This is a genomic window from Hyphomonas sp. (assembly GCF_046313975.1).
Taxonomy (GTDB): Bacteria; Pseudomonadota; Alphaproteobacteria; order Caulobacterales; family Hyphomonadaceae; genus Hyphomonas.
In genome coordinates this window covers 1-57671 of record NZ_JBKBXB010000006.1, presented here as the reverse complement: position 1 = coordinate 57671, position 57671 = coordinate 1, and the positions used below count along the sequence as shown (strand labels likewise).

At 61.6% G+C, this 57671-nt stretch carries 53 protein-coding genes (1 of these 53 running past the window's edge); 44 read left to right on the top strand and 9 right to left on the bottom strand.

Features of this window, described 5'->3' with window-relative positions:
- Together ACK4TE_RS03785 and ACK4TE_RS03780 are read left to right on the top strand one after the other, a co-directional pair.
- Positions 1-1521 carry the 3' portion of a TonB-dependent receptor gene (locus ACK4TE_RS03785; RefSeq protein WP_409910147.1) on the top strand. The gene continues 1320 nt to the left of window position 1, outside the view, so 1521 of the gene's 2841 nt are visible here — the last part of the coding sequence; the start codon falls outside the window, past its left edge; the stop codon is at positions 1519-1521.
- A 121-nt stretch (positions 1522-1642) separates the two neighbouring features.
- A complete protein-coding gene (locus tag ACK4TE_RS03780; RefSeq protein ID WP_409910146.1) occupies positions 1643-3151 on the top strand; it encodes a tryptophan halogenase family protein in 1509 nt (502 codons plus the stop codon).
- Here ACK4TE_RS03780 and ACK4TE_RS03775 read toward each other — a convergent pair.
- Positions 3127-4641, bottom strand: a complete 1515-nt coding sequence (locus ACK4TE_RS03775) for a tryptophan halogenase family protein (protein WP_409910145.1) — start codon at positions 4639-4641, stop codon at positions 3127-3129. The genes ACK4TE_RS03780 and ACK4TE_RS03775 overlap by 25 nt on opposite strands.
- A gap of 204 nt (positions 4642-4845) precedes the next feature.
- Here ACK4TE_RS03775 and ACK4TE_RS03770 point away from each other — a divergent pair, with 204 nt between their 5' ends.
- The 39 genes from ACK4TE_RS03770 to ACK4TE_RS03580 all read left to right on the top strand — a co-directional run bounded on the left by ACK4TE_RS03770 (position 4846) and on the right by ACK4TE_RS03580 (position 45172).
- On the top strand, positions 4846-5220 hold the full coding sequence (locus ACK4TE_RS03770) for an NADH-quinone oxidoreductase subunit A (protein ID WP_409910144.1): 375 nt from the start codon (positions 4846-4848) through the stop codon (positions 5218-5220).
- Complete coding sequence (locus ACK4TE_RS03765) at positions 5220-5792, top strand: NuoB/complex I 20 kDa subunit family protein (RefSeq protein ID WP_409910143.1); 573 nt, start codon at positions 5220-5222, stop codon at positions 5790-5792. The genes ACK4TE_RS03770 and ACK4TE_RS03765 overlap by 1 nt, the downstream gene beginning before the upstream one ends.
- Positions 5793-5800: 8 nt before the next feature.
- Entirely contained in the window at positions 5801-6409 is a 609-nt protein-coding gene (locus ACK4TE_RS03760; protein WP_409910142.1) for an NADH-quinone oxidoreductase subunit C, read from the top strand.
- A 5-nt stretch (positions 6410-6414) separates the two neighbouring features.
- Entirely contained in the window at positions 6415-7620 is a 1206-nt protein-coding gene (locus ACK4TE_RS03755; protein ID WP_409910141.1) for an NADH-quinone oxidoreductase subunit D, read from the top strand.
- Positions 7617-7964 (top strand): nuclear transport factor 2 family protein, encoded by a 348-nt coding sequence (locus tag ACK4TE_RS03750; RefSeq protein ID WP_409910140.1) that lies wholly within the window; start codon positions 7617-7619, stop codon positions 7962-7964. The genes ACK4TE_RS03755 and ACK4TE_RS03750 overlap by 4 nt, the downstream gene beginning before the upstream one ends.
- Positions 7964-8413, top strand: a complete 450-nt coding sequence (locus ACK4TE_RS03745) for a VOC family protein (RefSeq protein ID WP_409910139.1) — start codon at positions 7964-7966, stop codon at positions 8411-8413. Before ACK4TE_RS03750 ends, ACK4TE_RS03745 begins: the two co-directional genes overlap by 1 nt.
- The gene (gene nuoE, locus ACK4TE_RS03740) at positions 8414-9088 is read left to right on the top strand and encodes an NADH-quinone oxidoreductase subunit NuoE (protein WP_409910138.1); all 675 of its coding nucleotides are present in this window, start codon (positions 8414-8416) and stop codon (positions 9086-9088) included. It begins immediately after the preceding gene.
- Position 9089: 1 nt separating this feature from the next.
- Complete coding sequence (gene nuoF / locus ACK4TE_RS03735; RefSeq protein ID WP_409910137.1) at positions 9090-10394, top strand: NADH-quinone oxidoreductase subunit NuoF; 1305 nt, start codon at positions 9090-9092, stop codon at positions 10392-10394.
- Positions 10395-10400: 6 nt separating this feature from the next.
- Positions 10401-12491: an NADH-quinone oxidoreductase subunit NuoG gene (gene nuoG / locus ACK4TE_RS03730; RefSeq protein ID WP_409910136.1), complete on the top strand. Its 2091-nt coding sequence runs from the start codon at positions 10401-10403 to the stop codon at positions 12489-12491.
- A gap of 9 nt (positions 12492-12500) precedes the next feature.
- On the top strand, positions 12501-13595 hold the full coding sequence (gene nuoH, locus ACK4TE_RS03725) for an NADH-quinone oxidoreductase subunit NuoH (RefSeq protein ID WP_409910135.1): 1095 nt from the start codon (positions 12501-12503) through the stop codon (positions 13593-13595).
- Positions 13592-14077 carry an NADH-quinone oxidoreductase subunit NuoI gene (gene nuoI / locus ACK4TE_RS03720; RefSeq protein WP_409910134.1) on the top strand — a complete coding sequence of 162 codons (486 nt, stop codon included), beginning with the start codon at positions 13592-13594 and terminating at the stop codon, positions 14075-14077. Before nuoH ends, nuoI begins: the two co-directional genes overlap by 4 nt.
- Before the next feature lie 65 nt (positions 14078-14142).
- Complete coding sequence (locus ACK4TE_RS03715) at positions 14143-14736, top strand: NADH-quinone oxidoreductase subunit J (RefSeq protein ID WP_409910133.1); 594 nt, start codon at positions 14143-14145, stop codon at positions 14734-14736.
- A gap of 4 nt (positions 14737-14740) precedes the next feature.
- Positions 14741-15049, top strand: coding sequence for an NADH-quinone oxidoreductase subunit NuoK (nuoK, locus tag ACK4TE_RS03710; RefSeq protein WP_409910193.1), 309 nt, complete (start codon positions 14741-14743; stop codon positions 15047-15049).
- Between the two features lie 8 nt (positions 15050-15057).
- The gene (gene nuoL, locus ACK4TE_RS03705) at positions 15058-17199 is read left to right on the top strand and encodes an NADH-quinone oxidoreductase subunit L (protein WP_409910132.1); all 2142 of its coding nucleotides are present in this window, start codon (positions 15058-15060) and stop codon (positions 17197-17199) included.
- Positions 17199-18701, top strand: coding sequence for an NADH-quinone oxidoreductase subunit M (locus ACK4TE_RS03700; protein WP_409910131.1), 1503 nt, complete (start codon positions 17199-17201; stop codon positions 18699-18701). The genes nuoL and ACK4TE_RS03700 overlap by 1 nt, the downstream gene beginning before the upstream one ends.
- Before the next feature lie 3 nt (positions 18702-18704).
- The gene (nuoN, locus tag ACK4TE_RS03695) at positions 18705-20138 is read left to right on the top strand and encodes an NADH-quinone oxidoreductase subunit NuoN (RefSeq protein ID WP_409910130.1); all 1434 of its coding nucleotides are present in this window, start codon (positions 18705-18707) and stop codon (positions 20136-20138) included.
- A 23-nt stretch (positions 20139-20161) separates the two neighbouring features.
- Positions 20162-20869, top strand: a complete 708-nt coding sequence (locus tag ACK4TE_RS03690) for a biotin--[acetyl-CoA-carboxylase] ligase (protein WP_409910129.1) — start codon at positions 20162-20164, stop codon at positions 20867-20869.
- Between the two features lie 5 nt (positions 20870-20874).
- Positions 20875-21642: a type III pantothenate kinase gene (locus ACK4TE_RS03685; protein ID WP_409910128.1), complete on the top strand. Its 768-nt coding sequence runs from the start codon at positions 20875-20877 to the stop codon at positions 21640-21642.
- 5 nt (positions 21643-21647) lie between these two features.
- Positions 21648-23333, top strand: coding sequence for a ribonuclease J (locus tag ACK4TE_RS03680; protein ID WP_409910127.1), 1686 nt, complete (start codon positions 21648-21650; stop codon positions 23331-23333).
- A gap of 6 nt (positions 23334-23339) precedes the next feature.
- Positions 23340-23768: a methylmalonyl-CoA epimerase gene (gene mce / locus ACK4TE_RS03675; protein WP_409910126.1), complete on the top strand. Its 429-nt coding sequence runs from the start codon at positions 23340-23342 to the stop codon at positions 23766-23768.
- Positions 23768-24001 carry a DUF1467 family protein gene (locus tag ACK4TE_RS03670; protein WP_409910125.1) on the top strand — a complete coding sequence of 78 codons (234 nt, stop codon included), beginning with the start codon at positions 23768-23770 and terminating at the stop codon, positions 23999-24001. Before mce ends, ACK4TE_RS03670 begins: the two co-directional genes overlap by 1 nt.
- Positions 24002-24053: 52 nt before the next feature.
- Positions 24054-25373, top strand: a complete 1320-nt coding sequence (gene proS, locus ACK4TE_RS03665; RefSeq protein WP_409910124.1) for a proline--tRNA ligase — start codon at positions 24054-24056, stop codon at positions 25371-25373.
- Positions 25373-26653 (top strand): ABC transporter permease, encoded by a 1281-nt coding sequence (locus tag ACK4TE_RS03660; protein ID WP_409910123.1) that lies wholly within the window; start codon positions 25373-25375, stop codon positions 26651-26653. Before proS ends, ACK4TE_RS03660 begins: the two co-directional genes overlap by 1 nt.
- Positions 26650-27339 (top strand): ABC transporter ATP-binding protein, encoded by a 690-nt coding sequence (locus ACK4TE_RS03655; RefSeq protein ID WP_409910122.1) that lies wholly within the window; start codon positions 26650-26652, stop codon positions 27337-27339. The genes ACK4TE_RS03660 and ACK4TE_RS03655 overlap by 4 nt, the downstream gene beginning before the upstream one ends.
- 76 nt (positions 27340-27415) lie before the next feature.
- Complete coding sequence (dnaE, locus tag ACK4TE_RS03650; RefSeq protein WP_409910121.1) at positions 27416-30835, top strand: DNA polymerase III subunit alpha; 3420 nt, start codon at positions 27416-27418, stop codon at positions 30833-30835.
- Between the two features lie 146 nt (positions 30836-30981).
- Positions 30982-31770, top strand: a complete 789-nt coding sequence (gene rpsB / locus ACK4TE_RS03645; RefSeq protein ID WP_409910120.1) for a 30S ribosomal protein S2 — start codon at positions 30982-30984, stop codon at positions 31768-31770.
- 44 nt (positions 31771-31814) lie between these two features.
- Positions 31815-32717, top strand: coding sequence for a translation elongation factor Ts (gene tsf, locus ACK4TE_RS03640; protein ID WP_409910119.1), 903 nt, complete (start codon positions 31815-31817; stop codon positions 32715-32717).
- A 105-nt stretch (positions 32718-32822) separates the two neighbouring features.
- Positions 32823-33569 carry a UMP kinase gene (gene pyrH, locus ACK4TE_RS03635; protein WP_409910118.1) on the top strand — a complete coding sequence of 249 codons (747 nt, stop codon included), beginning with the start codon at positions 32823-32825 and terminating at the stop codon, positions 33567-33569.
- Positions 33570-33575: 6 nt separating this feature from the next.
- Positions 33576-34130: a ribosome recycling factor gene (gene frr / locus ACK4TE_RS03630; RefSeq protein WP_409910117.1), complete on the top strand. Its 555-nt coding sequence runs from the start codon at positions 33576-33578 to the stop codon at positions 34128-34130.
- The gene (locus ACK4TE_RS03625) at positions 34130-34891 is read left to right on the top strand and encodes an isoprenyl transferase (RefSeq protein WP_409910116.1); all 762 of its coding nucleotides are present in this window, start codon (positions 34130-34132) and stop codon (positions 34889-34891) included. The genes frr and ACK4TE_RS03625 overlap by 1 nt, the downstream gene beginning before the upstream one ends.
- Positions 34891-35709 (top strand): phosphatidate cytidylyltransferase, encoded by an 819-nt coding sequence (locus ACK4TE_RS03620; RefSeq protein WP_409910115.1) that lies wholly within the window; start codon positions 34891-34893, stop codon positions 35707-35709. The genes ACK4TE_RS03625 and ACK4TE_RS03620 overlap by 1 nt, the downstream gene beginning before the upstream one ends.
- Before the next feature lie 3 nt (positions 35710-35712).
- Entirely contained in the window at positions 35713-36924 is a 1212-nt protein-coding gene (gene dxr, locus ACK4TE_RS03615; RefSeq protein ID WP_409910114.1) for a 1-deoxy-D-xylulose-5-phosphate reductoisomerase, read from the top strand.
- Entirely contained in the window at positions 36921-38078 is a 1158-nt protein-coding gene (locus ACK4TE_RS03610; protein WP_409910192.1) for a M50 family metallopeptidase, read from the top strand. The genes dxr and ACK4TE_RS03610 overlap by 4 nt, the downstream gene beginning before the upstream one ends.
- 36 nt (positions 38079-38114) lie before the next feature.
- On the top strand, positions 38115-40679 hold the full coding sequence (gene bamA, locus ACK4TE_RS03605) for an outer membrane protein assembly factor BamA (RefSeq protein WP_409910113.1): 2565 nt from the start codon (positions 38115-38117) through the stop codon (positions 40677-40679).
- A 28-nt stretch (positions 40680-40707) separates the two neighbouring features.
- Positions 40708-41295 carry an OmpH family outer membrane protein gene (locus ACK4TE_RS03600; RefSeq protein WP_409910112.1) on the top strand — a complete coding sequence of 196 codons (588 nt, stop codon included), beginning with the start codon at positions 40708-40710 and terminating at the stop codon, positions 41293-41295.
- Positions 41296-41313: 18 nt separating this feature from the next.
- Positions 41314-42333 carry a UDP-3-O-(3-hydroxymyristoyl)glucosamine N-acyltransferase gene (gene lpxD / locus ACK4TE_RS03595; protein WP_409910111.1) on the top strand — a complete coding sequence of 340 codons (1020 nt, stop codon included), beginning with the start codon at positions 41314-41316 and terminating at the stop codon, positions 42331-42333.
- Positions 42334-42372: 39 nt separating this feature from the next.
- Positions 42373-43164, top strand: coding sequence for an acyl-ACP--UDP-N-acetylglucosamine O-acyltransferase (lpxA, locus tag ACK4TE_RS03590; RefSeq protein WP_409910110.1), 792 nt, complete (start codon positions 42373-42375; stop codon positions 43162-43164).
- Positions 43165-43168: 4 nt separating this feature from the next.
- Entirely contained in the window at positions 43169-44017 is an 849-nt protein-coding gene (locus ACK4TE_RS03585; RefSeq protein WP_409910109.1) for an LpxI family protein, read from the top strand.
- A gap of 3 nt (positions 44018-44020) precedes the next feature.
- Complete coding sequence (locus ACK4TE_RS03580) at positions 44021-45172, top strand: lipid-A-disaccharide synthase (RefSeq protein WP_409910108.1); 1152 nt, start codon at positions 44021-44023, stop codon at positions 45170-45172.
- 3 nt (positions 45173-45175) lie between these two features.
- Here ACK4TE_RS03580 and gltA read toward each other — a convergent pair whose 3' ends face one another.
- Positions 45176-46480, bottom strand: a complete 1305-nt coding sequence (gene gltA / locus ACK4TE_RS03575; protein ID WP_409910107.1) for a citrate synthase — start codon at positions 46478-46480, stop codon at positions 45176-45178.
- Positions 46481-46528: 48 nt separating this feature from the next.
- A complete protein-coding gene (gltX, locus tag ACK4TE_RS03570; RefSeq protein ID WP_409910106.1) occupies positions 46529-47986 on the bottom strand; it encodes a glutamate--tRNA ligase in 1458 nt (485 codons plus the stop codon).
- Between the two features lie 91 nt (positions 47987-48077).
- Here gltX and ACK4TE_RS03565 point away from each other — a divergent pair, with 91 nt between their 5' ends.
- Positions 48078-50117 (top strand): ComEC/Rec2 family competence protein, encoded by a 2040-nt coding sequence (locus tag ACK4TE_RS03565; RefSeq protein WP_409910105.1) that lies wholly within the window; start codon positions 48078-48080, stop codon positions 50115-50117.
- Positions 50118-50141: 24 nt separating this feature from the next.
- Here ACK4TE_RS03565 and lexA read toward each other — a convergent pair whose 3' ends face one another.
- The 6 genes from lexA to ACK4TE_RS03535 form a co-directional block, all read right to left on the bottom strand.
- Positions 50142-50822, bottom strand: a complete 681-nt coding sequence (gene lexA / locus ACK4TE_RS03560; protein ID WP_409910104.1) for a transcriptional repressor LexA — start codon at positions 50820-50822, stop codon at positions 50142-50144.
- 96 nt (positions 50823-50918) lie between these two features.
- On the bottom strand, positions 50919-51710 hold the full coding sequence (gene trpC / locus ACK4TE_RS03555) for an indole-3-glycerol phosphate synthase TrpC (RefSeq protein WP_409910103.1): 792 nt from the start codon (positions 51708-51710) through the stop codon (positions 50919-50921).
- Positions 51707-52726, bottom strand: a complete 1020-nt coding sequence (trpD, locus tag ACK4TE_RS03550) for an anthranilate phosphoribosyltransferase (RefSeq protein ID WP_409910102.1) — start codon at positions 52724-52726, stop codon at positions 51707-51709. Before trpD ends, trpC begins: the two co-directional genes overlap by 4 nt.
- A complete protein-coding gene (locus ACK4TE_RS03545) occupies positions 52723-53295 on the bottom strand; it encodes an anthranilate synthase component II (RefSeq protein ID WP_409910101.1) in 573 nt (190 codons plus the stop codon). Before ACK4TE_RS03545 ends, trpD begins: the two co-directional genes overlap by 4 nt.
- Positions 53292-54716 carry an anthranilate synthase component I gene (gene trpE / locus ACK4TE_RS03540; protein WP_409910100.1) on the bottom strand — a complete coding sequence of 475 codons (1425 nt, stop codon included), beginning with the start codon at positions 54714-54716 and terminating at the stop codon, positions 53292-53294. Before trpE ends, ACK4TE_RS03545 begins: the two co-directional genes overlap by 4 nt.
- Positions 54713-56626, bottom strand: a complete 1914-nt coding sequence (locus ACK4TE_RS03535) for a SurA N-terminal domain-containing protein (protein WP_409910099.1) — start codon at positions 56624-56626, stop codon at positions 54713-54715. Before ACK4TE_RS03535 ends, trpE begins: the two co-directional genes overlap by 4 nt.
- 87 nt (positions 56627-56713) lie before the next feature.
- Here ACK4TE_RS03535 and tpiA point away from each other — a divergent pair, with 87 nt between their 5' ends.
- Together tpiA and secG are read left to right on the top strand one after the other, a co-directional pair.
- A complete protein-coding gene (tpiA, locus tag ACK4TE_RS03530; RefSeq protein ID WP_409910098.1) occupies positions 56714-57472 on the top strand; it encodes a triose-phosphate isomerase in 759 nt (252 codons plus the stop codon).
- Positions 57473-57545: 73 nt separating this feature from the next.
- Positions 57546-57671: preprotein translocase subunit SecG (secG, locus tag ACK4TE_RS03525; RefSeq protein ID WP_409910191.1), on the top strand; the 126-nt coding region annotated here is incomplete at its 3' end.

The window sequence follows — 57671 nt, the reverse complement described above, 5'->3', positions numbered from 1 at the left end:
CTGACAGATCCCGGCGGCTGGGGTCAGGTCGGCTTCCTTCGCAACACCGACATCGAGGATGAACTGACGCAGATCCGTCTCGAGGCAGAATATGATCTCGATATGGGTTTCATTTCCGGCATCACCGGCGGTGTGCTGAAGTCGGACCGTAAAAAAACATTCGATGACAATCCGTTCTTCCTGCGCCAGTCATCGCAGTTCGTCGGCGGCTCTCTGGCCATTCCGGCCAACCGGATTGTCGGCCAGACAAACAGCGGCTCCATCGGTCAGAACATCATCGCCTACAATCCGGCGAGCTTCCTGACGGATGGCACATATTTCGTGCAGGATTGCGAGCTGGTTTCGGGCTGTGTCGAGACTGAATGGTCGGTCGAGGAAGACATCACGACGCTCTACGGCATGGCGAAGATCAACGGATCACTGGCGGCGATGCCGCTGAACGGCAATGTTGGCTTCCAGTATGTCGATACGACACAGAAATCGACGGGCACGTTGGCCGGGATAGGCGAGCAGACGGTAGAGGAGTCGTACACGGACTTCCTTCCGAGCCTGAACCTCAGCCTGGAAGTGATGCCGGATACGCTGGTTCGCTTCGCCGCGGCCAAATCGATTACGCGTGCCCGGCTCGACCAGCTGGCGGCGAACCAGAATTTCGACCGCAATGCGATTGTGTGTCCGGACGTGAACTCTGATGGCGTTCCGGACGCCATCATCGGGCAAAACCCGCCGAACCAGACCTGCTTCTCGCTCGGCGGCGGCAACCCGTTCCTGCGGCCCTACCAGTCGACCCAGTTCGACCTCGCGTTCGAAAAATACTTCGGATCGGCAACGGCGGTATCCCTGGCCTTCTTCCACAAGGACCTTGAGGACTGGGTGCTCGACCGCGCTATGGTCGTGGACGGCACGCCCTATTACCAGGCGGCAGGTCTCGGGGCGTTCCTGGCGGCAAACCCGAATGTGGCGCCAACCCGCCTGTCGGGCCCGGTCAACTTCGCCGAAGGATCGATCACCGGATATGAAATTACCGGACGCGTCAGCATGGATGACGTCATGCCGGGTATGCTTGATGGCTTCGGTTTCGGCGGCGCATACACGTTCTCGGAGAACGGCCTTGAAGACGAGAATGGCAACACGATCACCATTCCGGGCCAATCCGACATCGTGTGGTCGGCGGATGTGTACTACGAGAAGTATGGCTGGAAGGCGAAGCTGAGCTCGCGTTACCGCTCGGGCTTCCTGTCGGAAATCCTGCAATTCGATGGCACGCTGACAGGCGCCCGAGCGCTAGAGGAAACGGTGCTCGATGCGCAGATCGGATACGAATGGGAGAATGGCCCGCTGGCTGGTTTCGCCATCAATCTTGAAATCTACAACCTGACTGACGCGCCGTTCAGGACAGAAAACCAGTTGTTCTATGATCCGATCGGTGGCGGCCCGGATATTCCGACCACCAGCTCTTATGTCAGCCGGCATGAACAATACGGCACCACCTACAATATCACGATATCGAAGAAATTCTGATCCTCGTGCATTAGGTGTTCCTCCCCGGGGCTCGCCAGGACTGGCGGGCCCCGATCTTGTTTGGAGAGAGGCGTCTGCCTGCTACAAGTCATGCTTGTGAAGGTCGTGAAAGTGAGAAGTCATGCAGCATGAGCCGATACGCAGCATCGTGATTGTCGGTGGCGGGACAGCCGGGTGGATTGCTGCGTCGGCGCTTTCGAAATTCCTGCCGAAATCCATCCGCATAACTCTGGTGGAGTCAGAGGCCATCGGCACTGTCGGCGTCGGCGAGGCGACGATACCGCAGATCAGGCGCCTGAATGCGTCGCTGGGGCTGGATGAGGATGCGTTCATCCGCGCGACGCAGGCTTCCTTCAAACTGGGCATCGAGTTTGTGAACTGGGGGCAGATCGGGGATCACTATCTCCATACGTTTGGCGATCCGGGTATCAACCTCGCCAATCTGCACTTCCATCACTACTGGCTTCGTGCACGGGCAGAGGGCAGCACAGCGAGCCTCTGGGATTTTTCGCTGCACCATAAAGTGGCGTATGCGAACAAGTTCGGCAGGCTCGACCGCGTGGGCAATTCATCGATGACGGGGCTGGCTTACGCCTTTCATTTTGATGCCGGTTTGTATGCGGCATTCTTACGCCGGGTTGCAGAGGCGGCAGGCGTGACGCGGGTTGAAGGCAAGATTGAAAGGGTAATCCTCGACAGCGAGGCGGGCTTGATCGGCTCTGTCGCGCTCGATAGGGGCGAGGTGATCGAAGGCGATCTCTTCATCGATTGCTCCGGCTTCCGCGGCATGCTGATCGGTGAGGCATTGGGTGTTGGCTATCGGGACTGGTCGAAATGGCTGCCCTGTAACCGGGCCCTCGCGGTTGCCTGCGAACGGGCTGATCCCTTGCTGCCTTACACGCGGGCGACAGCGCGTGACGCAGGCTGGCAATGGCGAATTCCGTTGCAGCACCGCACGGGTAATGGCCATGTGTTCTGCGACAGTTTCATTGCCGAGGATGACGCGCACCGGACGCTTGTCGAAAATCTTGATGGCGCGATGCTTGGCGAGCCGCGGCCATTGCGGTTCACGACGGGGTGCAGGGAAAAGTTCTGGTACAAGAACTGTATCTCACTTGGTCTGGCGAGCGGGTTTCTGGAGCCGCTCGAGTCGACATCGATCCATCTCATCCAGTCTAACATATCACGCCTGATTGAACTTTTCCCGACGCGGGCCTTCGAGCCGGCTGCGATTGCAGAATACAATCGGCGCGTGGGCCATGAATTCGAACTAATCCGGGATTTCCTGATCCTGCACTATCACCAGACGTCGCGGGGAGACTCCGAATTCTGGCGCTACTGCGCCAACATGGAGATACCGGACAGCCTTGCGGCGAAGATGGAACTGTTTCGCGGAAATGGCCTGCTGCACAAGGATGCCGAAGACCTGTTCCGGGAGTCGAGCTGGGTGCAGGTGATGGTCGGGCAGGGGTTGCAGCCTGCCGGTTACCACGCGATGGCGGATCGTCTGTCTACTGAGCAGTTGGCCGGCTTTCTCAAAGACGTTCGCAGCCTGATTGACCGGGCGGAGGCCTCACTGCCCGGGCATGCGGAATTCATCGAAGCTCATTGCAGGTCTGATCGGCAATAGGCGTTGATGAAGTCCCGGTGACCGGGCATTGCGGCGACGGCTTCCGCCATGGCCGCGCGGATTTGTGCCATGCGTTCAGCGGCTGGCACGTCCTTGCGCAGGCTCGACAGAGCCGGTGCGCGTTCCGGGATGATGCCCTGACCAATCAGCACGGCAATCCAGCTGGGATTGGAGAAGAGCTCGCGTTCATCCGAAACGATGATGCCGTGGCTGCGAAAGTGATCGATCTTGTATTGCAGGCGGTCCGGGATTTCCATGTTGGCGCAGTAGCGCCAGAACGCGTCGCTGCGTCGCTCCGTTGCCTTGTAGTGCAGGATCAGGAAGTCGCGGATGCGTTCGTATTCTGCGCAGGTGAGCGCGTTGTATTCGTCGATCAGCAGGGGCGACATGCTCTTGTCGGGGAAAAGGGCGAGCAGCCTGAGGATGCCGTATTGGATGAGATGCAGACTGGTGGATTCCAGCGGCTCCATGAAACCGGCTGAGAGGCCGATAGCGACGCAGTTACGGTTCCAGAATTTCTTTCGCTTGCCAGTGACAAAGTTGATATGGCGCGGCTCGGCGAGCGGCTCGCTATCGAGTGTCCGGCGCAGCTCAGCTTCAGCGTCTTCGGCGCTTAGGAAGCTGCTGCAATAGACATAGCCATTGCCGACGCGGTGTTGCAGCGGAATGCGCCACTGCCAGCCGGCGGTTTTGACGGTGGACTTTGTATAGGGATGCAGCGGCTGGTCAGACTTGCAGGGCGCCGCGACGGCGCGGTTGCAGGGCAGCCATTTTGACCAGTCTTCATATCCGGTCTGCAGAGTCTTCTCTATCAGGAACCCGAAGAAGCCGGTGCAGTCGATAAAGAGATCGCCTTCAAAGCTGCGGCCGTCCGACAGGGTAACGGAGCGTATGAAACCGGACTCGGGGTCTTGCGCCGCTGATGTGACCCGGCCTTCGATACGGGTAACGCCGCGCGCTTCGGAATAGGCGCGAAGGTATTTCGCGTAGAGGCCGGCATCGAAATGGTAGGCGTAGTCGAATGTCGACTGGATCTGGCGACGGTCGCGTGAGGGGTGTTCGAACCGGCCGGACTGGGCTGCGGCCCAGGCCATCGAGAAGTCGTCGAGGGGTTCGGCGCGGCCGGCGACCCTCTCCCGGATCCAGTATTGGTAGAAAGGCAGGTCATCAAACTCGGCGCCGTACTGGCCGAAGGGGTGGAAGTAGGCGTGGCCTTCGCGCGTCCAGTTGATGAACTCGATGCCGAGCTTGAAGGTGCCGCTGGTCTCCCTAAGGAAAGTTGCCTCATCGATTCCCAGTCGTGCATTGAAATGGCGCACCGGAGGAATCGTTGCTTCGCCGACTCCAATCGTTCCGATCTCTTCTGACTCAATAAGTGTGATCTCGCATGAGCCTTGCGAGCCGTTCGCAAGAGCGGCCGCTGCCATCCACCCGGCAGAGCCGCCGCCGAGGATGACTATTCGCTCGATTGGGGCGTTATGTCCCTGCATTTCCGAAAGTTTTCCAGTTTCCTTATGATCCTAACGCCGCAGAGTTTATTGTCTACGCGTGACGCACCGCCGCAGCGGGAAAGCCGTGAACAGCTGCCATCCCCGGGTATACTGTAAATCTGTCTGAAACCGGCGCGTGGCTCTGTTGCGCGGCGCACAAAACCGTCCTAATCGGGCGGCGGATCTATTTGGGAGCGGCAACCAATGTCGGAAGTTGAACGACTGGCCCTCGACTACCTGCCTGTGATCTTCTTTCTCGTGCTAGGCGCGGTGATCTCGGGCCTCTTCGTTGTGGGATCGGCGCTGCTGGCGCCCTCGAAGCCGGATCCCGAGAAGAACTCTGCCTACGAATGCGGCTTCAACGCCTTCGACGACGCGCGCATGAAGTTCGACGTTCGCTTCTATCTCGTCGCCATCCTGTTCATCATTTTCGACCTTGAGGTCGCGTTCCTGTTTCCCTGGGCGGTCAGCCTTGGCGAGATCGGGCTTCTGGGATTCTGGTCGATGGTCGGCTTCCTTGGGGTGCTGACGGTCGGCTTCATTTATGAGTGGCGCCGCGGTGCGCTGGAGTGGGAGTGATGTCGGACACGTCCTACAAACCCTATGCACTGGGCGCGGCCCGGGCAGGCGTCGAAGGGGGGCACAAGCCCGGCAGCGACGATCCGTTTTATACCGGCCTGTCAGACCAGCTTGCGGACAAGGGCTATTTCACGGCTGCCGCAGACGACCTGATCACCTGGGCGCGCACCGGTTCACTCATGTGGATGACATTCGGCCTCGCCTGCTGCGCGGTCGAGATGATGCATGCCGGCAACCCGCGTTACGACCTTGAACGCTTTGGCATGGCCCCGCGCGGGTCGCCGCGCCAGTCGGACGTCATGATCGTGGCCGGCACGCTGACCAACAAGATGGCCCCGGCACTGCGCAAGGTCTACGACCAGATGCCGGAGCCGCGCTATGTGATTTCCATGGGCAGCTGCGCCAATGGCGGCGGGTACTATCACTACAGCTACAGCGTCGTGCGCGGCTGCGACCGGATCGTGCCGGTGGACATCTACATTCCGGGATGCCCGCCCACGGCTGAGGCGCTCGTCTATGGTTTCCTGCAGCTGCAGAAGAAAATTCGCCGTGAAGGCTCGCTGGAGCGATAGGGGCGGACATGTCTACTGAGAACCTTGCTGACCTCGCTGCCCATTTCGAAAGCCGGATGCCGGATGCGGTACGCTCGACCCAGATCGTGGTAGGCGAACTCACGGTGCTCGCGGAGCGCGACCATATCCTGGCGCTCCTGCGTTTCCTGCGTGATGACCAGCAGTGCAATTTCGAAACGCTGATCGATATCTGCGGCGTGGACTATCCGGAGCGCGGTGAGCGCTTCGAGGTTGTCTATCACCTCCTGTCGATGCGGATGAACCACCGGGTTCGCGTGCGCATTCGCACGGATGAAGAAACGCCGGTGGCGAGCTGCGTGGCGATCTGGCCCGCGGCCAACTGGTTCGAGCGCGAAGCGTTCGACATGTATGGCATCCAGTTCTCAGACCATCCGGACCTGCGCCGCATACTGACGGATTATGGATTCGAGGGATTCCCACTTCGTAAGGATTTCCCGCTGACCGGGCATTATGAAGTGCGCTTCGACGACCTCGAGAAACGCGTCATCTACGTGCCTGTGAAACTGACGCAGGAATATCGCAACTTTGATTTCCTCTCGCCCTGGGAAGGCATGACTGCCGAAATCCCTGGCGATGAGAAGGCGAGCGGGAGCTGACGGACATGGCTGATACCGCTCATCTTACGGAAGTCGAAGATCGCAAGTTCACGCTGAATTTCGGTCCGCAGCACCCTGCGGCCCACGGCGTGCTGCGCATGATCATGGACCTCGACGGCGAGGTTGTGACGCGCATTGACAGCCATATCGGCCTCTTGCACCGCGGCACGGAAAAGCTGCTCGAATATAAGACGTATCTGCAAGGTATGCCGTATTTCGACCGGCTTGATTACTGCGCGCCGATGAACCAGGAGCACGCTTGGTGCCTTGCTATCGAAAAGCTGCTCGGCATTGAAGTGCCGCGCCGCGCCAGCCTGATCCGCGTTCTCTATTCAGAGATTGGCCGGATCATGTCGCACATGCTGAACGTGACGACGCAGGCCATGGACGTTGGCGCGCTGACGCCGATCACCTGGGGTTTCGAAGAGCGCGAGAAGCTGTGCGTATTTTATGAGCGCGCTTCCGGCAGCCGCATGCACGCTGCCTATTTCCGACCCGGCGGTGTTCATCAGGACCTGCCGCAGCGTTTGATCGACGATGTCGCGACCTGGTGCGAGCAGTTCCCTGAGAAGCTCGACCGGATCGAAGGGCTGATCACCGAGAACCGCATCTTCAAACAGCGCAACGTCGATATCGGCGTGGTTGACCAGCGTACGATCATGGACTGGGGCTTCTCCGGCGTGATGGTGCGCGGCTCCGGTCTCGCATGGGATCTGCGCCGTTCGCAGCCTTACGAGTGCTACAACGAACTGAAGTTCAAGGTTCCGGTTGGCCGCAACGGCGACAACTACGACCGCTATGTCTGCCGTATGGAAGAGATGCGCGAGTCGACGAAGATCATGCAGCAGTGCATCGAGCTTCTCGCAAAGGAAGGTCCTGGGCCGGTCCTGCTTGCTGGTTCCAAACTGTCGCCGCCGCGCCGCGCCGAAATGAAGAATTCGATGGAAGCGCTGATCCATCACTTCAAGCTTTACACGGAAGGCTTCCACGTTCCGGCCGGCGAGTGCTACGCGGCCATCGAAGCGCCGAAGGGCGAATTCGGTGTGTATCTCGTAGCGGATGGCACCAACCGTCCCTACCGCGCCAAGATCCGTGCGCCGGGTTATCCGCACCTTCAGGCAATGGATCACCTGTCCAAAGGCCATATGCTGGCGGACGTTTCGGCCATTCTCGGTTCTCTCGACATCGTGTTCGGGGAGATCGACCGGTGAGCGCTTCTGCCGAACTCGTTCAGCGTCAGCTGGACGCATACAACAACCAGAATATCGAAGCGTTCCTTGCATGTTATGACGAGGACGCCGTACTTGCGGGTCTAAACGGAGACATCACGCATCGCGGGCTCGCGGCAATCCGCAAGCGGCACGAAGACCTGTTCTACGAGTTCCCGAAAAACCACGCCAAGCTCGCGAACCGGATTGATCTCGGCTCGACGGTCATTGACCATGAGCTGGTCGAGCGCTCGCCGGGCGGTGAAAGCTTCGAGGTTGCCGCCATCTACACGATCAGAGGCGGCAAGATTGTGCGCGTGGATTTCGCGCGGGCAGGAGCTGTCTGATGGCTGCGCTGCCCGAACCCCGTTTTTCCATCATCACTCTCGGTGTCCGGGATCTACCCGGCATGATCCGTTTTTACACGGACACTCTGGGACTGGAAGATCGCGGCGTGAAGGGCGAGGTGGCTTTCTTCAATATGGGCGGTGTTGTGCTGGGTCTCTGGGACGAGACAAAACTCGCTGATGATGCGGGCGTTGCCAATGATCGCAGCGGCAAGTTCAAAGGCTTCGCGCTGGCTTACAATGCGCGGTCCGAGGCGGAAGTGGATGGCATTTTCAGCGCTCTGAAAGCCCACGGCGCGACCGTGTCCAAAGCCCCGCACAAGACGTACTGGGGCGGGTATTCCGGATATTTTGCAGACCCGGAAGGGAATGCCTGGGAAGTGGCATACAACCCTTTCTGGCCAATCGATTCAGCAGGGCACGTCACAGTGCCGGCGAAGGAGCAGTAGATGGCGTTGCGCCGTTTTGATCTCGAGGCGGGCGGAGACAAGTTCTCCTTCAAGCCTGAGACCGAAGAAAAGATTTCGTTCTGGCGGGGCAAATACCCGGCGGACAAACAGCGCTCGGCTGTTATCCCGATGCTGTGGCTGGCGCAGAAGGACAATGGCGGCTGGCTATCCGAACCGGCAATGCGAGAGGTCGCTGACCGTCTTGAGATGCCGTACATCCGCGTCTACGAAGTGGCGACCTTCTACACGATGTTCCGCCTGCAACCCGTCGGCAAGTTCCATGTCCAGCTGTGCGGCACGACGCCGTGCCAGCTGCGCGGCGCGGAAGACCTGAAAGAGGTCTGCAAGCGTGAGATCGGCAAGCAGATGTTTGTGACTGATGATCAGCGTCTCTCCTGGGAAGAGGTCGAGTGCCTTGGCGCGTGCGTGAACGCGCCGATGGTGCAGATCAATGACGACTATTTCGAAGACCTGACGCCGGACAGCCTTACGGCAATCCTCGGGCGCCTGCGCAATGGCGCGGATGCAGCGCCGGGTCCGCAGGTTAATCGCGTCAACAGCGCGCCGGAGGGCGGCGCGAAATCGCTCACCGAAGCGTCGCTGTTTGATGGCAGCCGGAACGCTGTTTCAGTCCTTCCGAACCTGCCCGGTTCCGAACCCAAGAAAGACGCTTGAGATGCTGCAGGATAAAGACCGCATCTTCACGAACCTCTACGGCGCACACTCGCCGGATCTTGAGGCTGCTAAAAAGCGCGGCGCATGGCACCTGACGAAGGAAATGCTGGACCTCGGCCCGGATTGGCTCTGCGACCAGATCAAGGCCTCGGGCCTGCGCGGGCGCGGCGGCGCCGGCTTCCCGACGGGCCTGAAGTGGACCTTCATGCCGAAGGAAGTGCGCGACCGTCCGCACTATCTCGTGGTGAACGCCGACGAGTCCGAACCCGGTACCTGCAAGGACCGCGAAATCCTGCGCCATGATCCGCACCTGCTGATTGAAGGCTGCATGGTGGCGAGTCGCGCGATGCGCGCGCATGCCTGTTACGTCTACATTCGCGGCGAATACATCAACGAGCGCCATGCGCTCGAAAAGGCCGTGAAGGAAGCCTATGAGGCTAAACTGATCGGCAAGAACAACTTGAACGGCTGGGATTTCGATCTCTATGTCCATCACGGCGCCGGCGCGTACATCTGCGGTGAAGAAACGGCCCTTCTCGAAAGCCTTGAAGGAAAGAAAGGCCAGCCGCGCCTGAAGCCGCCATTCCCGGCAAATGCCGGCCTCTATGGCTGCCCGACGACGGTGAACAATGTGGAGTCGATCGCCGTTGTGCCGACGATCCTGCGGCGCGGGGCGCAATGGTTTGCAGGCTTTGGCCGGCCTAACAATTCAGGCACGAAACTGTTCTGCATCTCCGGCCATGTGAACAAGCCGTGTAACGTTGAAGAAGAGATGTCGATCACCTTCCGAGAACTGATCGAAACCCATTGCGGCGGCATTCGTGGCGGTTGGGAGAATCTGAAGGCTGTAATCCCGGGTGGCTCGTCGGTTCCGATGGTGCCGGCTGAGCAGATCATGGATGCCTACATGGATTTCGACACGCTGCGGGACCTGAAATCCGGTCTCGGCACCGCGGCCGTGATCGTGATGGACAAGCAGACCGACCTGATCAAGGCAATCGCGCGACTAGCATACTTCTACAAACACGAAAGCTGCGGCCAGTGCACGCCGTGCCGGGAAGGCACCGGCTGGATGTGGCGCGTGCTGGAGCGCATGGTGAGGGGCGAGGCTACTCATGACGAGATCGACACGCTGCTGGATGTGACCAAGCAGGTGGAAGGCCACACGATCTGTGCGCTTGGTGACGCAGCCGCTTGGCCGATCCAAGGCCTGATCCGCCACTTCCGCCACGAAATCGAAGAACGCATCACCCGCTACAGACTTCCCCGCGCCATGGTGCAGGGGTCGATCGTGGCGGCGGAGTAGGGGCCCATGTCCGACCTTTTCAAAGTCAATGTCGATGGCAAGGAAATCGAAGTTCCGAGGTCCTACACGCTGATGCAGGCGTGCGAGGAAGCGGGCGCGGAGATTCCGCGCTTCTGCTATCACGAGCGCCTGTCGGTGGCCGGCAATTGCCGCATGTGCCTTGTTGAGTGGGAAGGCGCGCCGAAGCCGATTGCGTCCTGCGCGCAGATGGTTGGCGATCTTCGTCCGAACCGGGATGGTTCTGCGCCGGTGATCCGTACCAAAGGTGCGTATGTCGAGAAGGCACGCAACGGGGTGATGGAGTTCCTGCTCATCAACCACCCGCTCGATTGCCCGATCTGCGACCAGGGCGGCGAGTGCGACCTGCAGGATCAGGCCATGGCCTATGGCCGTCCGACTTCGCGCTATGACGAGAACAAGCGCGCCGTCGAAGACAAGAACATGGGCCCGCTGGTCAAGACGATCATGACGCGCTGCATCCAGTGCACGCGCTGCGTCCGTTTCGTGGCTGAAGTGGCGGGTGTCGAAGAGATCGGCATGATTTCACGCGGCGAGAGCGCGGAGATCACCACCTATCTCGAGAAGTCGCTGACCTCTGAACTCTCGGGCAACGTCATCGACCTCTGCCCGGTCGGCGCGCTGACCTCGAAGCCTTACGCCTTCAATGCGCGCCCGTGGGAGCTGCGCAAGACGTCTTCCATCGATGTCATGGACGCGATGGGCGCCTCTATCCGCATCGATGCTAAGGGCGACGCCGTCATGCGCATCCTTCCCGAGACGAATGAGGAAGTGAACGAAGAGTGGCTGTCGGATAAATCCCGCTTCGTGGGGGATGGTCTCGCGCGTCAGCGCCTTGACCGCCCCTACATCCGCGAAAACGGCAAGCTGCGCGCCGCAAGCTGGACGGAAGCTCTCGACGCGGTGAAGGCTGCACTATCAGTGCCCGCTGCAGACATCGGTGTTGTCGCCGGTGACCTGATCGAAGTCGAGCAGGCGAAAGCCGCACTGGATTTCTTCCGTAGTCTTGGCGTTGCGAGCACGGATTGCCGCCCCGCAGACGCCAAATACGGAATCAGCGGCACGCGTGAACACTACCTGCTTAACCCCACGCTGATGGGCATTGAAGACGCAGATGCGCTCCTGCTGATCGGCACCAACCCGCGCAAGGAAGCAGCGGTCTGGAATGCCCGCATTCGCAAATCCTGGCTGTGGGGTGATCTGAAAGTCGCCGTTGTCGGCGAAGCCGCGGACCTGACCTACCCCTACGCGCATCTTGGCACCTCGCCGGAAGCGCTGAACACTTCAGAGGCTCGCGAATTCCTCAAGGGCGCAAAGAAGCCCATGATCGTGGTCGGCGAGGCCGCGCTCTGCCGCGCGGATGGCGATGCCGTGTTCGCCGCGGCGCTGACATTGGCGCAGGAAACCGGAGCAATCACTGATGGCTGGGCAGGTTTCGGCGTTCTGCACACAGCCGCTGGCCGTGTTGGCGCGCTCGATTGCGGATTTGTCCCCGCTGCCGGCGGCAAATCGACTGCGGACATTCTTTCCGGCGACCTGAAGACTGTTGTGCTGCTGGGCGCTGATGAAGTGGATCTGTCGAAGCTTGGCAGCAGCAAGGTGATTTATGTCGGCTCGCATGGGGATGCTGGCGCGTCGAAGGCGGATATTGTGCTTCCGTCGGCAGCCTACACCGAGATGACAGCGACCTATGTCAACACGGAAGGCCGGGTACAGATGACAAACCGGGCTGTGCAGCCGAAAGGCGACGCGCGCGAAGGCTGGGCGATTTTCCGTGCGCTCTCCGGCCTGTTCGGCAAGCCGCTCCCTTATGATACGGCAGATGCGCTTCGTGAGCTTCTGCGCGGCAAGGCGGGCGAGAACACGCCCTTCTCTGGACGCGGCTATGCGCCGGGCGCGAAGGGCGTCGAGGCGCTCAGAGCCGCTGCGCCGGCTGCGGCATCTTCGCCGGGCAATGCGCCTTTTGCGGCGGTTGTGGACGACTTTTATCTCACCAATCCCATCGCCCGCGCCTCGCGCACGATGGCCGAGTGCTCTGCGCTGGCGACCAGCCTAGACACTGCGGTAGCGGCGGAGTAGGGCGGCGCTATGAGCAATGCCATCGAGTCTCTGGGGAGTTTCTGGGGCCCGCTTCTGGTTCTCGGCCAGATCGGCCTGTTTACCCTTGTGCTGCTCCTGTCGATTGCATTCCTCCTGCTGCTCGACCGCAAGGTCTGGGCCGGCGTTATGATGCGCAAAGGCCCGAACGTGGTGGGCCCGTTCGGGCTTCTGCAATCCTTCGCAGATTTCGGGAAATTCCTGCTCAAGGAAATCGTGATCCCGGCCGGGGCGAACAAGTTCGTCTTCCTGTTCGCGCCGATTCTGACCTGCACCCTGGCTTTTGCGGCATGGGCGGCGATTCCGGTGGCGCCGGGTACGGAAAGCGGCACCAGCTGGGTGATCGCCAACCTGAATGTTGGCATCCTTTACCTTTTCGCCATCAGCTCCCTCGGGGTCTACGGCATCATCATGGGCGGCTGGGCTTCGAACTCGAAATATCCGTTCCTCGGCGCGCTTCGCTCAGCCGCGCAGATGGTTTCTTATGAAGTCTCGATCGGCTTTGTCATCATTACGGTGATCCTGCTCGTCGGTTCGATGAACCTTAGCGACATCGTCAACAACCAGGCCGGCGGCCTGCAGAACTGGCACGCGTTCAGCTTCCAGAATTTCCCGCTGATCGTGGTCATGTTCCCGATGTTCGTGATCTTCTTCATCTCGGCACTGGCGGAAACAAACCGCCCGCCGTTCGACCTCCCCGAAGCGGAGTCCGAACTCGTTGCCGGCTATCAGGTCGAGTATGGCTCGACGCCCTACCTACTCTTCATGCTCGGCGAGTATCTGAACATCGTCCTGATGTGCGCCATGATGACCATCCTGTTCCTTGGCGGATGGCATGGTCCGGTTGCGCTAGGCTCAGAAGTTGTTGGTCAGCTGCCGGTTCTGCTTGTCAGTCTCGCAGGCCTCTTCTGGTTCATGCTGAAGGTGCTGTTTCTGTTCTTCCTGTTCGCGATGGTGAAGGCCATCGTGCCGCGCTACCGCTACGACCAGCTGATGCGCCTCGGCTGGAAGATATTCCTGCCGACATCGCTGGCGGCTGTGTTGGTCGTCGCGGGATATGTCACTTACTTCGGAGTTCAGTCATGAGCCTCGGACAGACTATTCGCGGCGCGCTGCTGACCGATTTTCTCGGCGCGTTCTGGCTGGCCACGGCGGAGATGTTCCGCCGCAAGGCGACCGTGAACTATCCGTTCGAGAAGAACCCGCTTTCGCCGCGCTTCCGCGGTGAGCATGCCCTGCGCCGCTATCCAAGCGGCGAAGAGCGTTGCATCGCGTGCAAACTGTGTGAGGCGATCTGCCCGGCGCAGGCCATTACTATCGAAGCCGAGCCGCGCGAAGACGGCGCCCGCCGTACTACGCGCTACGACATCGACATGGTGAAGTGCATCTACTGCGGCTTCTGCCAGGAAGCCTGCCCGGTGGATGCCATCGTTGAAGGGCCGAACTTCGAGTTTGCGACCGAAACCCGCGAGGAGCTGTTCTACGACAAGGAACGACTGCTGGCGAATGGCGACCGCTGGGAACGGCTGATCGCAAAGAATCTTGAGCTCGACGCGCCTTATCGATAGCGCGCCTGACTGGTTGAGTTGAATGGCAGCGCTGGCTGCCGGATTGGAAGAGGGGCGAGAGGGCTGTGGCACTGATCGCATTTGGATTGATCGCGGCTGTCGTGATCCTGTCGGCGTTGTTCGTCATCATGGCGCGCAACCCCGTACACTCTGTGCTGTGGCTGATCCTCGCCTTCTTCTCGGCAGCAGGTCTGCTGGTGCTGATCGGTGCTGAATTCCTCGCGATGCTGCTGATCGTTGTCTATGTCGGCGCGGTCGCGGTGCTGTTCCTCTTTGTCGTGATGATGCTTGATGTCGACTTTGTCGAACTGAAACAGGGCAGTCTTGGCTACTGGCCGTTTGCCCTGTTGATCGGCGCAATCCTGATTGCGGAAATGGCACTTGTCTGGGCGGCCAGTGGATCCCTGCCGACTGATGCGTTCGACCCGGCGCCGGGCGCAGCGACGAACGCGGAAGCGATCGGCGCGGTGATGTACACGGAGTACCTTCTGTTGTTCCAGCTGGCGGGCGGAATCCTGCTGGTCGCAATGATTGGCGCTATCGTTCTGACGCTGCGCCACCGGCCGCATGTCAAACGCCAGAACGTCGCCAAACAGACCGGCCGGCGCCGTGCAGACGCCATCGAAATGAAAGACCCGGCTCCGGGGCAGGGGATCTGACATGATGGAACTCGGCCTCATCCACTATCTCATTGTGTCTGCAGCGCTGTTCACGATCGGCGTCGTTGGCATCTTCGTGAACCGCAAGAACGTCATCGTCATCCTGATGGCGCTCGAACTGATCCTACTGTCGGTGAACATCAACCTTGTCGCGTTCTCGGTCTTCACTGGAACGATACAGGGGCAGATTTTCGCGATGCTGGTGCTGACCGTTGCCGCTGCTGAAGCGGCCGTCGGCCTCGCGATCCTCGTCGTCTATTTCCGGAACCGCCGCGACATCTCGGTTGAGAATGTCGACCTGATGAAAGGCTGACCCCCAGTATGCTTCCGGATAGCCTGCTTATCTACATCGTCCTGGCGCCCGGCCTCGCGGCGCTCACCGGCCTGTTCCACAAATGGATCGGCGACCGCATCGTCATGTTTGCTACGACCGGCGTTGTACTCTCTGCCGGCGCCCTCTCGCTGTACCAGCTTTTCGCGTATGTCGCGGGCCTCGGTGATGCCGGCGCGGCAGAACATCATGCAGGCGGTTTTGATGCTTATCTGACAGCGGGCGCCGAAGCGGCAGCCGTTGAGCTGAACCAGCATGTAATCAAGCTTATGCCGTGGATCCATGTCGGCGACTTCAAGGCGGATTGGGCGATCCGGGTAGATGCCCTCTCCATCGTCATGATGGCCGTGATCACCGGCGTGTCCGGCCTCGTGCACCTCTATTCCTGGGGCTACATGAGCGAAGATCCGCACAAGGCCCGCTTCTTCAGCTACCTGTCGCTCTTCACCTTCATGATGCTGATGCTCGTGGTGGCGGACAACTTCATCCAGCTCTTCTTCGGCTGGGAAGGTGTGGGCCTCGCATCTTATCTGTTGATCGGCTTCTGGTACACGAAGAAGGCGCCCAATGACGCCTCGATCAAGGCATTCGTGACCAACCGCGTCGGTGACTTCGGCCTGGCGCTTGGCATCATGGGCGTGTTCTTCGTGTTCGGGTCGGTCGAGTTTGCGCCGGTGCTGGACGCCATCCGCAACAACACGGTCGTCACGCCGATCGCTTTTGCCGAACCGCTGCCCGCGCGCGAGTCCGTGATCGTGTTCTTTGGTGAGCGTGTCTATGCGCTGGAGCTGATCGGCATTCTCCTGTTCATCGGCGCGATGGGCAAGTCGGCGCAGTTCTTCCTGCACGTCTGGCTTCCCGACGCGATGGAAGGCCCGACGCCGGTCTCTGCACTGATCCACGCGGCAACCATGGTGACCGCGGGCGTCTACTTGGTCTGCCTCCTGTCCCCGATTTACGAGCACACGATTTATGCCGCGGGCATGGTCACGATTGTCGGTGCCGTGACGGCGCTCTATGCGGCGACGGTCGGCATGGCACAGAACGATATCAAGCGCGTGATCGCCTACTCAACCTGTTCGCAGCTCGGCTACATGTTCTTCGCAGCTGGCGTCGGCGCATATGAAGCGGCGATGTTCCACCTCTTTACGCACGCCTTCTTCAAGGCGCTGCTTTTCCTCGGCGCGGGCTCAGTCATCCACGGCATGCACCACGAGCAGGACATGCGCCGCATGGGCGGCCTCGCGAAGTTCATGCCGCTGACCTACGCCGCGATGATGATCGGCACGATTGCCATCATCGGTCTTGGCCTTCCGCACACGAAGATCGGTTTTGCTGGCTTCTTCTCGAAGGACGCCATCCTCGAAAGCACATTTGCGGGCGGCACGGCGCAGATCATGTTTGCGCAGGTTGCCTTCTGGTTCGGCCTCGTTGCGGCGTTTCTCACCAGCTTCTATTCATGGCGCCTGATCTACATGACATTCCATGGTCCGATGGCCTCGTCAGCCCATGACGATCACCATCACGATGCCCATGCGCATGATGATCACGGTCATGACCATACGCCCCATGAGAGCCCGCTGACGATGCTGATCCCGCTCGGGCTGCTCAGCATCGGCGCCATCTTCGCGGGCGTGTATTTTTACGATGCATTCGTGGAAAAGCAGAACGAGCTATTCTGGGCGGGCGCGATCTACCGTGCCGCGGAGAACCATGTCCTGCATGATCGCCACTATGTTCCGGAATGGGTGCTCTGGGCGCCGCTGGTGGTGACCGTTGGCGGGTTCCTGATTGCGACCTTCACCTACTATTTCAACAGAGGCGTTGGCAAACGCGTCGCTGAAAGCGGCGGACCGCTGCATGCCCTGTTCTCGAACAAATGGTATTTCGATGAGATCTACCAGGCGACGCTGGTGCGCGGCTCCGCTGTGCTGGGGAATCTCTTCTGGAAGGCGGACAAGAAAATCATCGACGGGATTGGACCTGACGGTACCGCAAGTCTCGCCAGGTTCAGCGCCCGCCAGCTTTCAAAAATGCATTCCGGCTACCTCTATCACTACGCCTTCGTGATTATCGGAGCGGTGATCGTGTTTGGCGCCGTGCTGTGGATTCGCGCCGGAGGTGCGCAGTAATGGGCGGCTTCCCGATCCTTACGGTCATGACGTTCCTGCCGCTGGCGGGCGCATTCCTGATCATGCTAGTTCGCGCTGCAACAGCCGGTAGCCGCCAATCAAATGCGGCAAGCGAATCTCGCAAGCCTGTCCTGATGGCGGCGTTCATCATTTCTGCGGCCACCTTCGTTGCCTCAGTCGCGGCCTATTTCGCGTTTGATCCTTCGCAGGCCGGCTACCAGCTGGTGGAACAGCATGCGTGGTATGGGCCCATCACCTACAAGCTTGGTGTTGACGGGCTGTCGCTCTCGCTGATCCTGCTGACGACATTCCTGACGCCGATCTGCCTTCTTGCGAGCTGGAACTCCATCGAAGACCGCGTGACGGAATACGTCATCGCGTTCCTCGTGCTCGAGACGTTCATGATCGGCGTGTTCACCGCGCTTGATCTGGTGCTCTTCTACATCTTCTTCGAAGCGGGCCTCATCCCGATGTTTCTCATCGTCGGCATCTGGGGCGGCAAGGACCGTGTCTATGCCGCGTTCAAGTTCTTCCTCTACACGCTGATTGGCTCCCTGCTGATGCTCGTCGCAGTGGTCTTCATGATCCAGGCGGCGGGATCGGCCGACTTTGAAGTCCTGGAGAAGTATGCCTTCGCGCCCGGCATCCAGACCTGGCTGTGGCTGGCTTTCGCCGCCTCCTTTGCGGTCAAGCTGCCGATGTGGCCGGTTCACACCTGGTTGCCCGATGCGCACGTTCAGGCGCCGACAGCCGGCTCGGTCATCCTGGCAGGCGTGCTTCTGAAAATGGGCGGTTACGGCTTCCTGCGCTTCTCGCTCCCGATGTTCCCGGATGCGAGTCAGCTTTTCCAGCCGTTCATGTTCGCCCTTGCGGTGATCGCGATTGTCTACACTTCGCTGGTCGCCTGGCGTCAAACAGACATGAAGAAGCTGATCGCCTATTCCTCCGTGGCGCACATGGGTTTCGTGACTCTGGGCATCTTCGCCTTCAATGAGGCCGGTGTTCAGGGCGCAATTTTCCAGATGCTCAGCCATGGCCTGATCTCCGGCGCGCTCTTCCTGATCGTGGGCGTGGTTTACGACCGGATGCACACCCGCGAGATCGCGGCCTATGGTGGCCTCGTGAACCGGATGCCGATCTACGCCTCCTTCTTCATGCTGTTCACGATGGCCAACGTCGGCCTGCCGGGCACCAGTGGTTTCGTCGGCGAGATTCTGACAATGGTTGGCGGCTTCCAGGCGGCGACTTGGGCAGCGGCCGGCGCAGCGCTCGGGGTTATCTTCTCGGCCGTCTACATGCTGACGCTCTACCGCCGCACGGTGTTCGGCGAGATCACCAATCCCTCGCTGAACGGCATCAAGGACATGAACCTGATCGAGTGGGTGTGTATCGCGCCGCTCGCGGTGCTTACCTTCCTGTTTGGCGTCGCACCGAACCTGATTTTCAACTTCACCGACAGTGCCGCGAACCGCGTGCTGTCGCTTATGGCCGGAGGCCAGTAGGGTATGCTGGACGTAAACGCCATCCTCATTACCGTCGCGCCCGAATTGTGGCTGGCCTCTGCCGGTCTGATCGGCGTGCTCGTCGGCGCGATTCTCGGAGACCGGTTCAACGGGGTTTCCTACAAGTTTGGTGCGCTCGCCCTGTTTGGTGCGGCTGCGCTCGCTGCGATGCATTTTGCCGGAGGCGAAGCCTTCAACGGGCTCGTGCGAACGAACTCATTCGTCAACTTCGCGAAAGTCGTCAGCTTTGTTCTCGCGGGCGTCGCGCTGCTGGTTTCCGAAGGGTTCCTGAAGCGTCACGAGATCAGCCGCTATGAATATGCCCTGCTCGTGATTTTCGCGAGCTTGGGCATGGGCATCATCCTGTCGGCGGCAGATCTCATGACGCTGTACATGGGCATCGAAACGCTCAGCCTCTCGTCCTATGTGCTTGCGGCCTTCCACCGCGACTCCGCACGCTCGTCCGAGGCCGGACTGAAATACTTCGTGCTCGGGGCCTTGGCCTCAGGCATGCTCCTATACGGCGCGTCGCTGGTCTATGGCTTCACCGGCACAACTTCGTTCGCAGGCATCGCTGAAGCCGGCATTTCGACGGGCGCGATGTTCGGCATGGTGCTGATGATCGTCGGTCTGGCGTTCAAGATTTCCGCGGCGCCGATGCACGTCTGGACGCCGGACGTGTATGAAGGCGCCCCGACCCCTGTCGTTGCGTTCTTCGCGTCCGCGCCGAAAATGGCGTCGACGGTGGTTTTCGCAAACATCATGTTCACGGTGTTTGCGGATGCGATCAGCCAGTGGCAGCTGATCATTTCGATCATTGCCGGCCTGTCGATGATCATCGGATCGCTCGGCGCGCTGTTGCAGAACAATATCAAACGTCTTCTCGGCTACTCCTCGATCGCGAATGTCGGTTACGCGCTGGTTGCCGTTGCCGCGGGCCAGCAACTCGGCGCCCCTGCGCTGCTGACCTTCTCGACGATTTATGTCGTCACCTCGCTCGGCCTGTTCGCGGGCGTGCTCGCCATGCGCCGCCGCGGCGGAATGGTGGAGAATATCAGCGAACTCGGCGGTCTCGTCCGGACGAAGCCGATCCTGGCCGTGATGTTGTCGATCCTGATCTTCTCGATCGCCGGCCTGCCGCCCTTCGGCGGCTTCTTCGGGAAATTCGAAGTGCTGCGCGCCGGTCTTGATGCCGGCCTGCTGCCGCTCGCCATCCTCGTGGTGATCGCCTCGGTCATCTCGCTCGGATACTATCTGAAGCTCATCAAGATAATGTGGTTTGATGAGGCAACGGAGCGTTTCGAGACTGTCGAAGTCGCAGTTATGGCAACCGTCATCGCAACGGCGGTGGTGGCTGGCCTCGTGTTCATGATCTTCATCAGTGAACTCGGCACTGGCGGTTGGGCTTCGTTCGCCGCAGCGGGGCTGCAGCGTTGAGCGACACCTGGCCCATTTTCAGGATGGGCATGATCGACAGTACGAATACAGAGGCCAAGCGGCGTGCCGCTGAAGCCTCATTCCCGGATCAATGGATCGTTGCGGACCAGCAGACGGCCGGAAGAGGGCGGCAGGATCGTGCCTGGCTCTCGCCGGTGGGGAACATTTACGCCACCGCCCTGTTCCGGGAACCGGGAGGCATCGGAACTGCCTTGCGCATACCCTTCGCCTGCGCGCTGGCCGTCAGCGATGTCGTTCTCAGGTTCGCCCCTCAGGCAGATGTCCGCCTCAAATGGCCGAATGATGTCCGCATCCATCGGCGAAAAGTCTCGGGCATCCTGGTGGAAACCGGCGGCGCCGAGTCCGCGTTCTGGGTTGCGGCCGGTATCGGGATCAATGTTCGTGTCACCCCCGACAATGTCACCCAACCGGCCACCAGCATCCTGGATCTTGGAGCAGACCCTGCAATCACCGCGGAGGCAGCCCTTCTGGCGCTGACAGAAGCGTTCTCTCAAAGGTTGCGTCAATGTCGCGCAGGGTTTGCTGAGACCCGCAAGGATTGGCTGGCCCTCGCCGAAGCCCTCGGTGAAAGCGTGAGCGTCAGGGCAGGGGAAGACTGGATCGAGGGCATTTTTGAGGACCTCGAGGCGGACGGGGCGCTGCGGCTGCGATTGCCGGACGGGTCGCGGCGTTCCATAAGGGCCGGCGAAGTCGAAATACGCGGGAGCTGACAGGCATGTTGCTGGCAATAGACGTCGGAAACACGAATACGGTGTTTGCGCTGCATGATGGCCAGCAGTGGATACACAGCTGGCGCAGCGCGACTGACTCCACCAAGACTGCCGACGACCATGCCTCCTGGCTCTGGCGCCTCGCGGACATGCACGGCGTCGACATGTCGGGCGTCAAGGGCTGCGTTGTCTCGTCCGTGGTGCCTCAGGCCCAGTTCAATTTCAGGAACCTCGCACGCCGTTACCTCAACGTGGAGCCGTTGTTCGTCGGCGACAAGGACCTGAAAACCGGTGTCGAAATCCGGGTCCGCCATCCCGAACAGGTCGGCGCAGACCGGATTGTTTCCGCCCTCGGTGCGCATGTGGCCTACCCGGGCGCATTGATCGTCATCGACAGCGGCACGGCAACAACGCTGGACGTGGTCGGCGAGGACGGCGCTTTCGAAGGCGGTATCATTTCGCCCGGCATCTATCTCTCCATGCGCGCACTGCACGAGGCGGCGGCGCAGTTGCCGCGGATCGCCATTCAGAAACCGCCACAGGTTATCGGCAAGGATACCGTCTCTGCCATGCAGTCCGGCGTGTTCCTCGGCTATATCGAACTGATCGATGGTCTCGTGCGTCGCATCAAGGCGGAGTATGGTAAGCCCATGACGGTCATCGCGACGGGCGGCGTAGCATCGCTGTTCGAAGGCGCAAGCGAGACGATTGACCACTATGATCAGGATGTCCTGATCCGCGGACTTCTCGAAGTCTGGAAACGAAATAGCTGAGACTGATGGCCGACTCCGCAACTCATCCGGACGAACTCGTTTTCCTGCCTCTCGGCGGGTGCGGTGAGATTGGCATGAACCTCAATGCCTATGGGTATGGCCCCGCGCATGCGCGGCGGTGGATCATCGTGGACATCGGGGTAACCTTCGGCGGCCTGGATACGCCTGGCGTTGAGCTGATCTGCGCTGATCCGGCCTATCTCGTCGGCGAGCAGATTGACGCCGTATTCCTGACCCATGCCCATGAAGATCATATCGGCGCGGTTGGGCTTCTTTATCCGCTTCTGCGCATACGCGCGCCGATCTACGCGACGCCGTTTACGGCCGAGCTTGCTCGAAACAAGCTGCAGGAAAGGGGCGTGGACACGCGCCTCCTTAAGACGCTGTCGCTTGAAGCAACGGTGCAGGCAGGCCCATTCTCCGTCCGCTATGTCACGCTGACCCACTCCATTCCTGAACCCAACGCGCTGGCGATTGAAACGCCCGCCGGGCTGATCCTTCATACGGGCGACTGGAAAATCGATCCTGAGCCTTTGATTGGTGCACGGACAGATATCGAAGGCCTCACCGCGCTGGGTGACCGCGGCGTCCTCGCCATGATCTGCGACTCCACGAATGTGTTTGAAAGCGGCGAGTCAGGCTCAGAGGATACGGTTCGAAAAGGCCTGATTGATCTCATCGCTAAGCAGACTGGCGCCGTCGCCGTCACCACCTTTGCCTCAAATGTCGCGCGCGTCAGTTCCATTATTGAGGCCGCAAAGGCTGCGGATCGAAGCGTTTGCCTCGTCGGCCGCAGCATGCACCGGATCACGTCTGCGGCGAAGGCCGTCGGCATCCTTCCCGCAAACCTGGAATTTGTTGACGAAGCGGAATCCGGCTTCGTGCCGCGCGAGAATATTCTCTATCTCTGCACCGGAAGTCAGGGCGAACAGAATGCCGCCCTCTCCAGGATCGCGAGGGGCGACCATCGGCATGTGTCGCTCGGTGAAGAGGATACGGTGATTTTTTCATCCCGCCTGATTCCCGGAAATGAGAGTCAGGTCTACGGCCTGCAGAATGCACTTGCAGAAATGGGCATCCGGATCATCACCCCGCGCATGGTTGCAGAGCCGATCCATGTCTCCGGTCATCCGTGCCGGGATGAATTGCGCCGGATGTATCAGTGGGTGCGGCCGAAAATTGCAGTTCCTGTGCATGGCGAGCGCCGGCACATCATGGAACATGCAGCTTACGCGAAATCGCTGCAGATCCAGCAGGCGATCACACCGCGGAATGGCAGCCTGATCCGGCTGGCACCGGGCAACGCGAAAATCCTGGATGAAGTTCCATCTGGCCGGCTGATGCTGGACGGGGGCAGGCTGGTGCCGGAAGGGGCCGAGGGGCTGATTGAGCGCCGGCGCCTGTCCTATAGCGGCATCATTCTCGCGACACTCAGCATTGACGAATCCGGCGCTGTTTCAGATGGACCGGTAATCGCCGTCAAAGGCCTGTCTGAAACCGATGGCCGCTCCGCCGACGAGAGCCTTGGCCCGCTGGAAGATGCCGCGACACGGGCGGTTGAGAGCATGAAGCGAAAAGACCGGGCCGACGATGAAGCCGTGGAGCGTGCTGTAGGCCGCGCGCTTCGCAAGGCCTGCGAAACGGAGTTTGGCCTGCGGCCGTTGATCGAAGTGATTGTACTGAGGAGTTGAGATGCCATGAGCGAATTCAAGATCGGACCTTTGAACCATGTCGGCGTGGCTGTTCCGGATATCGAGGCTGCCTGCGAAACCTACCGGACACTTTACGGCGCGACGGATATCACCACACCGTTCGACATGCCGGAACAGGGCGTGAAAGTCTGTTTTGTCAACTTGCCCAACAGCCAGATCGAACTGATCGAACCACTGAACGAGGCTTCACCGATCGCGAACTTCCTCAAGAAGAATCCGGCAGGCGGGCAGCATCACGTCTGCTTCGAAGTGGCTGATATCCATCAGGCGGTGACGGAAATGGAAGCGCGGGGCGCGACGGTCCTCGGCAAGCCCCGCATCGGCGCCCATGGCACGCTGATCATCTTCGTGCACCCGAAGAACTCGAACGGCGTTCTGGTCGAACTAATGGAAACGCCCAAAGGCCACCACTGATGTCCATTGCCGGCGGCATTATCATCTTTGTGATCGCCTGGTGGCTGTGTTTCTTCATGGTCCTGCCCATCGGGGTTCGGGGCCAGTGGGAGGACGATTCGACTGTGCCAGGCACCGAAGAGGCCGCCCCGAAAAATCCGATGCTGGCCAAAAAAGCCCTCTGGGCTGCCGCTGGAGCAGCAGTCATTACAGCCATCGCTGCACTGGTGATCCCCCGGCTGCTTGCGCAATAGCCGGGCGACCGGCTAGGTGAGCCTGAGAAACCATCCGAAAGAGATAGCTTCCATGCGTCTGTCGAACTACTTCCTGCCCGTTTCCAAGGAAGCGCCTTCAGATGCTGCAATCGTGTCTCACCAGCTGATGCTGCGCACGGGCATGATCCGCCAGAACGGGGCAGGGATCTACACCTGGCTGCCGATGGGGCACCGGGTCCTGAAGAAGATCGAGAAGATCGTCCGCGAGGAGATGGACCGGGCCGGCGCGGTCGAGCTGCTGATGCCTACCCTGCAGCAGGCAGACCTTTGGCGCGAGTCCGGCCGATATGAGGCCTATGGCAAGGAAATGCTCCGCATCAAGGATCGCCATGATCGCGAGATGCTCTACGGGCCCACCAATGAAGAACTGATCACGGATGTCTTCCGGACCTATGTGAAAAGCTACAAGCAGCTGCCACTGAACCTTTATCACCAGCAGTGGAAGTTCCGCGACGAAGTGCGCCCGCGCTTCGGCGTCATGCGAGGCCGCGAATTCCTGATGAAGGATGCCTACTCCTTCGATCTCACCGAGGAAGATGCCCGCAAAGCCTATCGCCGGATGTTCTGTGCCTATCTCAACGCCTTCGACCGGATGGGGCTCACAGCTATTCCGATGCGCGCAGATACCGGACCCATCGGCGGCGATCTCAGTCACGAGTTCATCATCCTTGCGGACACCGGCGAAAGCGCCGTCTTCTGCGACCGCGAGTTGCTGGATCTGCCCGCGCCGGGTCTCGACCTCGACTTCAGCGCCGACCTGCGGCCGGTGGTCGAGCAACGTACGCGCTATTATGCGGCCACAGAAGAAATGCATGACCCGAAAGCGTTTGAGGCTCTGCCCAAGGATCGTCAGGTCTCGGCACGCGGTATAGAGGTCGGGCACATCTTCTACTTCGGAACCAAGTATTCCGAGCCGATGAACGCCGTTGTTCAGGGGCCGGATGGTCAGATGGTGCCGGTCCAGATGGGCAGCTATGGCATCGGCGTGTCACGCCTCGTCGGTGGCATCATCGAAGCCAGCCATGATGAAAATGGTATTGTATGGCCGGAGTCCGTCGCGCCCTTTGATGTCGGCCTTATCAACATGCGCCCGGGTGACGCCGCCTGCGATGCCGCCTGCGAAAAGCTCTATGCGGCGATGACAGCTGCAGGCCGCGATGTGCTCTATGACGATACCGACGACCGAGCCGGTGCGAAATTTGCACGCATGGATCTGATCGGTCTGCCCTGGCAGACAACAGTTGGCCCGCGCGGCGTTGCCGAGGGCAAGGTTGAGGTCAAAAACCGCAAGTCCGGCGAAAAGCACGATGTCAGCATCGAAGACATGCTGGCGCAACTGAAAGCGTCCTGATGAGCAAGGCGTCCTCTGCCATGCCTTTCGGCAAGCTGGAGCGCACGCTCGCCCTGCGCTACCTGCTCGCACGCCGCGAGCATGGCGGCGCCAGCCTGATCGCCATCATTTCCTTCATCGGCATATTCTTTGCCGTTGCTGCCCTGATCATCACCATGTCGATCATGAGCGGCTTCCGGGCGACACTTCTCGACGCCCTTCTGGGGGGTGAGCCGCATATCGAGATAGCGGTCGATGGAATGCCTCAGGAACAGGCCGACGACGTGATCAAGGTCATCGAAACGGTGCCGGATGTGGTTAGCGTTTCCCCTTTCATCCGCCAGTTTGTCCTGCTGTCCGCGAACGGCGTGCGCACGGGCGGTATCGTTCGCGCGATCCCGCCGGAAGACATGGCGACCATGCCGATCCTGAAGGATGGCGGCGCCGGCGCGATTGCCGCCGGATTCGGCGAAGGCAGGAACGGCGGCAACGTCATCATGATCGGCCAGTATCTCGCTGCCAATCTCGGCGTCGGGGTTGGCGATCAGGTGGAAGTCGTGACAGCGCAGATGCGCTCGGGCCCGGTGGGCCAGACACCCATCAGCAAGGTCTACGTCGTGGGCGATATCTTCCGTACCGGGAGCGCCCAGCTCGACAACGTATATGTATTCATGCCCATGCAGCAGGCGCAGGTACTGTTCCAGTCCAAGGGCCGGTATCAGTATCTTGATGTTCGCGTAAAGAACCCGGATCAGACCGAAATCGCGATGCAGCGGATCACGGAAGCAACCGGCTACAGCGTGATCCTCACGGACTGGAAAACCAAGAACCGGACCTATCTCGGTGCGCTGCGCACGGAGCGGGTGATGGTTCGCCTGCTGGTGACCATCATCATGATGATCGCAACGCTGAACATCATCGTGGGCGTCGTCATGCTCGTGAAGAACAAGACGCGCGATATCGCCATTCTCCGCACGATCGGTCTCAGCCGCGCCGGAGTGCTGCGCGTCTTCCTGATGGTGGGCACAGCCCTCGGCAGCCTCGGCGCCTTGCTGGGCATGATTGTCGGCGTACTGTTCATCATAAATATCGGCCCGATCGAAGCGCTCATCAATCTTGCCATAGATGGCGAAGTCTTCCCGGCTGAACAGTACGGGCTCGACCATCTGCCCGCGGTGCTCGATTGGGGTGAGGTTCTCAGCACAGGCGCCTACGCACTGCTGATGTCGATGTTTGTATCGATCATGCCGGCCATGTGGGCGTCCTCGCAGGATCCCGTCAAAGCCCTGAGGTTCGAATGACCGCCGCGCCCGTCCTCGAACTCCGTGCCATAGAACGCACTTACAAGACCAGCGCTGGCGCGCTCCAGGTGCTGCGCGGAACAGACCTGACGATCGCACCCGGTGAGCTCGTGGGTCTGGTCGGCCCGTCGGGCTCCGGTAAATCAACCCTGCTGCACACAGCGGGCCTGCTCGAAGAGCCGGAAGCCGGGCAGGTCTTCCTCGACGGCGCAGATTGTCTGAAACTGAACGAAGCCGGGCGCACTGCCATCCGCCGCCTGAAGATCGGCTTTGTCTACCAGTTCCACCATCTGCTTCCCGAGTTCAACGCGATCGACAACGTCGCCATGCCTCTGATGATCGCCGGCATCCGGAAGAAGGAAGCCCGTGAACGCGCTGCGCGGCTGCTCGACGAGATGGGGCTGGCGGAGCGCGTCGATCACCAGCCGGCCCAGCTGTCCGGAGGCGAGCAACAACGCGTCGCCATCGCGCGGGCGCTCGCCAACGACCCCAGGCTTGTCATCGCGGACGAGCCGACCGGAAATCTCGATCCGGCAACCACCGAACGGGTCTTCGCGACCCTGATCAAGATGGTCCGCGAAGAGGGGGCGGGCGTACTCGTTGCCACGCACAATCTGGCGCTCATCCGGCATATGGACCGGGTGCTGACCCTCCAGGACGGCAAACTCGTGGATTTCCAGGGCTGAGAAGCTGTGGATGACCGCCAGTCCGGCTTGGCGCCCGGGGTGATTCGGTGAGACACTCGGTCCAGAGGTGTGCACCATGAAAACTCCGGTCTTTATCCCGCTGGCTATCCGTTCGAGCTACTCACTGCTTGAAAGCATGATCACGCCGTCGGATGTCGCCAAATGGTGCAAGGCCTATGGTGTCCCGGCTGCCGCGATCACGGATCGCAACAACTTGTTCGGTGCTCTGGAATTCTCACTGAAACTTTTGGAGAGCGGTCTGCAGCCGATCATGGCCTGCTGCTTTGATGTAACGGACGGCGTCCCGAAATCCGAAACGTCGCGGATTTCCCTCTATGCTCAGAACGAACAGGGCTATCGCCGCCTGATGTTCCTCTCTTCCTGCGCGTTCCTGGATTCCCCGGACGGCGTGCCCAAGCTTCACCGGCGCTATCTGCTCGAGGAAACCGAAGGCCTGATCCTGCTAACAGGCGGCGCCGAAGGCGAGGTCGCTAGGCACATTCTCAAATCGCGCATGGTCGATGCCCGCACAGAACTTTCCACACTCGCCGCCGCCTTTCCGGGCAGATGTTATGTCGAGATCACCCGGCACGGTGCGCAGGTTGAGCTGAAAACGGAAGCGGGCCTGACCGAGCTTGCCTATGAACTCGGCCTTCCGCTGGTTGCCACGCATGACGCCCGCTTCATGAAACCGGCCGACAACACAGCGCATGATGCGCTGATGTGCATCGCAAATGGCCAATACCTCGGACAGGATGATCGTAAACGGGTTGAGCGGTCACAGTTTCTTCAGTCCCCTGAAGATATGGCCGAGCTGTTTTCAGACCTTCCTGAAGCGCTGGCATCAACTATTGAGATCGCACAGCGCTGCTCTGTTCGCGCTCAGACACGCAACCCCATTCTCCCGGCCTTCAGCAAGGGCGGGCGGTCCGAAGGTGACGAGTTGCGCCTGCAGGCCCGGCAGGGTCTCGAGCAGAGGCTGCGCGAGGCAGATCGTCTCTATGCGGATCGCAAGAATTACGAAGACCGTCTCGAGTATGAACTCGGCATCATCGAGAGAATGGGCTTCCCGGGCTACTTCCTCATCGTCTCCGACTTTATCAAATGGGCAAAGGCAAACGGAATTCCAGTCGGACCGGGCAGGGGCTCGGGCGCGGGCTCGCTCGTTGCGTGGGTCCTGCTGATCACGGACCTTGATCCGATCCGGTTCGATCTGCTGTTCGAACGTTTCCTGAATCCCGAGCGGGTCTCGATGCCTGACTTCGATGTGGACTTCTGCCAGGAGCGCCGCGGCGAAGTTATCCGGTATGTTCGCGACAAATACGGCGCGGACAGTGTCGCCATGATTATCACCTTCGGCACGCTCCAGGCGAAAGCCGTGGTGCGCGACGTCGGCCGCGTGATGCAGATGCCCTATGGTCAAGTCGACCGTCTCGCCAAGCTCATCCCGTTCAATCCGGCAAAACCGCCAACGCTTGATGAGGCCATCGCAGCCGAACCGAAGTTCGATGAAGAAATTGCGGCAGACGCGCGCGTAGGCGAACTTATCGAGATCGCGAAATCGCTGGAAGGCATGTACAGGAACGCCGGCACGCATGCTGCCGGTGTCGTCATCGCAGACCGGCCTCTGGTTGAGCTTGTTCCGCTGTACAATGATCCGCGTGCAGAGCTTCCCGCTACACAGTTCAACATGAAGTATGCCGAGATGGCGGGCCTTGTGAAGTTTGACTTCCTCGGATTGAAGACCCTCACGGTCATCGACAGGGCGCTGAAATTCATCGCCGCTGGCGGGAAATCCGTGGGGCCGGCCTGGACCAGACTGGACGATGCGGCAAGCTACGACCTGATGGCCAGCGGGGAAACCCTCGGCGTGTTCCAGCTGGAAGGCGCGGGCATGCGCGACACGCTGCGCCGTGTCCGCCCCAACAACATTGAAGACCTGATCGCCATCATCTCCCTCTACCGCCCCGGCCCGATGGAGAATATTCCCGTTTATGTTCAGGGTAAGGAAGATCCGTCTTCCGTAACCTATCAGCATCCGGACCTGCGCCCCGTGCTTGAAGCAACTTACGGCGTGCCCGTGTATCAGGAACAGGTCATGCGGATGGCACAGGAAATCGCTGGCTACTCGCTGGGCGAGGCCGACTTGCTGCGGCGCGCGATGGGCAAGAAGAAGCTCGAGGAAATGATCGCGCAGCGCAAGCGCTTCGTCGAAGGTGCGGCTGCCAACAAGGGCATGAAAGAGCAGCTCGCAAACGAGATCTTCGACACGATGGAAAAGTTCGCCGGATACGGCTTTAACAAGTCCCACGCCGCCGCCTATGCGCTGATTGGCTATCAGACGGCTTTCCTCAAGTGCCACTTCCCGGTCGAGTTCCTGGCGGCCTCGATGAGCCTTGATATCGGCAATACGGACAAGCTCGCGGCTTTCTTCCAGGAAGCCAAACGCCTGCGCATCCCGGTGCTTGCGCCGGACATCAACACCTCGACTGCCGATTTCGACGTCCGCGACGGATCGATTGTCTACGCGCTCGGCGCCCTGAAAGGCGTTGGCCTTGAAGCGATGCGCCACGTCTGCGCCGTCAGAAACGAGAGCGGCCCGTTCCCCGGCCTGTTCGAATTTGCCGAGCGGATCGATCCAAGGCACGTCAACAAGAAAGCTTTCGAATCATTGGCGCGGGCAGGGGCCTTTGACACCCTTGAGCCAAACCGCGCCCGGGTGTTTGAGGCGGCCGGAACGCTTGCCCAGCATGCCACGAGTGCCGCCGGGGACCGGCAGGGCGGTCAGGCCGGATTGTTTGCAGACGCCGAGCCGGCGCTTCGTCCGCCACTGCCGAACCCGCGCACATGGACGGCGCAGCAGAAGCTGGATGAAGAATTCAAAGCCATCGGTTTCTACTTTTCAGGCCACCCCCTTGATGACGTATTGACCTCTCTGGACCGGGACCGGATCACCCTCATCATGGAAATCGAGGATCGCGCCGCCGAAGGCCGGCCTCTGGAAATGATCGGCATCGTCCGCGCCCGCACCGACAAACCGGGCCGGAACGGCAAATTTGCCTTTCTGACGGTCTCGGATCCCACCGGCGAGCGTGAAATGGTCGTCTATTCCGACGCGCTCTACCAGTATGGTGATCTGCTGCGGCCAGGGAAGGCAGTCGCCATGACCGTTTCCGTCCGCCAGAATGGCGAAGAGACCCGCCTGCTTCTTGAAAGGGCAGTCGAACTTGAATCTGCCCGGGTGTCCAAGCCCTCCGGGCTACTCGTGGTGAGGCTTTCACCGTGCGCCAATCCGGCGGAGCTGGCCCAGGTCGTCAAGCTTCTGGAAGGGCTTCCGGATCCCGACAGGGGTGGAATCCACCTCGAAATGCACCTTGGGGACGGCCGGACAGTCACGGTAAAGCTGCCCCAGACTTACACGATCAGCCTGAAGGCCCAGCGGGCGCTGAAGGATATCCCCGGGGTCGAGAAGGTCACGCCCCGAAAGGCGGCCTGACACCCCCCGAAAACAGCGCTTGGCGCTTGCTACAGCCCGAAAAAGGGGTATAGGAGCGCACGTCTAAACCAAGTCGCGGGTGCATCCGGTGCGACGGGATATCCCGTAGTTCCACCCTGCGACGGCCAACCGGATGGAGAAAATCGATGGCCCTTCCTGACTTCTCGATGCGTCAGCTGCTCGAGGCTGGTGTTCATTTTGGTCACCAGACCCACCGCTGGAACCCCCGCATGAAGCCGTACATCTACGGCGAGCGTTCCGGCATCCACATCATGGACCTTTCGCACACCGTGCCAGCCCTGCATCAGGCGCTGGTCTTCGTGCGTGACACCGTCGCCAAGGGCGGCCGCGTGCTGTTCGTCGGCACCAAGCGTCAGGCTCAGGATCCCGTCGCCGAGGCTGCACAGCGCTGCGCCCAGTATTACATGAACCACCGCTGGCTCGGCGGCACGCTGACGAATTGGACCACCGTGTCCAATTCGATCAAGCAGCTGCGCGAACTGAACGCGATGTTCGAAAGCGGTGGCGGCTCCGGCCTCACCAAGAAAGAACTTCTCGATCTGCAGCGCCGCCGCGAAAAACTGCAGAAGTCGCTCGGCGGCATTGCCGACATGGGCGGTTTGCCGGCTGCGATCATCGTGATCGACACCAACAAGGAAGCTATCGCGGTGCAGGAAGCCCGCAAGCTCGGCATTCCGGTCGTCGCCGTGCTCGATACGAACTGCGATCCGTCTGACGCCGATTACGGTTTCCCCGGCAACGACGATGCTGCCCGCGCCATCTCGCTCTACTGCAACCTGTTCGCCGATGCGGTCCTGGACGGCCTGGCGGAATCGACCGCCGGTCTCGGTGTCGATCTCGGCTCGCTTTCGGACGTCGCCGCCATTGCGGACGCTGACGTGCAGGCCAGCGAAGAGGCTTCGGGCAACGCCTGAGAACGCGCTCCCGGGCGCAACAATTCAAATGAAGGATCAAGGCTATGGCTGAGATTACAGCAGCACTTGTAAAACAACTGCGCGAGAAAACCGGCGCCGGCATGATGGATGCCAAGAAGGCGCTCGTTGAAAACAATGGCGATGAAGCCGCAGCCATCGAGTGGCTGCGCGCGAAAGGCCTGTCGAAAGCGGCGAAGAAATCTGGCCGTGCGGCGGCTGAAGGCCTCGTGGCCGTGAAGGTTTCGGCCGACGGCAAGACCGGCGCCATCGTCGAGCTCAACTCGGAAACCGACTTCGTGTCGCGCAACGAGTCGTTCCAGAAAGCGCTCGACGGCATCGCCGCCGTGGCGCTCACCACGGACGGTTCGGTCGAGAAAATCCTCGCTGCCCCGGCTCCGGAAGGCGCCGGTTCGGTCGACGACATGATCAAGAACATGATCGCCACCATCGGCGAGAACATGACCCTGCGCCGCGCCGGCAAAGTCAGCGCGACCAAGGTTGCAACCTACATCCACAACGCGGTCGTGCCCGGCATGGGCAAGGTCGGCGTGCTCGTCGCTCTCGATGGCTCGGGCGACCTCGAAGATACCGGCCGGAAAGTGGCGATGCATATCGCCGCGACCTCGCCTGCCGCGGCAACCACGGCCGAACTCGACCCCGCCCTGATCGAATCAGAGAAGCGCGTTCTGACCGAACAGGCCCGCGAAAGCGGCAAGCCCGACGCCGTGATCGAGAAGATGATCGTTGGCCGGATGCAGAAATTCTACAAGGAAGTCGTCCTCGTCGAGCAGCCCTACATCATGGACAGCGACAAGACTGTCGGCGAATTCCTCAAGGCGCAGGGCGCCACACTGAAGGCGTTCGTCCACTTCAAGCTGGGCGAAGGCGTTGAAAAAGAAGAAGCCGACTTCGCTGCAGAAGTCGCTTCCATGACAAAAGGCTCCTGATCGGGCTTGCGTTTCTCCCCGCGAGGGGCTTTGAACAATCCCGGCTGGCGGTTTCGCATAGCCGGGATTTTTTTGGTTCGAATGTTACAAAGAACGGTGGAATGAATGCCGGAAAATGAGCCAGAAAAGAGTCAGCTGAAGTATCGCCGGGTCCTGCTGAAGCTCTCCGGAGAGGCTCTGATGGGGCCGGGACAATTCGGAATCGATATTCCGACCTGCGAGCAGTTTGCAAAGGCGATCGCCAATGCGCGCACGGCCGGCGCGGAAATCTGCCTGGTCATCGGCGGCGGCAACATATTCCGGGGCGTCGCCGGGGCAGCAAAAGGCATGGAACGCGCCCAGGCCGACTCCATGGGCATGCTGGCCACGGTCATGAACGCCCTCGCGATGCAGAGTGTGCTAGAAAGCATCGGCGTGCCCACGCGCGTACAGTCCGCGATCAGCATGGATGCGATCTGCGAGCCCTATATCCGGCGCCGTGCCCAGCGACACATGGAAAAGGGCCGTGTGGTGATCTTCGCCGCCGGCATCGGCAACCCGTTCTTCACCACCGACACAGGCGCCGCCCTGCGGGCCATCGAGATGGGCTGCGATGCACTGCTCAAGGGCACGCAGGTTGACGGTGTCTATACGGCAGACCCCAAGCTCGACTCGAGCGCGACGCGTTATAACGAAGTTGCGTATGATGAGCTTCTGATCAAGAACCTGCGCGTCATGGACCCTTCCGCAGTCAGCCTGATGCGCGACAACAACATACCGGTCGTCGTCTTTTCACTGAAGGAAGAAGGTTCACTGCTGAATGTCCTCTATGGACGCGGCACATCGACGACAATCTCGAAAACGGGAGGCTAAGCCAGCATGAGCTACAGCAAACAGGATATCGAACGCCGCATGGAAGGCGCGCTTGCCGCGCTCGCTTCGGAATTCGCCGGCCTTCGCACAGGCCGCGCATCGGTCAATCTTCTCGATTCAATCCAGGTGCCGGCCTATGGCGGCGTCGTTCCGCTCAGCCAGGTCGCCTCCGTGACGGTCACTGACACCCGCATGCTGTCGGTCAATGTCTGGGACAAGACGGTTGTCGGCGCGACAGACCGGGCGATTCGCGATTCCGGGCTGGGCCTCAATCCGGTCATGGACGGGCAGACGCTCCGCATCCCGATCCCTGCGCTGAACGAGGAGCGCCGCGTAGAACTCACCAAGATTGCCGGCAAATACGCCGAAGCAGCCCGGGTTGCGGTGCGCAATGTGCGCCGCGACGGCATGGATGCCCTCAAAAAGGCGGAAAAGGACGGCGAGATCAGTGAAGACCGTCACCGGTCGCTGTCTGAAGAAGTGCAGAAGCTGACGGATGCCTTCGTCAAACGCGTCGATGACGCGCTGAAGGCGAAGGAAGCGGAGATCATGCAGGTGTAATGAGCCGCGCCGGGGCATCTCCTGAACCATCCCATGCCAGCGGAGGAGAGCCGCCAGCGCCCCAGCACGTCGCCATAATCATGGACGGCAATGGGCGCTGGGCCAAGGCGCGCGGCCTTCCCAGGACTGCCGGTCACGAGCGCGGTGTCGAAGCCCTGAGGCGCACGGTCGAAGCCGCCGGCGATCTCGGCATAAAGTACCTGACAGTATTCTCGTTCTCGACAGAAAACTGGCGCCGTCCGGCCGCTGAAGTGAACGTGCTTTTCGGGCTCCTGAAGGCTTATGTTCAGCGCGACCTGCAAAGACTGAAGCATGAAGGCGTCCGTGTACGCATCATCGGCCAGCGGGAAGGTCTGCCCCCGGATATCGCCGAACTGGTCGGCCGCGCCGAACGCGAAACGGCCGGCAATTCCGCCTTCCATCTCACCATCGCCTTCAACTACGGCTCGCGCAACGAAATCCTTCGTGCCGCCGAGGCCTATGCCCGCTCCTTGCGCGAAGCCGGAGATACTGGTCCGCTCACGGAGGAGATGTTCAGCAGCTTCCTGGATACAAGCGGACTGCCCGATCCCGATCTCATGATCCGCACCAGCGGGGAATATCGCATCAGCAATTTCCTCCTCTGGCAGGCGGCATACGCGGAGCTGTTGTTCATGGACGTCCTCTGGCCGGACTTCGGGCGCGCTCACCTGGAAGGCGCCATCGCGAAATATCACGAGCGCGAGCGCCGTTTCGGAGCCGTCGTCCCGGGAGCCAGCTGATGGGAGATTGGACACCGCCTGAAAAGCGGTTCTCCGAATTGCCGCTCCGTTTGCTGACAGCCGTAATCCTCATTCCGTTCGCGCTCTATTCGGTGTGGATGGGATCATGGTGGCTGGCGGCGGCCTGCGCGGCCTTCTGCGCCGTCATGATGCTTGAATGGTGTCGCATGAGCGCGACACCCAATGAGACCGTTCTGGCAGGTCTGGGCGTCCTGTTCTGTCTCAGCTTTCCGTTAGGCGACACGCGCATTACGGCGGCCCTGGCGACGGCAGCCCTGGTGCTCGGCGTGCTCTCCGCCCGCAAGGAGGTGCGCGCCCGTATCTCGGGAGGATTCGGGGTCGTCTATGTCTTCGCCATGGTTTCGTGCCTCTACTTCCTTCGGGAAGGGCCATGGCAGGGCAGGGACGCGGCGCTCTATCTAATGTCCTTCGTCTGGGCATCGGACGCTGCAGCCTACTTCTTTGGCCGCCTGTTGCGCGGCCCGCGCCTGCTTCCGAAGGAAAGCCCGAACAAGACCTGGAGCGGCGCCATTGCCGCGCTCATCGCCTGCGCCCTGTGCGGATATTACGCCTTCACCCTGCACGGGGGCGAAGCGCCAGCATGGATGCTGGCAGGTATTCTGGTTTCTGTCGCTGCCCAGGCGGGCGACCTGTTCGAGAGCGGCCTGAAGCGCCGGTTCAAGGTCAAGGATTCCGGCACGATCCTGCCTGGCCATGGCGGCCTCCTCGACCGCGTGGATGGGCTGGGCGCGGTCAGCGTCCTGTTCGTGTTGCTATTTCTCAGTGTTCCGGCCGCGCCGCGCCTGCTAGGTTTTTGACCGATGAGTATTCGCCGTGTCTCTATCTACGGGTCTACCGGTTCAGTCGGCCGTTCTGCGGTGGATGTCATCAGCCATGCGCGCGAACAGGGTGTGCCCTTCGAAATTGTCGCTCTTGCAGGCGGGCGCAACTCAGCCGCCCTTGCGGAGCAGGCGCTTCGCCTGCGCCCGGACATCGCTGTCATTGCAGATCAACGCCAGCTGGCGGACCTGAAAGCGCGTCTGGCAGGCTCCGGCATCGAGGCCGCCGCGGGGGCCACCGCAATGGTCGAAGCCGCCGGGCGGCCGTGTGATCGCTTCCTCGCCGCCATCGTGGGCGCGGCGGGCCTCGAGTCCACCATGGCCGCCGTGCACGCAGGCAACCACCTCGCCCTTGCAAACAAGGAAAGCATCGTCTGCGCCGGCGCCATCCTCCTGCGCGCGGCCCGAGAAGCCGGCATTTCGATCCTGCCCGTAGACTCTGAACACAGCGCCATTTTCCAATGTATCGGCGATGGCCGGTCCCTCGAGAAACTGACACTGACGGCATCTGGCGGCCCGTTCCGCGAGGCGTCGCTCGAGGCCATGGCGCGCGCCACACCTGCCCAGGCGGCTGCCCACCCGCGCTGGAACATGGGCCAGAAGATATCCATCGACAGCGCAACGCTGATGAACAAGGCGCTGGAACTGATCGAGGCCGCCCTCCTGTTCGAAGTCGATGCTTCGCGTATCGATGTCCTCGTCCATCCCCAGTCCATCATCCATGGCATGGCCCATTTCACGGATGGATCCGTTCTCGCGCAGCTGGGGAACCCCGACATGCGTACTCCCGTATCGCTCGCCCTCGGCTGGCCGGATCGGCTGGAAACAACGGTCGACCGCCTCGATCTTGGCCAGATCGGCCGTCTGGATTTCGAGGCGGTGGACACCGCCCGTTTCCGGTCCATAGAGCTTGCAAGGCACGCCTACGGCCTTGGTCCGGCGGGTCCCGTGATATTAAATTCTGCTAATGAATCAGTAGTTTCTGCATTTATTGAAGGCCAATGCGGTTTCCTGGACATCGCCCGCACTGTGGAAGCCGCAATGGAGCGCTTTTCATCCTCTGAATTCGCCTCTACCAAGTGCACAACGTTGGATGAAGTCGCGTTCCTGGACCGGTTTGGCCGCACGCTTGCAACGGAAGCGCTACAGGATAGCCCGGGCCGGGCAGGAGGAAGAACAGCTTGGAAGGGGTGATCAGCCAGGGTCCACTGTTCATCGCATGCCTCGTGTTGCTCATGGGCGTGGTGATCGTGGTTCACGAGCTCGGCCACTATCTGGCCGGGCGCGTCTATGGTGTTGCGGTCGAGTCCTTCTCCGTCGGCTTTGGAAAACCCATGATCGAGCGCCGGGACAGGTCCGGCACGCGCTGGCGCATCAACTGGATCCCGCTCGGCGGCTTCGTCGCCTTCATGGACAAGAAGTCCATGGAAGATGCCGAAGACCCGTCGGACGTTCCGAAAGGCGTGGCCTTTGACGATATCGGACCTCTGAAGAAGATCGTCATTAGCCTCGCGGGCCCCATCGCAAACTTTGTCCTCGCAGCCTTCATTTTCTCGCTATCCATAGGTGTCCACGGCGTCGCGATCCAGGCGGTGCATGTGGCCGGAACCATGGAGGGCATGCCCGCGGAACAAGCCGGCCTGCAGGCGGGCGATCATATCCTTCAGGTGAACGGCAAGCCGATCCGCAACCGCGCAGACTTCACCTCCTCCGTGCTGCTCAGCCCGAACAAGCCGATGGAGTTGCTCATCGACCGCGCCGGCGAACAGAGGTTCATCTTCGTGACGCCTGTTGAGATCGTCCGGACCAATGAAGTCGGCCAGATGGTCTCACAAAGTACGATCGGCATAGCGATGGAAGCGATCCCCTCTACGGAGCGGATTCACTACGGCCCTGTCGAATCAGTGATTGCGGGCGTGCAGGAAACCGGGGTGACGATTGACCGGACCGTCACAATGCTTGGCCGCATTGTCACCGGGAACATGTCCTTCCACAGCCTGTCGGGCCCAGTCGGCGTGGCGGATGTCTCCCGGCGCGTTGTAAACATCGTCATGGACCAGCCGCAGGTTCCGATGCTGGCGCGGCTGGAGAGCCTGTTCTGGGTTCTCCTCAGCCTCACGGCCGCGATCTCCGTGGGGGTCGGATTTTTCAATCTTCTGCCACTGCCAGTGCTGGATGGCGGGAGAGTTGTGTTTCATGCATACGAAGCAGTGTTTGGCTCCAAAATGCCGGGCCAGATAGAAGCTATGGCGCTGCGTGTGGGAGTGTTGGTCTTGGTGGCCCTGGTGATCGTCATCACCTGGGGGGACATTCTCGAAACCGGTGTATTCGGACGAGGAAGCGGCTGACGCAGGTCAGCGAAAGAAACGAAAGTGTATTCGAGAATGCGTAAATTCCTCGCAGCAACCCTTCTTGCTACCAGCGCGCTGGGGCTTGGCATCAGTGGTCAACTGCAACAGGCCGAAGCGCAGGCGGATGACCGCTATGGCGGCACGATCCGCTCGATTATCGTCGAGGGCAACCGCCGCATCGAGGGGCGTACGGTCCAGTCCTATCTGCTTCTGGAACCTGGCGATGCCTTCGATCCGGACCGTATCGACCTGTCCCTGAAAACCCTGTTTGCGACCAACCTGTTCGCCGACGTCTCGATTGACCGCCGCAACGACGACCTCGTCGTCCGCGTCGTCGAGAACCCCATCATCAACCGCGTGATCTTCGAAGGAAATCGCGCGATGAAAGACGACAAGCTGCGCGAGGAAATCCAGGCAGCTCCGCGCGGCGTCTTCACCGCGGCCCGCGTGCAAACCGACGTGCAGCGCATTCTAGAGATGTATCGCCGCTCCGGAAGGTTCGCCGCCAAGGTCGAGCCGCAGTACAAGCCGCTTGAACAGAACCGCGTCGACCTGATCTTCGAGATCACCGAGGGCCCTGTCACCGGCGTGCGCTCGATCAACTTCATCGGCAACAAGGCCTATTCGGATTCCCGTCTTCGCAGCGAGATCGTGACGCGCCAGTCACGCTTCTGGCGGTTCTTCAGTTCGAACGACAACTACGATTCCGGCCGCCTGGAATTTGACCGCGAACAGCTGCGGGAGTTCTACCAGAACAACGGTTACTATGATTTCCGCGTCACATCCGCTGTCGCTGAACTCACACCGGACCAGAAAGACTTCTACATTACCTTCACGGTGGATGAGGGCCGTCAGTACGACTTTGGCGTCATCAAGGTCGAGACCGCGCTCGAGAAGCTCGACTCCAACATCCTTCAGGCTGTCGTTCCGATCCAGGAAGGCGAACTGTTCCGTGGCGACCAGATCGAATCCACCATTGATGCGCTGACCTACGCCGCCGGTGTCGCCGGCTACGCGTTCGTGGATGTGCGTCCGCAGATCCGGGTAAACGAGCAGACCGGCAGGATCGACATCACGTTCGCGCTCGATGAAGGCCCACGCGTCTATATCGACCGCATCAACATCGTCGGCAACACACAGACGCTGGACCGCGTGATCCGCCGCGAGCTTCGAATCTCGGAAGGCGATGCCTTCAACCGCATCCTTCTGGACCGCTCGCGCAACCGCATACGGTCGCTTGGCTTCTTCAAGAATGTCGAAGTGACGGAGCTACCCGCAGAGGATCCGGACCGCACGATTGTCGAAGTGAAGGTCGAAGAACAATCGACGGGTGAGCTGTCCTTCGCTGCCGGTTTCTCATCGGTGGACGCCTACCTCTTCGACCTCAGCGCCTCGCAGCGCAACCTGCGCGGCCGTGGCCAGTCGGTCGTCGCGCGCACCTCGCTGTCAAGCCGACAGCAGATCGTCGATCTTCGCTTCACTGAGCCGCGCTTCCTGGACCGGAACCTGTCGGCAGGCCTGGAGCTGTTTGCAACACGCCAGGACTTCGAAGAGTTCACAGGCTTCACCAGCGAAACCATCGGCGGCGGCCTGCGTGTCGCGTTCCCGCTGACCGACCGTATGCAACTCGGGCTCAGCTATCGTCTGCAGACGGACGATGTGAACATCTCGAACTTCAACTACATCATCGATGCGAATGGCAATCTCGTAAGCGCCATCATCTATGACGATCCGAACAATACGCCGGACAACCCGTTTGACGATGTGCCGCGTCAGCCTACAGCGGCAGATGTCGGGGCAGGCCAGTTCCTGGTGGACCGCTGCGATCCGGCCTACCTGCTGCGCGATACAATCTGCCGGTCCGAGCGTAACGATATCTCGAGTGTCATCGGCTACAACTTCTTCTGGGATCAGACAAACGATCCGATCACGCCGTCGCGCGGCTTCGACGTTCGCTTCAGCCAGGATTTTGCAGGCCTTGGCGGAGATGTGAAATACATCCGCTCCGAGGCAGGCGCCACCTTCTACAGAGGCATCTGGCGCGATGTGATTGCCAGCGCCAAATTCAGCGCCGGCTATGTGCTGCCGCTGGATGAAGATCAGGGCGTGCGCATCAATAACCGCTTCTTCCGGGGCGGCAGCACGTTCCGCGGCTTCGATGTTGCCGGCCTTGGTCCGCGCGAGATTGTCCGCATCTTTGATCCGAACACCGGTGAAGTCGTCTCCACGCAGCGCCTGAACTCCCTCGGCGGCAACGCCTACTATCAGGGTACGTTCGAGGTCAGCGTGCCGAACTTCCTGCCCGAAGAGTATGGCATCAAGAGCGCCCTGTTCGTCGATGTCGGCTCGCTCGGGCTCCTGGAAGATGTCGACAAGGGACAATCAGTCTTCATTCCGGATGCCGGAAGCCTTGGCTTCCCGGGCTTCGGCGCCGTGCGCATCCCGAAAGACGCCGCTTCGCTGCGCGCGTCCGCAGGCCTCAGCGTCTTCTGGGATTCGCCTTTCGGCCCCATCCGGTTCGACTTCTCGCAAATCCTTCGCCGGGAAGAATATGATCGCACCGAGACCTTCCGGTTCTCGACCTCAACCCGTTTCTGATCTCGCCAGCCCCAACGAGGAACTCAAAATGACCTATCTCCGTTCAGTCCTGGCTGCGCTTGCGCTCGCAATCGCCGCCACGGTTTCTTTCAGCCAGGCCGCCTACGCACAGGCTTCTGGCGTCATGATCATTGACGAAGGCCACATCCTTACGACCAGCAAGGCCGGCAAGGACATGTTCACCAAGCTGAAGAACATCGAAACCCAGATCAACAACGAGCTGAAAGCGCCGGCAGATGCCCTGAACGCCCAGCGCACGGCGCTTGCCGCAAAGCTTGAAGGCAAGACCCGCGAAGCCGTCGCCGCCGACGCTGCCCTCGTCAAGCAGGTCGAGGACTTCCAGAAGAAAGCCAACGAGTTCGCCCAGAAGCGCTCGGTTCTGGCCCAGGAATATTCCGCGACCGAACAGAAGGCCTTCGTGGACTTTAACAAGGCACTGGAGCCGGTCCTGCTCGAAGTCGTGAAGGAAAAGAACATTCAGGTCCTGCTCTCGCGCAGCCAGGTCGTGTTCTCGGCCGACGCCGTGGACGCTTCTGACGCCATCATCGCGAAGCTCGACCAGAAGACGCCGGCCATCAGCGTCGTCCGCCAACGCGCGCCGGCTCAGACCAACTAGCCCGCGGAACGCCCGGTCGTGACGGTCGATACTCGTTTCTACGCGCCATTGGGGGCTTTGACGTTAGAAACGGCTGCGGCTCTGACCGGGGCCCAGCTGATCGGGGAGGCATCCTCTCCGATTACGGGTCTCGCATCCGCTGATCAGGCAAAGGCCGGAGAGATCGCCTTCCTCGAAGGCGATGCCTCCGCAAAACCCACCCTCAGCCCGCATCTGTCTGTCGTCATCGTGAACGAGGCGACAAGCTCGCTCGTGCCGGACGGCGTATCGAGGCTCATTGCGCGCTTCCCCCGCCACGCTCACAGCACAGTCGCAAAAGCCCTGTTCCAGCCCCGGCACCTGTCGGGCGGCTTCGGCACGCAGGCCGTCGCTGCCTCCGCGCAGATCCATGCCGGCGCCAGCATTCTGCCCGGCGCCGTGATCGGGGAAGGCGCGGCCATCGGTGAGGGCACCGTGATTGGCCCAAACGCGGTCATCGGCCCCGGCGTTCAGATCGGGCGCAACTCGGTCATAGGCGCCGCCGCGAGCGTGCATTGCGCCTTGCTCGGCGACCATGTGACCCTGCTCGCTGGCGCACGGATCGGCGAGACCGGCTTTGGCGTCATGGCAGGCCCCTCCGGCGCAGAAGACGCGCCTCACTACGGCCGCGTCATCCTGCAGGACCATGTCACCATCGGCGCCAATGCCTGCATCGACCGCGGCGTTTTCGGCGATACGATCATCGGTGAGCGGACCAAGATCGATAATCTCTGCCAGATCGCCCACAATGTCGTGCTCGGCCGGTCCGTCGTGGTCGCCGCGTTTGGCGGTATTTCCGGCTCTGTCCGGGTCGGCGACGGCTCCATGCTCGGCGGCCGTGTCGGCATCGCGGATCATGTCGTCGTCGGTGAGAAAGTCAGCCTTGCCGCATCCGCAGGCCTGTTCCGTGATGTCGGGCCCGGCGAAACCTGGGGCGGCACGCCTGCCAAGCCGATCCGCCAGTGGATGCGCGAAGTCGCCTGGCTCAACAAGCAGGCGAGTACCCGGAAGCGCGATTGAACAGTGGCGCGCCCGCGCATCCGCTGGTAACGGGAAAGCATGACCACGACCATCCACCCAACCTCAGTCGTCGAGCCGGGCGCCCGGCTGGATGAGGGCGTCACGATCGGGCCGTTCTGCTATGTCGGCGCCTGCGCCGAACTGGGCGCCGGCACCCGAATGATTTCCCACTCTACGGTGCTCGGCAACACGCGCCTCGGCAAGAACTGCACCCTACATCCGCACGCCGCGCTGGGCGGCGTCCCGCAGGTGATCGGCATGAAGGAACAGCCGGACTCGCGCCTTGAAATCGGTGATGGCTGCGAGTTCCGCGAATACGCAACCGCCCATTCCGGCATGCCGAAATTCGGCGGCCTCACGTCTGTCGGCAACAACTGCTACATCATGATCGGCGCGCACATCGCGCATGACAACCGTATCGGCAACAACGTCGTTATGGCGAACAATGTCTCGCTCGCCGGGCATATCGAAGTGGGCGACAATGTCTGGTTCGGCGGCCTCTCTGCGGTTCACCAGTTCAGCCGCATCGGCCGCAACGCCTTTATCGGCGGCGGCGCCATCGTCGTGGAAGATGTCATCCCTTTCGGTTCTGTCGTTGGCAACCACGCGAAGCTTGCCGGCCTCAACACCGTCGGTCTCAAGCGCCGCGGTTTCTCGAAGGCCGAGCTTCACCAGATCCGGTCCGCTTATAAAGCGGTGTTCGAAGGCAATGGTCTGTTCAAGGAACGTCTGGAACAGGCCGCAGCAGACTTCGCAGGCCAGCCCCTCGCCATGGAGTTGATCGACTTCATCCGCAAAGGCGGCGACCGCCCCATCTGTAAACCGGAATGATGCTATGCCGGGCCCGCTAGGACTGATTGCCGGGCTGGGAGACTTGCCGGTTGCGATTGCCGAAAACGCAGTCGCGACAGGGCAGGGCGTTCACGTCCTGCGCCTCAAGGGCTTCGAGGAACCACGGCTCGCGGCCTATCCGGGCGCGGTTGTGGGGCTCGGCGAAATCGGCGGTGTGCTCAGCCGCCTGAAAGAAGCGGGGTGCAGGGACGTTGTCTTCGCCGGCATCGTCAACCGACCGAACTTCTCGGACCTGAAGCTGGACCTGAAAGGCGCTGCGCTGCTCCCTAAGGTCATCAGCGAAGCCCGCAAAGGTGATGACGCCCTCCTGCGCGTCCTCGTCCAGGAATTCGAAAAGCACGGCTTCAATGTCATCGGCAGCGAAGTGGCGCATGCCGCACTCCTCGCACCTGCGGGTCTCATCGCCGGCCCGCCGCCCTCTGATCTTTCCATGATCGATCTCGAAGTCGCCGCGCGCACCGCCGCGGCGACCGGCGCTCTGGATATCGGGCAGGGCTGCGTCGTCTGCGATGGTCTCGTACTTGCCGTCGAGGCACAGGAAGGCACGGATGAAATGCTTCGCCGCTGCGCTGGCCTGCCGGATACGATCCGCGGCACACCCGCCGCTCGGCGCGGGGTGCTCGTCAAAAGGCCCAAGCCGGTGCAGGACCGCCGCATCGACCTTCCGACGACGGGCGTTTCGACCGTGGAACTCGCCGCTGCCGCTGGCCTTGCCGGCATCGGCATCGAGGCAGGCGGCGCGTTGATGCTGAATCGGCCGGCCATGGCAAAACGGGCCGAGGAGCTGGGTCTTTTCCTCTATGGGTTTCCCGCCAGCCTCGGGACGGGCTGAGCCATGTCGCTCTACTTTGTGGCCGCAGAAGCTTCCGGTGACCTTCTCGCGCGCGAAGTCGCGGAAGCTGTCCTTGCCAAATCTCCACAAACGGACATTCGCGGCATCGGCGGACCGGAGCTTGCCGCGCTCGGAATCCGGTCACCCATCGATATCGCGCCATTGTCCGTCCTCGGATTTGTTGAAGGCATCAAGGCTTATGGGGATGTCGTGCGGCTCGCAGATGCGGCGGCTGACGATATCTGCCGTGTGCGGCCAAAGGTGGTCGTGCTTGTCGACTCCTGGGGCTTCATGCTCCGCGTCGCCCAGCGTGTCCGCGCCCGTGATCCATCGATCCGCCTCGTCAAACTGATCGGCCCTCAGGTTTGGGCAACTCGCCCCGGCCGCGCCAAAACGCTTGCTGAAACAGTGGATCACCTGATCTGCATGCACGACATCGAAGCGCCCTTCTACGAGCCCTTCGGTCTCCCGGTCACTGTAATCGGCAACCCCGCGCTGACGCGGACAGGGAAGGGGGATGCCGCCGCCTTCCGCGCCCGTCACGGCTTCGCGCCGGATCAGGAACTCGTCCTCGTCCTCCCCGGCAGCCGGGGCAGCGAACTTGCCAAGGTCGCGCCGGTGTTGCTCGACGCTGCCCAGCGCATCACGTCGCAAAGGCCATCCGCACGCGTACTGATCCAGCCCGCCGCCTCCATCCGCGACGCCTTCACCGCGCGCTATCCGGATGCTGCCAGCTGGGCGACACTCCTCACGGATCCTGCAGAACGCTACAATGCAATGGCCGCCTCAACGCTCGTGCTCGCCTGCTCGGGAACGGTCACCAGCGAAGTCGCCCTGCAAGGCGCGCCAATGATTGTCGGCTACAAGACCGGCTGGATCACCTGGGCGCTTGCTCGCGGCCTGCTTTACAAGAAAACGCATATCACGCTGCTCAACATCCTGAACGGCGATCAGGAAATCGTGCCGGAGTTTGTGCAGACACGTTTCCAGGCAGACGCCATCGCGGAGCAAGCTCAGGACTGGCTGGCAAATCCTGAACGCCTCGCTGCCCAGCGCGAACGTCAGAACACAGCACTGCGCGCCATGGTGCGCGAAGGCGAACCCGCTGCTTTGATTGCAGCAGGCGCCATTCTCGATGAACTCGCGAAAGCCTGAAGCCTAGCGCCCGCCAATCCCGACATAGTCGCGCATCGCCGCGCCGGTATAGATCTGCCGCGGACGGCCGATCTTCTGCGTCGGATCTTCCAGCATCTCGTTCATCTGAGCGACCCAGCCAACTGTGCGGGCAACAGCGAACAACACCGTGAACATCTTCGTCGGGAAGCCCATCGCTTCCAGGATGATGCCCGAATAGAAGTCGACGTTCGGGTAGAGCTTCTTCTCGACGAAATACTCGTCCTGCAGCGCAATGCGCTCCAGCTCCATCGCCACTTTCAGCAGCGGGTGATCGCGCAGGTCCAGCGCATCCAGCACTTCGTGGCAGGTCTTCTGCATCACCTTCGCGCGCGGGTCGTAGTTCTTGTACACGCGGTGGCCGAAGCCCATCAGGCGGATGCCGCTCGACTTGTCCTTTGCCTTCTTCACGAAATCCTGCACATTGCTGATATCGCCGATCTCGCGCAGCTGGCGCAGCGCCGCTTCGTTTGCGCCGCCATGGCTCGGCCCCCACAGGCTCGCAACACCGGCCGCAATCGCGGCAAACGGGTGCGCGCCGGACGATGCCACAAGCCGCACGGTCGAAGTCGATGCATTCTGCTCATGGTCCGCATGCAGCATGAAGAACCGGTCCATCGCGCGCGCGAGCACCGGATTGATCTCATACTCTTCCGCCGTCACGGCGAAGCACATGTTCAGGAAGTTCTCGGCATAGGTGAACTTGTTCAGCGGATCGATGAAGCGCTGGCCGAGATTGTACTTCATGCAGCGCGCCGCAATCGTCGGCATCTTGGCAATCAGGCGGATCGAGTCGCGCCGGCGCTCTTCCGGATCCTCGTTGCCCATCGCGCCGGGATAGAAGGCCGCCATGCCGCCCACCGCACCGGTCAGCATCGCCATCGGGTGGCTGTCACGGCGGAAGCCATCAAAGAAACGGTCCTGCTGGGTGTGTAGCAGCGTGTGCTGGCGCACATCCTTGTTGAAGGCTTCATACTCGGACTTGTTCGGCAGCTCGCCGTTCAGCAGCAGGTAGCACAGCTCAAGATAGCTCGATTTCTCCGCCAGCTGTTCGATCGGATAGCCGCGGTGCAGGAGGATGCCTTCGTCGCCATCGATGAAGGTGATCTGGCTCTCGCAGCTGCCGGTAGATGTAAAGCCGGGATCGAGCGTGAAATGATCCGTGTCCGCATAAAGCTTGCGGATATCAATGACGTTCGGCCCATGTGTGCCCGAATACACCGGCAGCTCAACCGATTTGCCGCCAACTTCCAGCTTCGCCTTGCCGGCGTTCTTGACCTTGTTTTCCATCAGCTCTTTCCTGTTCGATCCAACCCGGGCAGCTCCAAGGCGCCCGCCTCATCCAATCTGGTCTTCAATCCGGCCAAGCGTTTCGTCGCGCCCGAGCCAGTCCATCACCGGCGCCAGATCGGGAGCGGGAAGCCCGCCCGTCAATGCCGCCCTCAATGGCGGGCCTATCTGCCCCATAGACAGGCCTGTTGCAGCGCAATATGTCGCGATCGTTTCTGAAATGCTAGCGCCGGACCATGACGGGATGTCGCGCAGCTGCTGAGCCAATCCCCGGAGACGCGAAATTCCTTCGTCCGACAGGGCCTTGCGCGCGTTCTTGGCGAGCTCAAGCGGACGCTTGACGCGGAGGAAACGAAACGCTTCCGCCAGCTCCACAAGCGTCGCGCCGCGATCTTTCATGTGCGGCAGCGCCGCCAGGATTCGCGCGCGAACCTCCGGTGAAAGCGGCGCGCCGTCCTCCAGGAACGGCGTCAGCAGAGCGAACAGCCGGTCATTCACGCACTCCCGGATGAAATGCGCGTTCACCGTGCCAAGCTTCTCGAGGTCCAGCCGCGCCGGCGCCTTGTTGATCCCGCTGAGATCGAACAGGCGGATCGCCTCTTCCTCGGTGAATATCTCCTGATCGCCATGGCTCCAGCCGAGGCGCAGCAGGTAGGCCTTCAGCCCTTCCGGCAGATAGCCGAGATCGCGGTACACTGTCGTCGACAGTGCTCCATGACGCTTCGACAGTTTCGCGCCGTCATTCCCGTGGATCATAGGCAGGTGAGAGAAGTGCGGCACGTCCCAGCCCATCGCCGTGTAGATCGGGATCTGGCGGAACGTATTGCGCAGATGGTCATCGCCGCGGATCACATGGGTCACGCCCATATCATGATCGTCCACCACGACCGCCAACATATAGGTCGGCGTCCCGTCTGCACGCAGCAGCACCAGATCATCAATCTCGGACGATTGAATCGTCACCGCGCCCTGAACACCGTCCTCAACCGTCTGCTCGCCGCCGTCTGGCGCCCGCAGCCGCACGGTGTATGGCGTATCCGCTGCCGGCGGCGACCCGCCATCGCGCCAGGGCGACCGGAACGGCGCCAGCAGCGCGCTCGCCTCGGCCAGCAGCGCGGCTTTTTCCGCTTCGGAAATTCCCTCGGTCCGCGCCGCCAGGCGCTTTTCCTCGCCAAGGTCGCGCCGGGCCTGCAACTCTTCAGACGTCACATAGCACCGGAACGCCGTGCCGCGCGAAATCATCTCGTGCGCAACCTCGGCATGCCGCCCGGCGCGAGAGAACTGCATCAGCGGCGGCTCGTCCGGTGTCAGCCCGAGCCACTCCATCGCATCGAGAATTGCCGCCGTCGCTTCCGGCGTGGAGCGCTCCCGGTCAGTATCCTCGATCCGCAGCAGGAACTTCCCGCCATGCTTTTTCGCGAAAAGGTAGTTGAAAAGTGCCGTGCGAGCGCCTCCAATATGGAGCATCCCTGTGGGGGAAGGGGCAAACCGCGTAACGACGCGCATGGCGTGGGCACTCTCCGGGAAATCTGGGCACTCGCCCCGCTGTCGGGGTGCAGAAACACGAAGGTGGGGGCAAGTGCAAGGGGCTGGGCTGGTGTTCCGGGCAGTGCGCAGCGGTCTGGACAGCCTGTTCAGCATCGACGCCCGCCCGCTTTTGCTCTCCTTTGCTGTCTGCGCGGGCGCGGCCGTCTATTTTTCGCTGCCCGGTGAGCCGGATCTGACGAATCTCTGCAGCATTTCCGGCGCCCTGTTCATCCTGTTGATCGCCATCCGTCATTGGTCGCCCGTCGACTGGCCGGTCACTGCCCTCATCGTATTCTTCGGTTTCTCCCTCGGCGCCGCCGCCGGCAGCGTGAGGGCCCACACCGTTGCCGCGCCGGTCATCCTCGAAGCCGCGGGCCCCGCGATGGTCGAAGGCTGGGTTCAGGACATTGAACCGGGCAACAAGGGCGTGCGTCTGGTCATCCGCACCCATTCCGTTGCGGGCATGTCTCCGCAAGACGTGCCCCGCTATGTCCGGCTTACCCAAACAAGCCGGCTGGAAGTCGCACCCGGCCGGTTTGTCCGCTGTTGGGCCATGCTTCGCCCGCCGCCGGGGCCGGCCATGCAGGGCGAGTACGACTTCCGGCGGCAAGCCTGGTTCGAACAGCTCGGGGCGGTCGGGTTCGTGCAGGGCCGCTGCCGCGGCGGCGCGCTTGGTGCGCCCGCAGACCCGCTCAATCAGGCCGCCCTCTCGCTCGGCTCCGCCAGCCGCAATCTGGCTCTGCATGTCAATGAAGCAGCCGGGCAGCGGGCAGGGGGCTTTGCATCTGCGCTTGTCTCCGGCGACCGCAGTTTCATGCGGGCGGAGGATGCCGACGCGCTGCGCAATACCGGTCTCGCCCACCTGCTCGCCATTTCCGGCCTTCACCTGTCCATCGTCGGCGGGCTTGTCTTTCTTCTGTCGAAACGGCTGTTGATCCTGATCGAACCGATTGCGCTGCGCACTCCGGCGCAGAAGCCCGCCGCCATCATCGCCTTCTTGGCCTGCCTCGCATACCTGATCATCTCAGGCTCCAGCGTCGCAACGCAGCGCGCCTTCATCATGGCAGCCATCGTCTTCGCCGCGATCGTGTTCGACCGCTCGGCCATCAGCCTGCGGACATTCGCCATCGCCATGCTCGCTGTCGTGCTGCTGCAGCCGGAGAGCGTCGTCACACCGGGCTTCCAGATGTCATTCGCCGCCACCGGCGCCCTGATTGCGGCCTATGAAGCCTGGCGCAACCGCCGCGCTGCCAGCGACAAGCGACTCGGCCCGATCGGCTTCAGCTGGGCTTCCATCGTCGTAACATCCATCGTGGCGGGCTTCGCGACCATGCCCTACGCCATGTTCCATTTCGACCGGGCAGCGCCCATCGGCTTTGCCGCCAATCTTGCCGCCATGCCGGTTGTCACCTTTGTCTCTGCGCCGGCAGCCGCCATTGCGTTCATCCTGGCGCCATTCGGCTTGTCGGATATGGGTTTGCGCCTCTTCGGATACAGTCTCGAACTGGTGCTCGCGATCGCGCACTATTTTGAACGCTATTCCTACGAAACCGGATACTCCGTACACAGCATGCCGCCCTTGGCGCTCGTCCTGTCATCCCTCGGAATTGCCGCCGCCATCGCAACAACCGGCGTGACACGGGCCCTGACCGGCGGTCTCTTTGTCGCCGCAGCCATGGCCGTCTGGGCCGGCTCCCCGCGCTTCCTCGCGCATTGGTCAGCCTCTGGCGAAATCTTCTACGTCAGTGGCGCCAACGATATCGAGCGCCGGCGCATCGTCAAAGGCAGCGGCCTCTCACCCCTGCGGTTCACCAAAGTGCCCGGAACAGCCTGCGACGCTCCGGCCTGCGATATCCCGTCGAGCGGAGGAACACTCCGCCTCCTCTCCGGAGACGATGCACATTTCTGCATCTACACAGCAGCGCCGCCCCCGCTCACGGAAGGCTGCGCCAGCAAGGCTGATCTGATCTGGTCATGGGCAGACGTCACCGCATCCGGCGGCCTCACCGCCCACATCCGGCGAAAAGAGATACGCGTCTCCACACCGACGCCTTGCGGCCAGCGCCTCTGGCACCCCTGCAAACCTGACTATTCCGCTTCAGGCAACTGACCGCGGCTCTGCAAACCGCCGCGCTCAGTCGTACTTGCGCACCAGCGATACAAGCCGCCCTTGGACCTCGACCCGGTCAGGCCCGAAAATCCGCGTCTCATAGGCCGGGTTCGCCGCCTCGAGCGCCACAGACGCCCCCTTGCGGCGCAGGCGCTTCAGCGTCGCTTCCTCACCGTCGATCAGCGCCACGACAATGTCGCCCGTCTGCGCACTGTTCGTGCGCTTCAGGATCACGATATCGCCGTTCAGGATGCCGGCCTGGATCATCGAGTCGCCCTGGACTTCCAGCGCGAAATACTCGCAGCCATCCAGCGCTTCCGTCGGGGCCGGCACATGCCCGTTATCCTGCTGGATCGCCGAAATCGGGGAACCCGCCGCAATCCGTCCGACCAGCGGCACCATGCCCGGCCGGTAAGCTTCCGCCGACTGGTTCGCGACAAGTGCCGGTTTGAAGTCTCGCCGCTGGCGTCCCATCGTGGAGGGCGCCGCCGAGTCAGGCAGCTTCAGTACTTCCAGGGCCCGGGCGCGGTTGGCGAGGCGGCGGATGAAACCCCGCTCCTCCAGCGCCGTGATCAGCCGGTGAATGCCGGACTTCGAGGCAAGGTCGAGCGCCTCTTTCATCTCGTCGAACGAGGGCGACACGCCCGTCTCGCGGATGCGGTCGTTGATAAAGAGGAGCAGTTCTTTCTGCTTGCTGGTCAACATGTGGGGTTACCCCTTGTGATTCTGTGTTCACAAGTGTTCTACGTGTGTTCACGTTTCGGGTCAAGTCGCAGGCGGCCTGTACCAGTTCCGGAAAGTTTAACGCGCGCCGCGCAGTTTCGTAACGAACTCCGCCCGGTCCGCCCGCTTCATCAGGCTCTCCCCGATCAGGAAGCGCCGTACACCGAATGCCCGCAGGCGGACGATATGATCCGGTTCCGAAATCCCGCTCTCCGAAATGAAATGCCGGTCCGGCGGCGTCATTGGCGCAAGACGCTCGCTGATGCCGAGGTCCGTCACCATCCGCTTCAGGTCGCGGTTGTTCACCCCGATCAGCGGGGAGGGCAGTTTTAGCGCCCGCTCCAGTTCCGCCGCATCATGCGTCTCCACGAGCACATCCATGCCCAGCTCCTGCGCCGTCCGCGTCAGCTCCGACGCACATACATCATCCACCGCGCTGAGGATCACCAGGATGCAATCGGCGCCATAGGCCCGCGACTCGATGATCTGCAGAGGATCAATCATGAAATCCTTCCGCAGCATCGGCAGCTTCACAGCGCTCCGGATACGGACAAAATCTTCCAGCGTCCCGCCAAAGCTCGGCAGGTCCGTCAGCACCGACAGGCACGCAGCGCCGCCCGCCTCATAGTCCCGCGCAATCGCCGCGCCGTCTGCCCCCGGCAGAATTTCGCCCGCACTCGGCGACCTACGCTTGATCTCGCAGATCAGCGCATTCTGATCCGCCGCCGTCACTGCCGACAGCGCCGCCGCAAACCCGCGGGTAGGGGGCTGCACCTTCGCGCGCGCCAGCAGCGATTCTGCAGAATGCGCCTGCTTCAGCGTGCGCACTTCATCCGCCTTGTACGCAATGATCCGGTCCAGCGCGTTCATCCGAGGGAGGCCTGCCGCAGTTTCTGAAGCGTCCCCCGCGCCGCGCCGGAATCAATGGCCGCCGCCGCCATCTGAGCGCCCGTCTTCAGGTCATCCGCCTTGCCCAGCACATGCAGCCCCGCCGCCGCATTCAGCACCACCATGTCACGGAACGGCCCGGCATGACCGTCAAACAGGTCGAGGATCGCCTGCGCATTGCCGGTCACATCCGTGCCCTCAAGCGTTGACAAAGGATGCGACCGCAAACCTGCCGCAGACGGATCAACGGAGAACTCGCGCACACCGCCCGGCGTCACTTCGCACACGCGCGTCTCGCCCGAGATCGATATCTCGTCGATCCCGTCCACCCCGTGCACCACCCAGGACTTTACCGTCCCCAGCTCCCGCAGTGCCTCTGCCATCGGCCGCACCCATTCCGGCGCAAACACACCCAGCACCTGATGCTGCGCCCCCGCCGGATTGGTCAGCGGCCCGAGCAGGTTGAAAATCGTCCGTACACCCAGTTTCTGCCGGATCGGCGCCACATGCTTCATCGCCCCGTGATGGATACGCGCAAACATGAAACCCACGCCGGCCTCGGCAATACACGCCTGCAAGGTACGTTCATCAATCTCGATCTGAACGCCGAGGGCTTCCAGCACATCGGCAGAGCCTGTCTTCGGCGGAATGGACCGGTTGCCATGCTTCGCCACCCGTCCGCCCGCCGCGGCAATCACCAGCGCCGACGCCGTCGATGTGTTCAGGCTCTTCCAACTCAGCCCGCCCGTGCCGCAGGTATCCAGCAGCGGCCCCTCGATCGCCACATTGCGCGCATGCCGCCGCATGATCTTCGCGCCCGCGACCAGTTCGCCCGCCGTCTCGCCGCGCACCACGAGACCCATGAGAAACGCGCCCGTCTCTTCCGGAGAAGCTGCGCCCGTCAGTAGCGCGTCAAACGCGCCCTCCAGCAATGCCGTATCCAGCGGCTCGCCGCGCGCAATCGCCTTCAGCGAAGCAGACAGCGGCCCCTCGGTCATGCCTTCACCCGCTTCAGGAAATTGCGCAGCAGCGCGTGGCCATGCTCGGTCAGAATGCTCTCGGGATGGAACTGCACGCCGAACACCGGCCGCGAGCGATGGTGCACGGCCATGATCTCCCCATCCTCCGTATACGCATCAGCCACCAGCGCTTCGGGAAGCGTCTCCGGCTTCACCGCCAGCGAATGGTAGCGCACAACACTATATGTCTCCGGCAAACCTTCAAACAGCGGTCCACCCGAATGCGTGATCTGCGAAATCTTGCCGTGCCGGATTTCCCGCGCCGTCACGACATCGCCGCCAAACGCCTGGCCAATCGCCTGATGCCCCAGGCACACACCAAGGATCGGCAGATCCTCCGGCGCCCGCGCAATCAGCTCCAGGCAGATGCCCGCCTCATTCGGCGTGCACGGCCCCGGCGACAGCAGAACAGCGTCCGGCTTCAGCGCCAGCACTTCGTCCACCGTCAGCTCATCATTGCGCACCACATGCGTGCGCGCGCCCAGCTCCTCGAGATAATGCACGAGGTTCCAGGTGAAGCTGTCATAATTATCGACGACGAGGATCATTGGTCGAACTCATAGCTCGCGGAGAGTTCCGCCGCTCGCCGCAGCGCACCGGACTTATGCACCGTCTCGTCATACTCATACTGCGCCACGGAATCGAGCACGACCCCGCCGCCCGCCTGGATGTGCAGCTGCCCGTCCTTGATCACCGCCGTTCGCAGCGCAATGCAGGTATCAAGGTCGCCGTTCCAGCCGAAATAGCCGACCGCCCCGCCATAAATCCCGCGCCGCGACGTCTCCACTTCATCGATGATCTGCATCGCGCGGATCTTCGGCGCGCCGGAAACCGTGCCCGCCGGAAAGCCCGCGAGCAGAGCGTCCACGGCGTCCATCCCGTCGCGCAGGTCGCCTTCCACATGGCTGACGATATGCATCACATGGCTGTAGCGCTCGACCACGAAACTCTCGGTCACGGTCACGCTGCCATAGGCCGCCACACGGCCCACATCATTCCGGCCAAGGTCCAGCAGCATCAGGTGCTCGGCCTTCTCCTTCGGATCAGCGAGCAGGTCCTCTGCGCGGCGCGCGTCTTCCTCCGCATCTCCGCTGCGCGGGCGCGTCCCGGCTATCGGGCGGATCGCAACGCGGCCATCGCGCACACGCACGAGTATCTCGGGGCTCGATCCTACGAGACACACTTCGCCAAGGTTCATATGGAACATGAAGGCGGAAGGGTTCAGCCGGCGCAGTGCGCGATAGAAACTGATAGGCCGGCGTGTGAACGGCGCCGAAAACCGCTGACTCGGCACCACCTGGAAGATATCGCCCGCCTTGATGTAGTCGCGGCATTTTTCGACGATTTCGAAATACCGCTCCTTCGTGGTGTCCGACTTCACGTCCACCGGCTGCGGTTCGCGGTCTTTCGGGGGCAGGGAGGGCAGATGCTCCAGCCGCGCCTCAACCTCGTCCAGCAGGCGCTCGATGGCCACCTCATTCCCGTCTTCCACCCGGCCGACGAGCATAAGCTCCTGATACAGATGATCGAAAATCACGACCACCTTCGGCACTACCAGCAGCGCTTCCGGAACACCCAGCACATCCGGCCGCGTGATCTTCACCGGCTCGACATACTGGATCATGTCATAGCCGAGATATCCGAACGCACCCGACGCCATCGGTGGCAATCCCGCCGGCGCCTCGGCCTGCGCATCTTTTACAAAGCGGCGCAGCGCCTCGATGGGCGTCCCGCCCGTCGGCTCCGCATCAGAAAAGTCCGCCTGCGCGCCGGTCTGCGCAACACCGCCGAGAATCCGGAACCAGCGGCCCGGCTCGATCCCGATGAAGGAATAACGCCCCAGCCGCTCGCCGCCTGCGATCGACTCGAACAGGAAACTGCCCGGCCGGTCTGCGCCGAGCTTAAGCATGGCGCTGACGGGTGTCTCTATATCTCCGATCCGCCGGCGGATAATCAACCTTGCGGTCATTGCTGATCCGAGATTGACCGTTTGTACGCTGCCAGCGGCGCTTCATTGTTACGAAGCTTGATGGCTGCCGTGATCTCGCTCTGCAGGGCCTGCATCAGGTCCTGTGCAATGAGGTTGGCAGATGCCGACATTACCTCGGCCCCAAGACCGGCCCGCATCGACTCGCTCGGCGGCTCGACGCTCGTCACTTTCAGGATCACATGCATGTTCGGCCCGCCCGTCGGTAGGTTCACGACATCGCCCAGCCGCGAGCTGAACATCGCCGACCGGATCGGTCCCGGAATGCCGGACTGTTCCGCTGTCGCGCGTGTCACCGATTGCGGCAGGGTCTCGATCGGTGCAGACGCTGCTGCCGCCGCCTGCTCGAAGGTCTGCTCGCCCGCGTTCACCCGGTCGAGCATGGCGTTCACCGCGGCCAGCCCGGCGCTCACCTGACGCTCGCTGATCAAGAGTTCGCGCACATCCGCTTGCAATTCCTCGAACGCCGGCGTGGAAGCGGGCACAATGCTGTGTGTTGATGCAACATAGATCGAGTTGCCCGCATCAAACCGGCTCGTCAGCTCGCCCTGCTGCAGGCGGAAGGCCTGCGCAACCGCGTCCCTCGCCTGGTTCAGAACCTCGAACGGTATGCCATCAGCCGTACGCCCGGTTGCATCGACAGGCTCGAAGCTCAGCAGCGGAATCTTCAATTCCTGCGTGATCCGGTCGAGATCATATCCCGCCGCCAGCAATTCTTCGAGACGGTCGACCTTCTGGTTGAACACGATCTGCGCGCGCTCGCGGGCAAGGTCGTTGCGGATGGTTTCTGCCACTTCCTCAATCGGTTTCACCGGGCCCGGCTGCACCGAGATCAGGCGCGCCACCAGCCACTGGCCATTCTGCTCGCGCGGGCCGAACATCGCCCCACTTTGCTTGCCTGCGCCGAACATCGCATCGCGCAGTGCATCGTTGGAAACCTCGGCGCCGCGCTTCGTCTGCAACGTGACCGACAGCGCGCCGCGCACCGAGTTCGGATCGGCCCCGCCCGCCAGCAGGCCAAACGCTTCCCGCGCCGCATCGCGCGTTGCAAAAAGCAGTTCGGCATAGGTCCGCTGGTCCGGTTCCGAAAACCGCTCGGCCTTCGTGGCCTCGTAGATTGTCGCGACCTCCTGGTCGGTCACTTCGACTTCACCGACGAAATCCTCGACCGACATGCGCAACAGGTCGAGCGCGCGGCGCTCGGGCTGCTTCAGCATCTCGAGATTGGCGTTGTAATACGCACGCACTTCTTCCGGCGTCGGGTTGATCGCCGGCTGGCCTGCCAGCGCATCGAACAGGAACCACGAAACGTTGCGCGCCTCCCCAAAATACAGAACCTGCAGGTCCGAAATCGCCTGTGGCGCCTGAACCGCCGACGTCGCCGCCGCCTGCAACGTCGCGATCATCAGGTCATCGCCGATCTGCTCTTCAAATTCCTGCAGGGAGAAGCCCAGCTGGCCTAGGCGCTGGCGCAGCAAGGTCGGGTCCAGTTCGCCGGTCAGCGGGTTCTGGAACGCTTCGATCGAGCGCGTCTCTTCCAGCACCGCCTCCGTCGACGCCGCAAGACCGATACTGGCAGCATATCCGAGAATCGTGACCCGGGCCGATTCCTGTGCAACGATCTGGTCGATCATGCCATTCTCGAGCGCTTCAGACTTTGTGATTGGCCGCTCGGACGTCTGGTTCATGTTGCGCAGCACCGTCTCGACCCGGCGGTCGAGATCGGTTGCGTCAAATCCACGCGATCCGGCCTGCGCAATGTTCGCACCCAGGCCGCCCTGGATCTGGTTCACGATGGTATCCACGCCGAAGAACGCCATACCCACGACGATGATCATGACGACGATTTTGCCGAAGACCGTATTGGTCAGTCGTTTCATCAGGGCCAGCATGTGGGAGGTCTCTTTTCAGCGGGTTTGCCGGATGGCTCACCGCTTGCTAGGCGACGGGCCGGTTACTTGCAAGATAGGGAACGCGGCATGGTACGGAAGCTGATCGCCGGAAACTGGAAGATGAACGGCCTTAAGGCCGACCTGGAAACCATCCGGCAGGTTTCCGCGCACGTCAACTCGGGGGAAACCGCGCCTGAAACCCTCCTGTGCGTGCCCGCCACGCTCCTCTCTGCCGCCGCCGAAACAGCCCGGGGAACGGCCCTCGCGGTTGGGGGGCAAACCTGTAGCAAGCTGGAAAAAGGCGCCTTCACGGGCGATATCTCCGCCCCCATGCTGGCCGAGGCGGGCGCAACCTACGTCATTGTCGGCCATTCCGAGCGCCGCACGGGGCATGGCGAAACCGATGCCGAGGTTGCCGGCCAGGCCGCCGCCGCCCTGAAATCCGGCCTCACCCCCATCATCTGCGTCGGCGAAACCCTCGCCGAGCGGGAGGCCGGCGCCACACTCCGCATCATCGAAAGCCAGCTCCGGGGCTCGCTCGAAGGCCTTGAGACGGCAGGGTCTTTTGTCATCGCCTACGAGCCCCTGTGGGCCATCGGCACCGGCAAGGTCGCCACGACCGGGCAGATCGCCGAAGTCCACGGCTTCATCCGCGCCTTCCTCGCCGGCCGCTACGGCGCCCCCGGCAACGCTGTCCGCATCCTCTACGGCGGCAGCCTGAACCCTTCCAACGCCCCCGAAATCCTGCCCGTTCCCAATGTCGATGGCGGCCTCATCGGCGGCGCCAGCTTGAAGGCGGCGGACTTCCTCTCCATCTACGAGACGGCGCGCGCGCTGCAAGTGTGAGCCACCCGGCTTGGCGAATGGCGCCAAGAGCGTTAAGCGAGCGCAATCTTTCTGAAAATCAGGCCCCGGATTCATGCAAAACGTCATTCTCGTCATCCATATTCTCGCCTGTCTGGCGATGATTGGCCTTGTTCTCGTTCAGAAATCTGAGGGCGGCGGTCTGGGAATCGGGGGTGGCGGCGCCAATTCGCTGATGTCC

Excerpts from the sequence above, each read along its gene's own strand:
- rpsB (WP_409910120.1), top strand. The coding sequence starts at position 30,982 with ATGGCCCTTCCTGACTTCTCGATGCGTCAGCTGCTCGAGGCTGGTGTT.
- nuoL (WP_409910132.1), top strand. The coding sequence starts at position 15,058 with ATGCTTCCGGATAGCCTGCTTATCTACATCGTCCTGGCGCCCGGCCTC.
- nuoF (WP_409910137.1), top strand. The coding sequence starts at position 9,090 with ATGCTGCAGGATAAAGACCGCATCTTCACGAACCTCTACGGCGCACAC.
- trpD (WP_409910102.1), bottom strand. The coding sequence starts at position 52,726 with ATGACCGAGGGGCCGCTGTCTGCTTCGCTGAAGGCGATTGCGCGCGGC.
- dnaE (WP_409910121.1), top strand. The coding sequence starts at position 27,416 with ATGAAAACTCCGGTCTTTATCCCGCTGGCTATCCGTTCGAGCTACTCA.
- ACK4TE_RS03700 (WP_409910131.1), top strand. The coding sequence starts at position 17,199 with ATGGGCGGCTTCCCGATCCTTACGGTCATGACGTTCCTGCCGCTGGCG.
- ACK4TE_RS03760 (WP_409910142.1), top strand. The coding sequence starts at position 5,801 with ATGTCTACTGAGAACCTTGCTGACCTCGCTGCCCATTTCGAAAGCCGG.
- mce (WP_409910126.1), top strand. The coding sequence starts at position 23,340 with ATGAGCGAATTCAAGATCGGACCTTTGAACCATGTCGGCGTGGCTGTT.
- ACK4TE_RS03775 (WP_409910145.1), bottom strand. The coding sequence starts at position 4,641 with ATGCAGGGACATAACGCCCCAATCGAGCGAATAGTCATCCTCGGCGGC.
- ACK4TE_RS03660 (WP_409910123.1), top strand. The coding sequence starts at position 25,373 with ATGAGCAAGGCGTCCTCTGCCATGCCTTTCGGCAAGCTGGAGCGCACG.
- frr (WP_409910117.1), top strand. The coding sequence starts at position 33,576 with ATGAGCTACAGCAAACAGGATATCGAACGCCGCATGGAAGGCGCGCTT.
- nuoG (WP_409910136.1), top strand. The coding sequence starts at position 10,401 with ATGTCCGACCTTTTCAAAGTCAATGTCGATGGCAAGGAAATCGAAGTT.
- nuoH (WP_409910135.1), top strand. The coding sequence starts at position 12,501 with ATGAGCAATGCCATCGAGTCTCTGGGGAGTTTCTGGGGCCCGCTTCTG.
- ACK4TE_RS03670 (WP_409910125.1), top strand. The coding sequence starts at position 23,768 with ATGTCCATTGCCGGCGGCATTATCATCTTTGTGATCGCCTGGTGGCTG.
- ACK4TE_RS03690 (WP_409910129.1), top strand. The coding sequence starts at position 20,162 with ATGGGCATGATCGACAGTACGAATACAGAGGCCAAGCGGCGTGCCGCT.
- ACK4TE_RS03755 (WP_409910141.1), top strand. The coding sequence starts at position 6,415 with ATGGCTGATACCGCTCATCTTACGGAAGTCGAAGATCGCAAGTTCACG.
- nuoN (WP_409910130.1), top strand. The coding sequence starts at position 18,705 with ATGCTGGACGTAAACGCCATCCTCATTACCGTCGCGCCCGAATTGTGG.
- ACK4TE_RS03685 (WP_409910128.1), top strand. The coding sequence starts at position 20,875 with ATGTTGCTGGCAATAGACGTCGGAAACACGAATACGGTGTTTGCGCTG.
- trpE (WP_409910100.1), bottom strand. The coding sequence starts at position 54,716 with ATGACCGCAAGGTTGATTATCCGCCGGCGGATCGGAGATATAGAGACA.
- ACK4TE_RS03585 (WP_409910109.1), top strand. The coding sequence starts at position 43,169 with ATGCCGGGCCCGCTAGGACTGATTGCCGGGCTGGGAGACTTGCCGGTT.
- ACK4TE_RS03600 (WP_409910112.1), top strand. The coding sequence starts at position 40,708 with ATGACCTATCTCCGTTCAGTCCTGGCTGCGCTTGCGCTCGCAATCGCC.
- nuoE (WP_409910138.1), top strand. The coding sequence starts at position 8,414 with ATGGCGTTGCGCCGTTTTGATCTCGAGGCGGGCGGAGACAAGTTCTCC.
- ACK4TE_RS03780 (WP_409910146.1), top strand. The coding sequence starts at position 1,643 with ATGCAGCATGAGCCGATACGCAGCATCGTGATTGTCGGTGGCGGGACA.
- gltA (WP_409910107.1), bottom strand. The coding sequence starts at position 46,480 with ATGGAAAACAAGGTCAAGAACGCCGGCAAGGCGAAGCTGGAAGTTGGC.
- ACK4TE_RS03655 (WP_409910122.1), top strand. The coding sequence starts at position 26,650 with ATGACCGCCGCGCCCGTCCTCGAACTCCGTGCCATAGAACGCACTTAC.
- pyrH (WP_409910118.1), top strand. The coding sequence starts at position 32,823 with ATGCCGGAAAATGAGCCAGAAAAGAGTCAGCTGAAGTATCGCCGGGTC.
- ACK4TE_RS03745 (WP_409910139.1), top strand. The coding sequence starts at position 7,964 with ATGGCTGCGCTGCCCGAACCCCGTTTTTCCATCATCACTCTCGGTGTC.
- ACK4TE_RS03770 (WP_409910144.1), top strand. The coding sequence starts at position 4,846 with ATGTCGGAAGTTGAACGACTGGCCCTCGACTACCTGCCTGTGATCTTC.
- ACK4TE_RS03545 (WP_409910101.1), bottom strand. The coding sequence starts at position 53,295 with ATGATCCTCGTCGTCGATAATTATGACAGCTTCACCTGGAACCTCGTG.
- tpiA (WP_409910098.1), top strand. The coding sequence starts at position 56,714 with ATGGTACGGAAGCTGATCGCCGGAAACTGGAAGATGAACGGCCTTAAG.
- ACK4TE_RS03765 (WP_409910143.1), top strand. The coding sequence starts at position 5,220 with ATGTCGGACACGTCCTACAAACCCTATGCACTGGGCGCGGCCCGGGCA.
- ACK4TE_RS03625 (WP_409910116.1), top strand. The coding sequence starts at position 34,130 with ATGAGCCGCGCCGGGGCATCTCCTGAACCATCCCATGCCAGCGGAGGA.
- ACK4TE_RS03535 (WP_409910099.1), bottom strand. The coding sequence starts at position 56,626 with ATGCTGGCCCTGATGAAACGACTGACCAATACGGTCTTCGGCAAAATC.
- ACK4TE_RS03620 (WP_409910115.1), top strand. The coding sequence starts at position 34,891 with ATGGGAGATTGGACACCGCCTGAAAAGCGGTTCTCCGAATTGCCGCTC.
- proS (WP_409910124.1), top strand. The coding sequence starts at position 24,054 with ATGCGTCTGTCGAACTACTTCCTGCCCGTTTCCAAGGAAGCGCCTTCA.
- lpxA (WP_409910110.1), top strand. The coding sequence starts at position 42,373 with ATGACCACGACCATCCACCCAACCTCAGTCGTCGAGCCGGGCGCCCGG.
- bamA (WP_409910113.1), top strand. The coding sequence starts at position 38,115 with ATGCGTAAATTCCTCGCAGCAACCCTTCTTGCTACCAGCGCGCTGGGG.
- nuoK (WP_409910193.1), top strand. The coding sequence starts at position 14,741 with ATGGAACTCGGCCTCATCCACTATCTCATTGTGTCTGCAGCGCTGTTC.
- trpC (WP_409910103.1), bottom strand. The coding sequence starts at position 51,710 with ATGAACGCGCTGGACCGGATCATTGCGTACAAGGCGGATGAAGTGCGC.
- tsf (WP_409910119.1), top strand. The coding sequence starts at position 31,815 with ATGGCTGAGATTACAGCAGCACTTGTAAAACAACTGCGCGAGAAAACC.
- ACK4TE_RS03580 (WP_409910108.1), top strand. The coding sequence starts at position 44,021 with ATGTCGCTCTACTTTGTGGCCGCAGAAGCTTCCGGTGACCTTCTCGCG.
- nuoI (WP_409910134.1), top strand. The coding sequence starts at position 13,592 with ATGAGCCTCGGACAGACTATTCGCGGCGCGCTGCTGACCGATTTTCTC.
- gltX (WP_409910106.1), bottom strand. The coding sequence starts at position 47,986 with ATGCGCGTCGTTACGCGGTTTGCCCCTTCCCCCACAGGGATGCTCCAT.
- lexA (WP_409910104.1), bottom strand. The coding sequence starts at position 50,822 with ATGTTGACCAGCAAGCAGAAAGAACTGCTCCTCTTTATCAACGACCGC.
- ACK4TE_RS03680 (WP_409910127.1), top strand. The coding sequence starts at position 21,648 with ATGGCCGACTCCGCAACTCATCCGGACGAACTCGTTTTCCTGCCTCTC.
- dxr (WP_409910114.1), top strand. The coding sequence starts at position 35,713 with ATGAGTATTCGCCGTGTCTCTATCTACGGGTCTACCGGTTCAGTCGGC.